Raw genomic sequence first — 56,903 nt, forward strand, 5'->3', positions numbered from 1 at the left:
CGCCACCGACCAGACCGACCCGACCTCGATCGCCGCATAACATCAGACCGGATCACGCGATGGCCGTCTCCTACACCACCAGCGCGGACGCGACCTCAAAGACAACCCGCTCATGCCACCGAGCTACCTCCGATTGCGTGGAGGTCGCCTGCGGAGCACCACTGCGATGGCGCTGATCGCTGCCAGCGCGATTGCGCTGATCGCCGAGATCGCCACCGGGGCGACCGACCCCATGTCGGCGCTGATCTTCACCAAGTAGACCAGCGCCCCGATGGACATGATCACGACCGACATGAGCGCCGCGATCAGGACAGTCTCGGTGCTGGTAGTGCCCCTGCTCTGGTGCGGCTCCGCACTTCTCGTTACGGTAGTCACCGGGTCTTCGTTCTCCTCGTGTAATCGTCCTTGCCTCGGACATTGGTTAACGCGACTGCCACGGCGGCCCCGGGGCTCCTACCCCCGGGTGCCCGCCTTGATCTCGGGCCTGCCGCTCAGCCGCTCACGTTCGCCGTACCTAGCGGCCGGCTACTCCGTAACCGACACTCTTCGCCATGCCGCAGGCCCTTCGCACTCCACCACCCCTGTTGCTATACGTCGCTGCCGCCGATTACACAAGGTAGTGGCGACGGAGGGCGAACGACTGAGCCCAGCTTTTCGCTCGCCTCGTCAAGCCTCATATGTCAACCGAAGCGGCTGACACGGTTCTACGCATCGTGACGATCAAGGTACGAAGCTTTACAAATTCTTACAGCGCCTCGATCCTGTAAGGACGATGGAAGAACACCTTGCGGTTGATCCCGAACCACCTCCCGGCGATGCCCTTAGCGCACTAAGGCATAGCATCGAACGCTTACATATACACAATGGCGCACCAAGCACCCGAACTATCTCTAATCGGACAGGGAAAGCCGTTAGCCACACCACTGTTCATGGCGTGTTGCGGTGTACGAAGCTCCCGACGTGGGGCCAACTTGAACTAGTCGTTGAGCAACTTAATGGAAACATTGAAGATTTTCGTCCGCTCTGGATTGCGGCCCGAAATGAGCAGCAAGGATCGACCGAGCCGAAGGAGCCACCCCTTGTTGGCATTCGACCAGGATCATCAAAGCCTGACGCTGAAGACTCGATAGACAGCAGGCCGCAGCCGCCCGAGCAGACGACTGAGTCCATATCAGATCTCTTCGTTGAATTTCTTGACAACTTGGAGAAGGTCAGCACCCCATCCTTTACCCGGGTTCCCACCGGGTTCACCGACCTCGACATACTTCTGGGCGCTGGGATATCGCCCGGCCAGTTCGTAGTGATTACAGGCCGTCCCGCCATTGGGAAGTCAACATTCGCGCTCGACATTTGCCGCTCCGCCACCACACGCCGCGGATTGCCCGCCCTGTTAATGTCTTTCCGACTCACCAAAACAGAAGTCTTGCGGCGCTTCGTCTCAGCCGAGACCCGCATTGCACTGCATGTCCTTCGCGCCGCGATGCTCTCCGACGAGGACTGGGATAAACTTGCTCGCGGGCTCCAAGAAATCGGCGAAGCACCGCTCTTCATCAACGACGGATACGCTCCTTCCATTGCCACCGTCACGAGAGAAGTAAGGCGCGTGGTCGCAGATTATGACGTCAAACTTGTGGTTATAGATAGCATCCAGCAGTTGATGAGCCATCAAGAAGACGACCTGCGGCGACGAGAACTCCGTGAGATGTCGAGGGCTTTCAAGCTTCTCGCCCTGGAGCTGCATGTGCCGATCGTCGCCGTAAGCGGGGTTGGCCATGGCGTGGACGATCGGGCGTCTGGCCCACCCGAACTGGACGAGCTAGGCGGAATCGACGAAGAAGCGGATGTAGTAATTGCGGTTCACCGGCCCGATTACTACGACCTCATGTCACCCAGGGCGGGAGAGGTAGATCTGATCGTATGCAAGCACCGAGAGGGACCTACCGATACCATCACAGTTGCTGGCCAGCTTCATCTCTCACGATTCGTGGATTTGGCTTGGCCAAGCCCTCACCTCGGTCCCGACGAGTCCGATCAGGAAACGCATTCTGATTCAGAACCCGAGCCTGAAGCGGGTATGCCCTTCTAGCGCCGGAGCAATTTCGCCATCCCCGTCTGCCGTCGACCCGCCCTACTGGGGAGCGGGCCGGGCCCGCCACGTCAAGCGGACCTTGACGCACAGTCGGACGCTGGGGGGTCGGGCGGTGGTCTGCTCGGCTGGCCCGGGTCGGTGGCAGGCGGGATGGCCCGCGCACTCACCCACGGACCGCAACGCGCCGACGGGGTTGCAACCATCTCGGAGCCCGAGCGCCCCCGCCGGAGGCGCAGTAACCGCAGCCCCGCAACCGCCGCCAGCTCGCCGACGCGGCCGGCGTGCGCTCCCCTACGCCGCGCGGGCTCGTGGCCGCGCGGCCCGGCCGGCTGCCGGCCCACCACCCCATCGGTCAACGGCCTGTCGTTCTGCGGCGGCCCCTTGGGCTTCCCGCTCTCCGCGCCAGACGCCGGGCGTGTTGCGTGGCCGGAGTCGGAGCGCCAGCGGAGCGACGGACGCGCGCCCAGGCGGCGGCGCGTGCGGCCCGTTCAGGGCCGCCTTGACGCGATGCGTCAGGCGCTCGGCAAGCTCGATGGACGGCTGTCATAGACCCTATTGCTGTCAGCGTTGCTGTCACCGCCCCGAGGAATGATCTTCTCGGGGCGGTTTTCACTGCTGGTGGGTGGTGGGCGCGGCAGGTTTCGAACCTGCGACCCCTCGCTTGTAAGGCGAGTGCTCTCCCACTGAGCTACGCGCCCGGAACGCCCGTACGGCGGGCCGGAGCGGCCAGCTTACCTGCCCGCCTCCGGCCCCGCGCAACGACGTGCCTGGGGTGTGGGACTCAGGCGGCGACGGCCTCGGCCAGCGCCTTGCGCCAGCCCTGCTGGTCGCGCGCCTCGCCGGGCATGTTCATCTCGGCGAACCGGACCACGCCGGCCTTGTCGATGACGAAGGTGCCCCGGTTGGCGATGCCGGCGACGTCGTTGAAGACGCCGTACGCCTGCGCCACCGCGCCGTGCGGCCAGAAGTCGGACAGCAGCGGGAACTGGTAGCCCTCCCGGTCGGCCCAGATCCTGTGGGCGTACACGGAGTCGACGCTGACGGTCAGCACCTGGACGTCGTCGTTGACGTACTCGTTGAGGTTGTCCCGCACCTCGCACAGCTCGCCCTGGCAGATGCCGGTGAAGGCGAGCGGGTAGAAGACCAGCAGCACGGTCTTGCGACCGCGGAGGTCGGAGAGCCGGACCTCCTGGTTGTTCTGGTCCTTGAGCAGGAAGTCGGGCGCCTCGGCGCCAACCTCGATGGGCATGCGTGCTCCCTCGGGATCGGGTCTGGAGATGATCAGCCTGCCACACCCGGCGACCGCGGCCGCCGGGTGTGCGGCGCCGCCCTACTTCTTGCTCTTGGACCCGCGACGCATGACGAGGCGGGCCCCGCTCCAGTCGCGGCCGGCGTTGATGGTGGAGGTCTGCTGGAGCCCGGCGGTCTGCGCGCTCTCCGCGACCTCGCTCGGCTCGACGTGACCGTCGCGGCCGGCCTTCGGGGTCAGGAGCCAGACCACGCCGTTGTCCGCGAGCGGCCCGAGGGCGTCGACGAGGAGCTCGAACAGGTCACCGTCGCCGTCGCGGTGCCAGACCAGAACCGCGTCGACCACCTCGTCGGTGTCCTCGTCGACGAGTTCCCCACAGCGGTCGGTCAGGGCGTCCCGGAGATCGGTGTCGACGTCGTCGTCGTAGCCCATCTCCATGACGACCATGCCCGGCTCGATACCGAACCGGTCCGCCAGGCTGCGTACCCCGTCGGCCTGGCCAGCGGTCGCGCTCACTGTCGAGTGCCTCCTCATCTATCCCTGCTCGTGGCGTCGGGTGACACCGTCGGGCTCAGTCCACACAGTTGCGGCTCGCCGCGCAAGTGGCGCACCGGGTGGAACGGAATTTACCGTGCCAGCAGCGTACGGGCACCCTGGGTGATGGCTTCCGCGGAGACCAGAACCTGACGGGCAGCCGGACCTAATGGTACAAACGAGTCAAGTGCGGCTACGCGGCGTGCAGCGCCCACGTACCCGGTGTCGACGAGCGCGGACAGGACGCCCTCGCCCACCCCGCCGGTTCGCCGCGTCTCGTCCACCACCAGCACCCGGCCGGTCGCCGAGGACTCCCTGATGATGTCGGCCACCGGCAGCGGGGCCAGCCAGCGCAGGTCCACCACCCGGCTGCCCACGCCCTCCTCGGCGAGCGTGGCGGCGGCGCGCAGCGACATCCGCACCCCGTTACCGAACGTGATGATGGTGAGGTCCTCGGCGGAGCCGATCCCGTAGACGCGGGCCCGCCCGATCGGCACGTGCCGGTCCGCCCAGGCGCCCGGCTCGGCGTACTCGGTGGTCCACTCGTCGTCACCGTCCGTGTACAGGTCACGCACGTGGTAGAGCGCGATCGGCTCCACGAACACGCAGACGCTGCCGTCCACCCGGGCCGCCGCCAGGCAGGTCCGCAGCATCGGCGCGGCGTCGTCCGGCCGGGCCGGCACGGCCACCACCAGCCCCGGTACGTCCCGCAACGCCCCCAGCGAGTCGTCGTTGCGGTCGTGGCCGCCGAGTCCTTCCGGGCTCGCCAGGCCGGGCACCCGCACCACCATCGGGTTGCGGAACGCGCCCCGGGACAGGAACCGCATGGTGGCCGCCTCGCCGCGGAGCTGGTCCTCGGCGCCGTGCAGCAGGGTCAGGTGGCGGATCTCGGGCACCGGCAGCAGACCGGCCAGCCCGGCGCCGAGCCCGAGCCCGAGGATCGAGGTCGCGTCCGGCAGCGTGTCGAACACGCGCGCCGCCCCGAACCGGTCCCGCAGCCCCTCGGTCACGCCGTACACCCCGCCCTGTGCGGCCACGTCGTGGCCGAAAACCGCCGTCCCGGGGTGGTCGAGCATGCCGTCGGCGAGCGCGGCGTTGATGCTCTGCGCCAGCGTCAGCGGGCCGGTCAGCTCCGGCGGCTTGCCGCCGAACGCCTCCGCCCGCGCTCCCGCGCCCGGCCCGGCCGCGTGCGCCGCCGCCTCGGCGACCGCGCGGGACACCCGCACCGGCCGGCGCGGCGCCAGCTCCCGCACGATCTCGACCGGGGAGGCGAGCTTCGGCTCGTCCAGCACCTCCTCGGCGACGCGGCGCAGTTGCCAGCCCCGCTCGTCGTAGCGGGCCAGCAGTTCCTCGCCACTGGCGTACCCGGAGGTCACCAGCAGCCGCGCGGTGGCCAGCAGCGGGTCGCGGGCCGCGTCGCCGTCACCCTGCTCCATCAGGCGGACCGTGCTCAGGTGCAGCACGGCGGGCCGGCGCTGGCGGCGTACCCACTCCGCCGCTTCCGCCGCGACCCGGTAGGTCGCGGCCACGTCCGTGCCGTCGGCGGCGAAGTACCTGATGCCGGGCCGGGCCCGCAGCGTGGCGGCCACCCAGCCCTCGGCGGAGGCGCCGCCGTCGGCGCAGACGAACAGCACCGGGATGCGCAGGCCGGTGTGGTCGTACCAGCCGGTCGTGTTCAGCGCGGCCGTGGCCGCGGCGTGGTCGGCCGCGCCGTCGTCGAAGGCGCAGACCACCACGGCGTCGGCCGGCCAGGGCGCCGCCTCGGCCTCGCCGTCGGCGGGCCGCGCGCCGCGGCGCAGCCGCTCCAGCGCCAGCCCCAGGCCGACGGCGCGCGGCAGGTGCGAACCGGCGGCCGAGGTGGTCGGCACGACCGCCAGGTCGGCGCGGCCGAAGACCTTCGCCCGCCCGCCGGCCGCGGGCTCCTCGGCGGAGGCGACGATGCCGCGCAGCACGTCGCGCGCCGCCGCCGCGAACGCGTCGTCGGGCGCGGGCTGCGGCAGATCGGGTACGACGACAGTCGCGTCCCCGTCCGCGTCCACGACGATCCCGGCGCCCACGGGGAGGCTCCCCGCCTCCGTCTCCCCCGCGCCCGGCCCGTCGAGATCTTGGTAGGAAACGGCCCCCGGAGGGGCGCTTTCGCTCCAAGATCTTCCCGGTTCCGGGGTGGTGGGTGGGGCGTCGGCGCCGGTCGCGGGCGGCAGGTCCGGCGGGGCTGCGGGGAAGGCGCCGGCGGCCTGGGCGGCGCGCAGGCAGTAGAACGCGCCGGAGCGGGCGTGCAGCAGCGCGGGATCGGTCGGCCGCAGCGCGGCTGCCACCGCGGCGTCGCCCTCGTGACCGGCCGACTCGACAGTGAAGTACCCCTCACCGAAGCCCGACAGCCACCGCCCGGCCAGGTCGAGCAGCCGGCTGGTCAGCTGCGCGTCGAACAGGGCCAACGCCTGCGCCCCGGTCAACGCACCGCCGTCGGGCAGCGGTTCGCCCAGGTCGCGCCGCTGGTCAGGCGCCCCGAGCGCGGCCAGTTCGGCTCGGAGCCGGTCGTCGAGATCGTGCGGGGTGGTCACGCGGACAGCATTACCGACTCGGGCCCGCCTCGCCCACTCGGACACGTTCCGCCCGGCGTGGCTCAGACCTGGCCACACTCCTGCGGGCAGCCTCCGTCGGAGACCTTGAGCACCAGGTCCCGCAGTGTGGCCAGTTCGTCGGTGCTCAGGGCGTCGAGGAGTCGGGAGTCCGACATCACCTGGCGGACCCGGTCGCGTACCTGCCGCCCCCGCCCGGTGACCACGAGCGCCTTCTGCCGCCGGTCGGCCGGGTCGGTACGCCGTTCCACCAGCCCGGCCTGCTCCAGCTTGTCGGCCAGGCCGGTGATGTTGGACCTGTCGCAGCCGAGCTGCTCGGCGAGGTCACGGGCCGGGAGCGGGCGGTCCGGGTCCAGCTCGTGCAGCGCCCGGGCGACCGCCGGGGTGAGGCCCAGTGCCGCGATCCCCTCGTCCTGGTGGTGCCGCAACGCGGCGGCGACGTGCAGGATCCGGCGCACGGTCTCCCCGGCCAGGTCCGCCCGGTCACGGACGGTGGGAACGGTGGATTGCGCCATCCGATCATCGTATGGGCGAGTCGATCTTCGATCAGCCGAACGGTCAGGCACCTCCTGCAACCGATTGCCGATCATGAAGCGCTGTTCGGCGGAAATTCCCGGCCGGTCGTCCGCCCTTCACCTGACGGCCATCGACGTCCGTGAGGCTGCCGGGAGTCGACGAACCGGACTCCGGGGAGGAAAACCGTGGCTCTGTCCCGACGTACCATCCTGCTCAGCGGCGCGGCGCTCGGCGCCGCCGGCGCGGCAGCCGGCCTGCCGGTCGCGGCCGCCGCGTCGCCCGGCCCGCTGCGCCGCGACCCGTTCACGCTCGGCGTGGCCTCCGGCGACCCGGACCACGAGGGCTTCGTGCTCTGGACCCGGCTGGCGCCGGAGCCGCTTGCCGAGGACGGCCTGGGCGGCATGCCGTCGCGGGTCGTGCCGGTGTCCTGGGAGGTGGCCGCCGACGAGCGCTTCCGGCACGTGGTGCGCCGCGGCGTACGGCTGGCCCGGCCGGAGTCCGCGCACAGCGTGCACGTCGAACTGGACGGCCTGCTGCCCGGACGGGAGTACTTCTACCGGTTCCGGGCCGAACGCTGGGCGTCCCCGGCCGGGCGCACCCGCACCGCCCCGGCGCCGTGGTCGATGCCCTCCGCGCTCGCCATGGGCTTCGCCTCCTGCTCGCAGTACGAGCACGGCTACTTCACCGCGTACCGGCGGCTGGCCGAGACCGAGCCGGAGCTGATCCTGCACCTCGGCGACTACCAGTACGAGTACGCCAAGGACACGTACAACGTCCCCGGCGGCAACCCGCGCGACCACGAGGGCCCGGAGACCCGGACGCTGGCGAACTACCGGCAGCGGCACGCCCAGTACAAGACCGACACCGACCTCCAGGCGGCGCACGCGGTCGCGCCCTGGGTGGTGGTCTTCGACGACCACGAGGTGGAGAACAACTGGGCCGACGAGGTGCCCGAGGCGCCCGACCCGGAGTTCCCCGCACGGCGGGCGGCGGCGTTCCAGGCGTACTACGAGAACATGCCGCTGCGCCGCACCTCGATCCCGCGCGGCATCGACATGCAGCTCTACCGGCGGGTGCGCTGGGGACGGCTGGCCACCTTCCACATGCTCGACACCCGGCAGTACCGGGACGACCAGGCGTGCGGCGACGGCTACAAGAGCTGCGCCGAGGCGTCCGACCCGGCCCGCTCGATCACCGGCGCCGCGCAGGAGGCGTGGCTGCTGGACGGCTTCCGCCGCTCCGAGGCCCGCTGGGACCTGCTCGGCCAGCAGGTGTTCTTCGCCCAGCGGGACAACAACTCCGGTCCGCTGACGGTGACGAGCATGGACGCCTGGGACGGGTACGTCGCATCCCGGGACCGGATCACCCGGGGCTGGACGGCCGCCGGGGTGCGCAACCCGGTGGTGCTCACCGGCGACGTGCACGCGCACTGGGCCAGCGACCTGAAGCTGGACTACGCCGACCCGACCTCGCGCACCGTCGGCAGCGAGCTGGTCTGCTCGTCGATCACCTCGACCGGGGACGGCGCCGACTCGCCGACCGGCTCGCACCCGTGGCTGGCGTTCAACCCGCACCTGCGCTTCCAGAACAACCTTCGGGGGTACGTCCGCACCACTATCACCCCGACCGAGCTGACCGCCGACTTCGACGTGCTGCCGTACGTGAGCCGGCCGGACGCGCCCGCGTACACCCGGGCCACGTTCGTGATCGAGGACCGCGTACCCGGGCTGAACCTGACCCACGACCGGCCGCCGGCCGCGGCGCGCACCGCCGCGCCCGGCGTCGACCAGGGCCGGCAGACGGTGGAGGCGGAGACGGTCCGCCCGTGACGGCGCGGCCGGGCCGGGCGTCGCACGCCCGGCCCGGCCGGTCAGCCGGCCAGGAACGAGAAGCGCACCTGACGGTCGGGATTGTCGCCGTTGGTGTCGACCAGGCAGATCGACTGCCAGGTGCCGAGCTGGAGCCGCCCGCCGAGCACCGGCAGCGTCGCGTACGGCGGCACGAACGCCGGCAGCACGTGGTCGCGGCCGTGCCCGGGCGAGCCGTGCCGGTGCCGCCACCTGTCGTCGGTGGGGAGCAGGTCGTCGAGCGCCCGGAGCAGGTCGTCGTCGGAGCCGGCACCGGTCTCGATGATCGCCAGCCCGGCGGTGGCGTGCGGGACGAAGACGTGCAGCAGGCCGTCGCCGGCCCCGGACACGAACCGCTCGGCCTCGCTCGTGATGTCCCGGACGGTCGGCCGGGAGCCGGTCCGGACGGTGATCACCTCACTGCGCATACGGCGCATTCTGCCGCAGTGCCCGGTTCACCGCCCCGCCCGCCGATAGCGCATCCGGTGATAGCGCAAAGTTACTGATGGGTACCTGTGTTCAGCGTCGCGTCTGGGGGTGGGAGAGGTGACGGCACACGCCACCAGGGGGCAGGATGGCGCTAGAGACCTATCCCACACGAAACCGAGGGAACGCCTGTGGCTACGGAACGCAAGCGCCCGGTGATCACCGCTGGTCTGCCGAGCCAGCTTCCGGACATCGACCCTGAAGAGACCAGCGAATGGGTCGAGTCACTCGACGGTGTCATCGACGAGCGCGGGACAAAGCGAGCCCGGTACGTCATGCTGCGCCTGCTGGAGCGGGCCCGCGAGCGGCAGGTCGGGGTGCCGTCACTGACCACCACCGACTACATCAACACGATCCCGCCGGAGCGCGAACCGTGGTTCCCGGGTGACGAGCACGTCGAGCGGCGGCTGCGGGCGTACATCAGGTGGAACGCCGCGATGCTGGTGCACCGGGCGCAGCGCCCGGAGATCGGCGTCGGTGGGCACATCTCCACGTTCGCCAGCTCGGCGTCCCTCTACGAGGTGGGCTTCAACCACTTCTTCCGGGGCAAGAACCACCCGGGCGGCGGTGACCAGATCTTCTACCAGGGTCACGCCTCCCCCGGCATGTACGCGCGGGCGTTCCTGGAGGGCCGGCTCAGCGAGAGCCAGCTCGACGGCTTCCGGCAGGAGCTGTCGCACCCCGGCGGCGGGCTGCCGTCGTACCCGCACCCGCGACTGATGCCGGACTTCTGGGAGTTCCCCACCGTCTCGATGGGCCTCGGCCCGCTGAACGCGATCTACCAGGCGCGGTTCAACCGCTACCTGCACCACCGCGGCATCAAGGACACCTCCCAGCAGCACGTCTGGGCGTTCCTCGGCGACGGTGAGATGGACGAGGTCGAGTCGCTCGGCGCGATCGGCGTGGCCGCCCGCGAGGAGCTGGACAACCTCACCTTCGTGATCAACTGCAACCTCCAGCGCCTGGACGGACCGGTCCGCGGCAACGGCAAGGTCATGCAGGAGCTGGAGGCGTTCTTCCGGGGCGCCGGCTGGAACGTCATCAAGGTGGTCTGGGGCCGCGAGTGGGATCCGCTGCTCGCCGCGGACACCGACGGCGCGCTGGTCAACCTGATGAACACCACGCCCGACGGTGACTACCAGACCTACAAGGCGGAGTCCGGTTCGTACGTGCGGGAGCACTTCTTCGGCCGCGACCCGCGGACCCGCAAGATGGTCGAGCACCTGTCCGACGACGAGATCTGGAACCTCAAGCGGGGTGGCCACGACTACCGCAAGCTCTACGCGGCCTACAAGGCGGCGATGGAGCACACCGGCCAGCCGACGGTGATCCTCGCCAAGACGATCAAGGGCTGGACGCTCGGCTCGCACTTCGAGGGCCGCAACGCCACCCACCAGATGAAGAAGCTGACGCTGGAGGACCTGAAGCTCTTCCGCGACCGCCTCTATCTGGACATCCCGGACAAGCAGCTGGAGGAGAACCCGTACCTCCCGCCGTACTACACCCCGGGCGAGAAGTCCGACGAGATCGCGTACCTGAAGGACCGGCGTCAGCAGCTCGGCGGCTACCTGCCCACGCGCAGCACCGCGCGCAAGACGCTGGCCATCCCGGGCACCGAGCGGTTCTCCGACGTCAAGCGCGGGTCGGGCAAGCAGAAGGTCGCCACCACGATGGCGTTCGTCCGCCTGCTCAAGGACATCATGAAGGACAAGGAGTTCGGCAAGCGCTGGGTGCCGATCATCCCGGACGAGGCCCGTACCTTCGGTATGGACTCGCTGTTCCCGACCCAGAAGATCTACTCGCCGCACGGCCAGCGCTACACCTCGGTGGACCGGGAGCTGTTCCTGTCCTACAAGGAGTCGACCACCGGCCAGATCCTGCACGAGGGGATCAACGAGGCCGGTTCGGTGGCCTCGTTCACCGCCGCGGGCACGGCGTACGCCACCCACGGCGAGCCGATGATCCCGCTGTACATCTTCTACTCGATGTTCGGCTTCCAGCGCACGGGCGACGGGTTCTGGGCGGCGGCGGACCAGATGGCGCGGGGCTTCGTGCTCGGCGCGACAGCCGGCCGGACCACGCTCAACGGTGAGGGCCTCCAGCACGAGGACGGCCACTCGCTGCTGCTCGCCGCCACCAACCCGGCGGTGGTCTCCTACGACGCGGCGTTCGCCTTCGAGCTGGCGCACATCGTGGAGAACGGCCTGCACCGGATGTACGGCGAGGCGCAGGAGAACATCTTCTACTACCTCACCATCTACAACGAGCCGATCTTCCAGCCGGCCGAGCCGGAGGGCGTGGACGTCGAGGGCATCCTCAAGGGCATCCACCGCTACTCCCCCGCGCCGCAGGTCGGTGACGACGCGCCGAAGGCGAACATCCTCGCCTCCGGCACCGGCATGCAGTGGGCGCTCAAGGCCCAGCAGCTGCTCGCCGAGGACTGGGGCGTGTCCGCCGACGTGTGGTCGGTGACGTCCTGGACCGAGCTGCGCCGCGACGCGGTGGAGTGCGAGGAGCACAACCTGCTCAACCCGGGCGAGGAGCCACGCGTGCCGTACATCGCGCGGAAGCTGGCCGACGCCGACGGGCCGAAGGTCGCTGTGAGCGACTGGATGCGCGCGGTGCCGGACCTGATCGCGCGCTGGGTACCCGGGGACTACACCTCGCTCGGCACCGACGGCTTCGGCATGTCGGACACCCGGCACGCGCTGCGCCGCCACTTCCACGTGGACGCCGAGTCGGTGGCGGTCGCGACGCTGCGCCAGCTCGCGCTGCGCGGCGTGGTGCCGGCGCACGTGCCGGCCGACGCGGCCCGCAAGTACGCGCTGGACGACGTCAACGCCGCCCCGGTCGGCGAGACCGGCGGCGACAGCTGAAAGGAAGGGCCCCTTCTTAACGCCTCCGGTAGAGGAGGGGCCCCTTTTTAACACCTCGGGCACAGACGACGACGGCCCGGCGTCCCTGGCGGGAACGCCGGGCCGTCACCATCGCGGGCGACGCCGGGACGGGCTCGGTCAGCCGACGGCGGCCAGGTCGGTCAGCCGGGCCAGCGAGTCCTCCAGGTCGGCGCCGACCCGGCGCAGGCCGAGCCGGAGCAGGGCCGCCTTGACGGGTCCGGCGGGCCACCGCACGACGATCAGGCGTACGACGGTGCCGCCACCCTCCTCGTCCGGGGTCAGCTGGACGTAGATCTCGGTGCGCGCCTCGGCCCGGGCGCCGGCGCCCTTCGCGCGTTCGCGCCAGCCGATCAGGGTCGGCTCCTGGAAGGCGATCACCTCGGCCTCGTGCGCGGCGCCGCGTCCGGCCTGGACCAGCTGCCGCCGCCCGAATCCCTCCCCGGACAGGACCTCGGCCGCGCGGACTCCCGCCAGCCAGGCCGGCAGCTGCTCGGCGCGCTGCACGACGTCCCAGACCACATCCACCGGCGCCGCCACGTGCGCGCTTCGTTCCACGAGGATCATGAGTATCTTTCCCCCACTTAAATCACATCCGCGATATTTGGCACTCTATGTGTAAATCGGACTTAAGCGGACGGGTTCGGAAAAGACACGCCGAACTCCCTTGCGTCACCCAGTCATCTCGGCCTATGGCGCGTCGGTCCGCAGAGCCCTAGAGTCGCGAGCACGCTTCACGTTCCTGGAGGGTGACTTGACGACCGCGCCGATGCCCGAGTTCCCCGCCGGCTTCCGCTGGGGGGTCTCCACCTCCGCGTACCAGATCGAGGGTGCGACCACAGTCGACGGGCGTGGTCCGTCCATCTGGGACACGTTCGCCCACTCCCCCGGCCGGATCGCCGACGGCAGCACCGGCGACCAGGCGTGCGACCACTACCACAGGTACGCCGAGGACACCGCGCTGCTGGCCGGGCTGGGGGTGTCCGCGTACCGGTTCTCGATCGCCTGGCCCCGGATCCAGCCGGCGGGCACCGGCCCGGCGAACGCCGCGGGGCTGGACTTCTACGACCGGCTGGTGGACGGACTGCTCGCCGCCGGTGTGGACCCGGTCGCCACGCTGTTCCACTGGGACCTGCCGCAGGCGCTGGAGGACGCCGGCGGCTGGCTCAACCGGGACACCGCCGCCCGCTTCGCCGAGTACGCCGACCTGACCGCGGCCCGCCTCGGCGACCGGGTGAAGCTCTGGATCACGCTCAACGAGCCGTTCATCCACATGAGCCTCGGCCACGGCATGGGCGAGCACGCGCCGGGCCGCACGCTGCTGTTCGACGCCTTCCCGGTGGCCCACCACCAGCTCCTCGGGCACGGTCTCGCGGTCGCCGCGCTGCGCGCCCGCAGCACGTCCCCGGTGGCGATCGCCAACAACTACTCCCCGGTGCGCCTGGCTGGCGACACCGACGCGGACCGGGCCGCCGCCGCGGCGTACGACGCGCTGCACAACCGCCTGTTCACCGATCCGCTGCTCGGACGCGGCTACCCGGACGCGCTCGGCCCCGACCCCGCAGTGGTACGCGACGGCGACCTGGACGTGATCGCCGCCCCGATCGACGTCCTCGGCGTCAACTACTACAACCCGACCGGCATCCGGGCACCGGAAGCGGGCTCGCCGCTGCCGTTCGAGATCGTGCCGCTGGACGGCTACCCGCGTACCGCGTTCGACTGGCCGGTGGCCCCGGACGGCCTGCGCGAGCTGCTGCTCCTCCTGCACGAGCGGTACGGCGACGCGCTGCCGCCGATCCAGGTCACCGAGAGCGGCTGCGCGTACGACGACGCGCCGGACGCCGACGGCCGGGTGCACGACCCGGAGCGGATCGCGTACCTGGACGGGCACATCCGCGCGGTGCGCGAGGCGATGGCCGGGGGCGTGCCGGTGACCGGGTACTTCGTCTGGTCGCTGCTGGACAACTGGGAGTGGGCCGAGGGCTTCACCAAGCGGTTCGGCCTGGTGCATGTCGACTTCGACACCCAGCGGCGGACGCCGAAGTCGTCGTACACCTGGTTCCGGGATCTGGTCCGGCGGTGACCACTGTGAACCCGACGCCGGCCTCGCTGCCGGCGGCGCTCGCGGAGCCGACCGTCCCGGTACGGCGGAGCTGGATCGCGCTGATCTTCGCGGCCAACCTGGGCGTCTGGATGGCGTTCTTCACCCCGATCCAGGTGCTGCTGCCGCAGCAGGTGGAACGGATCGCCCCGGCCGACAAGGAGGCCATGCTGGCGCTGGTCACCGGCATCGGCGCACTCGCCGCGGTGCTGGCGAACCCGCTCGCCGGGGCGCTGTCCGACCGCACCTCGCTGCGGCTGGCCAACCGCCACTTCGGCCGCCGCCACGTCTGGACCGCGCTCGGCGCGGTCATCGGCGCGCTCGCCCTGGTGCTGCTGGCCCGGCAGAACACCATCGCCGGGGTGGCGGTGGCCTGGGTCGCAGCGCAGGTCTGCTTCAACGCGATGCTGGCCAGCCTCACCGCCGCGATCCCGGACCGGGTGCCGGTGGCGCAGCGCGGCGGCGTGTCCGGCTGGGTGGGCATCCCGCAGGCGCTGGGTCTGGTGCTCGGCGCGGTGCTGGTCACCGCCGTGGTCACCGGAAACGCCGCCGGGTACGCGGCGATCGCGCTCGCCGTGCTGCTGCTGTCGCTGCCGTTCGCGCTGCTGACCCAGGACGACCACCTGCCCCGGGAGCACCGCTCACCGCTGCGGCTGCGCTCGCTGTTCGCCTCGATGTGGATCAGCCCGCGCCGCCACCCCGACTTCGCCTGGGCGTGGTTCACCCGGTTCCTGGTGCAGACCGGCAACGCGCTGGGCACGCTCTACCTGCTCTACTTCCTCACCGACGGGGTACGGGTGGCCGACCCCGAGGGCTCCCTGCTGGTGCTGATCCTGCTCTACACGCTGGGCATGATGCTCACCGCGGTGGTCGCCGGGCGCATGTCCGACCGCTCCGGCCGGCGCAAGGTCTTCGTGATCACCTCCGGGCTGATCATGGCGGTGGCGGCGGTGCTGCTGGCGGCGGCTCCCACCTGGCCGATGGCGATCGTCGCGGCGCTGCTGCTCGGCGCGGGCTACGGCGTCTACCTGTCGGTGGACGCGGCCCTGATCACCCAGGTGCTGCCCGCCGCGACCGACCGGGCCAAGGACCTCGGCGTGATCAACATCGCCAACTCGGCGCCGCAGGTGCTCGGGCCGGCGCTGTCCGCGCCGATCGTCGTGCACCTCGGCGGCTACCCGACGCTGTACGCGGTCACCGCGGTGGTCACCCTGCTCGGCAGCGCCCTGGTCGTGAAGATCCGCTCCGTGCCGTGACGCCCGCCGGCCGCGCGTGTCAGCGCGTGTTGGCGAGTGTTAAGAAGGGGCCCCTTCACCTCCGGAGACGTTAAGAAGGGGCCCTTCCTTAACCCCTCGCGGCCCGCCGTAGGCTGGGGGGCGTGACGGTACGTGTACGCTTCGCCCCTTCCCCGACCGGTATGTTCCACGTCGGCGGCGCCCGTTCGGCGCTGCAGAACTGGATCTTCGCCAAGCAGCAGGGCGGGGTGTTCGTGCTGCGCATCGAGGACACCGACGCGGCACGTAACCGGCCCGAGTGGACCGAGGGCATCCTGTCCGCGCTCGACTGGATCGGCATCGCCCGGGGCAGCTACGAGGGCCCGTACTTCCAGTCCTCGTACGCGGGCGAGCACCGGGCCGCCGCGCAGCGGCTGTACGAGGGCGGCCGGGCCTACTACTGCGACTGCACCCGCGAGGACGTGCAGGCGCGTACCGGCCCGCAGCAGCGCGGCTACGACGGCTTCTGCCGGGACCGCGGCCTGGAGCCGGGCGAGGGACGGGCACTGCGTTTCCGGACGCCGGACGAGGGCGAGACAGTGGTGGTCGACCTGGTCCGCGGCGAGCCGACGTTCGAGAACAAGCTGATCGAGGACTTCGTCATCGCCCGTGGCGACGGCTCCCCGGTGTTCCTGCTGGCGAACGTGGTCGACGACATGAGCATGGGCATCACCCACGTGATCCGGGCCGAGGAGCACCTGCCGAACACCCCGAAGCAGCAGCTGCTGTGGGACGCGCTCGGCGTCAAGCCGCCGATCTGGGCGCACGTGCCGGTGGTGGTGAACGAGAAGCGGCAGAAGCTGTCCAAGCGGCGGGACAAGGTCGCGCTGGAGGCGTACCGGGACGAGGGCTACCTCGCCGACGCGATGCGCAACTACCTGATGCTGCTGGGCTGGGCGCCGTCGGGCGACCGGGAGATCGTGCCCTGGTCGGTGATCGAGGAGGAGTTCCGGCTGGACGAGGTGAACCCGTCCCCGGCGTTCTTCGACGAGAAGAAGCTGCGCGCGTTCAACGGCGACTACATCCGGGCGCTGCCGGTGGAGGACTTCGTCGAGGCGTGCCGGCCGTGGCTCACCGGCACCGAGACCATCGCCCCGCCGCCGTGGCAGCCCGACGAGTTCGACCCGGCCGCGTTCGCGGCGGTGGTCCCGCTGGCGCAGACCCGGATCGCGGTGCTCAGCGAGATCGTGCCGAACGTCGACTTCCTGTTCCTGGCCGACCCGCTGATCGACGAGGCGGCATGGGCCAAGGCGATGAAGGAGGGCGCCGCCGACCTGCTGGACGCGGCGATCGTGGCGTTCGAGGCGCTGGAGTCCTGGGACGCCGAGTCGCTGAAGGCCACGCTGGAGGCGGTCGGCGCGGAGCGTGGGCTGAAGCTGGGCAAGGCGCAGGCGCCGGTACGCGTCGCGGTCACCGGGCGCACCGTCGGCCTGCCGCTGTTCGAGTCGCTGGAGGTGCTCGGCCGCGACCGTACGCTGACCCGGCTGCGCGCCGCCCGCGTACGCCTGGTCTGAGCCGCGGCACGGCGCCCGTTCCCGACGCTCGGGCGTGTCGTGGCCAGAAAGCGGTTCCTCTATTGGCCTATATGCCTCTGAGTCATAATTATGACTCAGAGGCATATAGGTTTTCGGCGATCATTGCGCCGGCAGTGTCACGCAGAGTGGTCCCGCGTACTGGCCACGATCACCGGCGGGTGGCCCGGCGGCGCAGCAGCAGCCCGCCGCCCAGCACCGCGAGCACCACCACCGTGCCGGCCGCCCACAGCCAGCCCGTACCCCCGTCATCGTCCGCCCCGGCGGCGGCCGGGGTGGGGCTCGGCACCGCGCTGGTGGGCAGAGCGGCGGAAGTGGCGGGGGCGGCGCCGGTGGGCAGCACCGTCGCCGACGGCGACTCGGCCGGGGTGCCGGTGGTCAGGGTGAACCGGACCTCCCCCTTGATCGGGTGGCCGTCGTCGGAGGCCAGCCGGTAGGTCACGATGTAGAGGCCGGCCGCGCCCGGCCGGAACGGCACGATCACGCGCTTGCCGGAGAACGTCGGCGCGCCGCCGGTAGCGGCCACGTTGTCCGGGCCGGTGACTGTGACCTCGGTCGTCGCCTCCTTCGGCGTGGCGAGGAACCGCAGCTCGATCCGCTCCGGTGCGGCGGCCAGCCGGGCCCCGTCGCGCGGATCACTGCCGGTCAGCGAGTTGTGCGCGGCGGCGGGCGCGGCCGGCAGCAGCGCGAACGCCGCGACCACCCCGAGCACCACCGCCCAGGTACGCGCCACACGGGCGACCCTGCCCCCCATGGTTCCCTCCGTCCGGGTAGGATCCGGCCGATGATCATCGACCGCTCATTGGTCGGTCTCAGCTCGCAGATAGTTCCAAATACTCTTCCACCAGCTGCAACCGAGCGCCGTTCTGCGGAGTCTTTGTGGTGGACACCGGTCCAGTGTGACCTGCAGCGGAAGCCAGCCATCGAACGGGGCGAGGAGGCGGCGATGATCCGAAGGGTGAAACGGCTGCTGGTCGCCGTGACCGGGAGCGTGGCGGCCCTGGCGTGCACGCTGGCCCTGACCGGCACCGCGGCGGCCCAGGCGGCGCCCAAGCCGAAGCCGGCCCCCACCGGTGTCGACATCAGCGGCGAGCGGCTCGACGCGCCGCTGAAACTGCGCGCCGACACCAGCCCGAACGAGGTCAACCTGGTGATCGACCAGGTCAAGTGGCTGGGCACGACCGGCCAGCTGCGCGGCCCGGCCGCGAAGGATCTCGGTCCGAAGTACACGGTGGTGGTGCTCGCCGCCGCCGGCCCGCAGCGCACCTACGACCTGTTCCCGCTGGCCAAGGGCGGTCCCCGGATCTACCGGCCGGGCAAGCAGCCGGACCTGAGCAGCACCCGGGCCGGCTGGTTCTTCGGGCGGCTCAACATGCCCGAGACGCTGCGCTCGGTCGGCGTGCCGATGCCGGCGCAGTTCGACACGCTCGCCGGAGGCGTCGGCGGCGGCGAGCGGGTGCTTCCGGAGGAGGCACTCGACCCGGTGCAGAACATCGACACCGCGCTCGGCGAGCTCCAGCGGCTGCTGCTGCTCAACGTGGGCATCGTGCTCGTCATCACCGCCGGGCTGGCCGGCATCGCGCTGCTGGTCCGCCGCCGCACCCGCTGAGCCCGGCCGCACCCGGTCAGCCCGGCCGCACCCGGTCAGCCCGGCAGGCGGCGCGTCAGCACCAGCGGCGCGGCGGGCGCTCCCGGCGTGTGGTGCGGTTGCGCGGGCGTACCGCGCCGTGACGGTGGGCTCCCGCCCAGCCCGACAGGTCGCTGCGGCAGCTCCGGTCGGCCGGCTCGTCGTCGGTCAGGTGCGCCGGCTCCGCCGCCCGCTGCCGGGGCACGCCCGGCTCGTCCTCGGCACGCTCCGGCACCCGGCCGGCCGGCTGCTCCCCCTGGTGGTTCAGGCACGGCCGGCGCGGGTGCGTGGCAGTCGCCGGCTGGTCGTGACCCCGCCGGCAGGCCTCACCCTGGGCGCAACCGTGCTCGGCCTCCCCCTGCGCCATCCCCGGCCCCCTCACGCGTCGCCCTCGCCCGCCCGGCCGGAGTCTGGCCCGGCGTGCCCTGACACCGTACTGGCCCGGCCGGACGAGATCGTCAGCGCGTACCGGTGGAGATCGTCACGCCGCGGTGAGGGCGTCACCTCGAAGTGGATCCGCTGGTCACGCCGTGTCAGGCTGGTGCGGTGAGCGAACCGGGCGGAACGGAGACGTCGGCGACGCTGCGTCGCATCGAGCGGGCGGCGGGCGGCCTGGCCACCGCCAGCGTGGCGCGGATGGACGAGACGCTGCCGTGGTTCCGTGAGCTGCCCGCCGACCAGCGCTCCTGGGTCATGCTCGTCGCCCAGGCCGGCGTGCGCTCGCTGGTGCTGTGGCTGCGCCAGGGCGGCGGCGCGACCGACCGCACCCAGGAGGTGTCGGACGAGGTCTTCGCCGCCGCACCCCAGGCGCTGGCCCGCTCGATCAGCCTCCAGCAGACCGTGGCGCTGATCAAGGTGACCATCGACGTGGTCGAGGAGCAGGTGTCGGAGCTGGCCGTACCGGGCGAGGAGCAGTCGCTGCGGGAGGCGGTGCTGCGCTTCTCCCGGGAGATCGCGTTCGCCGCCGCACGGGTCTACGCCCGGGCCGCCGAGAGCCGCGGGTCCTGGGACGCCCGGTTGCAGGCGCTGCTGGTCGACGCGCTGCTGCGGGGCGACTCCCCGGACGTGCTGGCCAGCCGCGCCGCCGCGCTGGGCTGGACGGACGCGCCGCCGGTGGCGGTTGCGGTGGGCCGCTCCCCCGGCGGCGAGGTGGCAGCCGTGCTGCACACCGTCTACCGGCAGGCCCGGCGGATCGGCGTCGAGGTGATCGGCGGCGTGCACGGCGACCGCCTGGTCATCGTGCTGGGCGGGGCTGCCGATCCGGTGGCGGCCACGGAGAAGCTGCGTACCGCCTTCGGTGAGGGGCCGGTGGTGGTCGGGCCGGCGGTGCCCAGCCTGGACGAGGCCACCGAGTCGGCGCGGGCCGCGCTGGCCGGGTTCCGGGCCGCGCCGGCCTGGCCGACCGCGCCGTGCCCGGTCGCCGCCGACGAGCTGCTTCCGGAACGCGCGCTGGCCGGTGACACCGAGGCCCGCCGCCGGTTGCGCCACGACGTGTACGCGGCACTGGCCCGCTCCGGCGGCGAACTGCTGGAGACGCTCGACGCGTTCTTCGCCGCCGGCGGCACGCTGGAGAGCGCGGCCCGGGCGCTGTTCGTGCACCCGAACACCGTGCGCTACCGGCTGAAGCGGATCGCCGAGGTGACCGGATTCTCGCCGCTGGCCCCGCGCGACGCGTTCGCGTTGCAGGTCGCGCTGACAGTGGGACGCCTCGACCCGGTGGTGCCGACGGTCTCCGACCGGCGATGATCGCCGACAATCTTTGTAGGATTCCTCTAAAGGTTCTAGTGCGGTTTGGTGCCGTACGTTACAGCGCGGCACGCCGGTATCCGTCAGAGTCGTACACGTGCTCGCCGTACTCTCTCCCGGACAGGGTTCGCAGAAGCCCGGCTTCCTCGCGCCGTGGCTCGACCTCCCCGGCGCCGAGGCGCGTCTGCGCTGGTGGTCGGCGCTGGCCGGGGTGGACCTGATCCACCTGGGCACCCGGGCGGACGCGGACGAGATCAAGGACACCGCCCGTACCCAGCCGCTGCTGGTCGCCGCCGCGCTGCTCGCCGCCGAGCACCTGCCGATGCACGACGTCGGGCTGGTCGCCGGGCACAGCGTCGGCGAGCTGGGCGCCGCCGCGCTGGCCGGGGTGCTGCCGGCCGAGGCCGCCGTGACGCTCGCCGGCGTACGCGGGCGGGAGATGGCCGCCGCCTGCGCGCTGGAGCCGACCGGGATGGCCGCCGTGCTCGGCGGCGACCCGGACGAGGTGCTCGCCGCGCTGACGGCGCACGGGCTGCACCCGGCCAACCGCAACGGCGCCGGTCAGATCGTGGCCGCCGGCGCTGTCGACGCGCTGGACAGGCTCGCCGCCGAGCCGCCGACCCGCACCCGGGTCATCCGGCTCCAGGTGGCGGGCGCGTTCCACACGCCGTACATGGCGCCGGCCGAGACCGCGCTCGCCGCGGTCGCCGCCGGTGTCCCGGCCTCCGCCCCGGCCCGGATCCTGCTGTCCAACCTCGACGGCGCACCGGTCGGGCACGGCCCCGAGACGGTACGCCGGCTCGTCCGGCAGGTGACCGCTCCGGTCCGCTGGGACCTGTGCACGCGTACGCTGGCCGACCTCGGCGTCACCGGCGTGATCGAGCTGCCGCCGGCCGGCACCCTGGCCGGGCTGGTCAAGCGGGAGCTCAAGGGCGAGGGCGCGCCCGAGATCGTCACCCTGAACACGCCGGCCGACCTGCCCGCCGCGCGCCGCCTGATCGCCCGGCATGCCGGTCCCGCCGCCCGGCCGACCGCGCCGTCGTTCCGGGTGGTCGTCTCCCCCGCCGCCGGCCGCCTCGACCTGTCGGCCGGACCGGCCGAGGGTGCCGGGGTACGCGCCGGACAGGTCCTCGGCCACGTCACCACGGGCCGGGGGCCGGTCGAGGTGACCGCGCACGACAACGGGCCGCTCGTCGAGTGGCTCGCACACCACGACGACCCGGTCGCACCGGGCCAGCCCCTCGTCCGTATCGGAGGAACGCACTAAATGGCCGGCAGCCGGATCGTCGCGATGGGGCACTACCAGCCCTCCCGCGTCGTCACGAACGACGAGATCGCCCAGATGGTCGACACCAACGACGAGTGGATCCGGGACCGGGTCGGCATCGTCACCCGGCGGATCGCGGGCGACGAGACGGTGGCCGACATGGCCACCGCCGCCGCCGGCAAGGCGCTCGCCAACGCCGGGCTGACCGCCGCCGACATCGACCTGGTCGTGGTGGCGACCTGCACGTCCGTGGACCGCAGCCCCAACGTGGCCTGCCGGGTCGCGGCCAAGCTGGGCATCAACGCGCCCGGGGCGTACGACCTCAACACCGCCTGCTCCGGTTTCGCGTACGCGCTGGGCACCGTGGACCACGCGATCCGGGCTGGCGCGGCGCGCAACGCGATCGTCATCGGCGCGGAGAAGCTCTCCGACTTCACCGACTGGACCGACCGCTCGACCTGCATCATCTTCGCCGACGGCGCCGGGGCGGCGGTGGTCAGCGCGACCGCCGACGACGAGCCGGCCGGGATCGGGCCGGTGGTCTGGGGCTCCGCGCCGGAGAAGAGCGACGCGGTCCGGATCGAGGGCTGGCAGCCGTACATCACCCAGGAGGGGCAGTCGGTGTTCCGGTGGGCCACCACCGCGCTGGCCCCGCTCGCGCTCCAGGCGTGCGAGCGCGCCGGGGTGGACCCGTCGGAGCTGGCCGCGTTCGTGCCGCACCAGGCCAACGCCCGGATCATCGACGGCATCGCCAAGCGGCTGAACATCCCGGACGCGATCATCGCCAAGGACATCGTCGAGTCCGGCAACACGTCGGCGGCGAGCATCCCGCTGGCCCTGTCGAAGCTGGTCGAGCGGCGGGAGGTGCCCTCGGGCGCCCCGGTGCTGCTGTTCGGTTTCGGCGGCGGCCTGACCTACGCCGGTCAGGTCGTGCGCTGCCCCTGAGACCCCCTCGGGCGCGAACGCGCCGAGGTGTGTGACCGGCGACGCCGGTCACCGGTAACCCCCGATGAGAGGAACCAACCGCAATGACCCGTGACGAGATCACCGCCGGCCTCGCCGAGATCCTCGAAGAGGTTGCCGGGGTGAACCCGGACGACGTGGCCGAGGGGAAGTCCTTCACCGACGACCTCGACGTCGACTCGCTCTCCATGGTCGAGGTCGTGGTGGCGGCCGAGGAGAAGTTCGGCGTCAAGATCCCGGACAACGAGGTGCAGAACCTCAAGACCGTCGGGGACGCGGTCAGCTACATCGAGGCGCAGTCCTGATCATGAGTCGTCCCGACGTCGTCGTCACCGGGCTCGGCGCGACGACCCCGCTCGGCGGGGACGTCGCGTCGACCTGGGACGCCATGCTCGCCGGCCGCTCCGGGGTGGGTGCGCTCACCCAGGAGTGGGCCGCGCAACTGCCCGTCCGGATCGCCGCCGAACTGGCGGTCGACCCGTCCGAGGTGCTGGACCGGGTGAAGCTGCGCCGGCTGGACCGCTCGGAGGCGATCGCCATCATCGCCGCCAAGCAGGCGTGGGCAGACGCCGGTCTGGACGAGGCCGGGCCGGACCCGGAGCGCCTGGCGGTGAGCGTCGGCTCGGGCATCGGCGGCGCCACCACCCTGCTCGCCCAGGACGACATCCTGGAGGCGTCCGGACCGCGGCGGGTCTCCCCGCACACCATCCCGATGCTGATGCCGAACGGCCCGGCCGCCTGGGTCGGTCTGGAGCTGGGCGCCAAGGCCGGGGTGCACACCGTGGCCAGCGCCTGCGCGACCGGCGCGGAGGCGATCGCGCTGGGGCTGGACATCATCCGCGCCGGCCGGGCCGACGTGGTGGTGGCCGGCGGCACCGAGGCGGTCATCCACCCGCTGCCGATCGCCGGCTTCAGCTCGATGCGGGCCATGTCGACCCGCAACGACGAGCCGGAGCGGGCCTCCCGGCCGTGGGACTCGGGTCGCGACGGCTTCGTGCTCGGTGAGGGCGCGGGCGTGGTGATCCTGGAGCGCGCCGACCACGCCGCCGCCCGGGGCGCCCGGGTGTACGCGCGCCTGGCCGGCGCGGGGATCACCTCGGACGCGTACGACATCGTGCAGCCGCACGCCGAGGGTGAGGGCGCCATCCGGGCCATCGCCCGGGCGATCGCCGACGCGGACGTGGCCCGTACCGACATCGTGCACGTCAACGCGCACGCCACCTCCACCCCGGTCGGGGACATGCTGGAGATCGGCGCGCTGCGTCAGGCGGTCGGCGACCACCCGGTGCTCACCGCCACGAAGTCGATGACCGGGCACCTGCTCGGTGCGGCCGGCGCGCTGGAGTCGATCGCCACCATCCTGGCCATCCGGGACGGCGTGATCCCGCCGACGATCAACCTGGACGACCCGGACGAGGGCCTGACGCTGGACGTCGCGGCGCACAAGGCACGTCACATGGAGATCCCGGCGGCGCTGAACAACGCGTTCGGCTTCGGCGGGCACAACGTGGCGCTGGTCTTCACCCGCCCCTGAGGTTCCGCCCTGAGGTAAGGAAGGGCCCCTTCTTAACAGTAACTGTTAAGAAGGGGCCCTTCCTCTACCGCAGGCGTTAAGAGGGGGCCCTTCCTTACACCTCAGCCGCGGTTGCGGGGGTGCTGCCGGGCGGTCCGCTCGTTGCCGCGCCGGTAGTTGCCGGTCCACCGGGCCATGGCCAGCTGCGGGTCGTCGCCGACCTCGGCCAGGAACTGCGCGGCCCGGCCGCCGCGCAGCGTGCCGGCGACCCGGCCGTGATGCGTGATGACCACCGTGCCGTCGGCGCGCTCGACGTAGCGGAAACCCTGTGCTGCCTCTCCCATGGGCGCCACCCTGCCAGCCGGGGCCGCCCGGACGCATCCGGGTTTCGGCGCGATCCGGGCGGGCGGCCGGGTCAGGTGCGGCAGGTGGTGGCCGGCAGGCCGGAGACCGGCACCGGGGAGCGGCCGGCCGGGCGGGCCTTGCCGGCGAGCACCGCGGCGAGCCCGGTCATCGAGGCCCGGGTGGAGGAGTAGGTCGCCATCAGCGTCGGGGACTTCGCCCCGGACAGCACGTACGGCGTGTCCATCGCCACCGTCACGGCGGCGCCGGCGCTCAGGTCCTTCGCGCCGTCGCCGTAACCGACCAGGTGCACCACCGTGCCGCCGGAGGGCACCACCTTGACCCCGGCCGCGGTGAGCGCCTCGGTCAGCAGCTTGCGGGTGCGCTCCCGGCCGCCGGAGGAGGTCACGCTCACCGGGCCGGTCACCGCCCCGCCGCACTTGCCGCGCAGCACAGTCACGGCGGCGGTGGCCAGGTCGTCGGCGGCCTTGCGGTGGGCTGCGCCGTCGAGCGTGGACAGCGCGGGCGCGTCCCGCCCGGCCAGCCGGAACTTCATGGTCAGCACCCGGGTGACCGCCTCGACCAGGCGGGCGCGGGGCAGCGAGCCGTCCTTGAGCGCGGCGCGCAGCCCGTCGTACGCCTGGGTGACGTTCGGGGTCATCAGGATGAGATCGTTGCCGGCGTTGAGCGCGCGTACGGCGGCCTCGCCCGGCGACCACTTCTTCGCCGGGGCCATGTTCATCCCGTCGGTGATCACCACGCCCTGGAAGCCGAGCTGGCCGCGCAGCACGTCGGTGAGCAGCTTGCGGGAGAACGTGGCAGGGGTGCCCGGGTCGACTGCCTTGACGTCCAGGTGGGCCGACATCACCGCCATGGCCCCGGCGCCGATGCCGGCCCGGAACGGCGGGAACGCGAGGCGGTCCAGCTCGGCGCGGGACTGCTTGATCACCGGCAGTTCGGTGTGCGAGTCCTCGGCGCTCAGGCCGTGCCCGGGGAAGTGCTTGACCGCGGCACCGACGCCCTCGGCCTGCAGGCCGCGTACCGCACCCGCCACCTGGGGGGACGCGGTCGCCGGGTCGGCGCCGAAGGACCGGGAGCCGATCACCGCGCTGCGGGTCGCCAGCACGTCGGCGACCGGCGCGAAGTCGAGGTTGACGCCCATGGCGGCCAGCTCTGCCCCGGCGGCCCGCCAGGCGGCCTCGGTCAGCGCCGGGTTCCCGGCGGCGCCGGCGGCGAGCGGGCTGGGCAGCAGCGTCACCCCGTCGGTGATCCGGGTGACCACGCCGTACTCCTGGTCGGTGCCGATCAGGAAGGGCGCGGCACCCGCGGGCAGCTTGCCGGCGGCGGCGCGCAGTCCGTCGGTGAGCGCACGGACCTGCTTGGGGTTGTCCACGTTCGTGGTGGCCTGGTTGCCCGAGGTCGGGTCGTCGGCGCTGAAGCCGACCAGGATCAGCCCGCCGAGCCGGTACTTCGCCACCATCTCGGCGGGGGTGTCGACCCCTGCCAGCGCCCGGTTCCCGGCGGCCGACCCGGCCGACACCTCGGTGGCCGAGCTGCCGTACGCGTACGGCATCAGCACCTGCCCGACCAGGTCCTCGTCGCTCAGCGTGCCGACGAGCGCGGCCGCGCGGGCGGCTGGATCGGCGGCCGGCGGGTCACTCGGCGCGGGCGCTGCGGACGACGGCGCCGGGCTCGTCGGGGCAGGTCGGGGCCGGTCCGGCCCGTCCGAGCACCCGGAGACGAGCAGCGCGGTCAGTGCGGCGAGCGCGACGGCGGAGCGCCGCGGGGAAATCGACACGCGGCCCACCGTATCGGGGCAACTCGGCCGCCGTCACCCGACCCGGGTGAGCAGCGTCACCGGCGCACCGTCCCCGGCGTACCGGTAGGGCTCCAGTTCGGCGTCCCAGGCGGTGCCGAGCGCCTTGTCCAGGGCGTGGGCCAGCGCCTCCGGGCTGCGTGCGGCGGCCATCAGGCTGCGGAGCCGGTCCTCGCCGAGCTGGATGTCGCCGGCCGCGCCGACAGCGGCGCGGAACAGGCCGCGGCCCGGTACGTACATGAAGCGCTCGCCGTCGACGCCGGGACTGGGTTCCTCGGTGACCTCGAAACGGATCATGGGCCACTGCCGGAGGGCAGCGGCCAGCTCCGCGCCGGTCCCCGGGCTGCCGGTCCAGCCGCACTCGGCGCGACGGGCGCCCGGGTCGGCGGGCTGCGCCGTCCAGTGCAGGTTGACCGGCGCGGCGAGGACGCGCGCGATCGCCCACTCGACGTGCGAGCACACGGCGAGCGGGGTCGAGTGGACGTATACGACGCCACGCGTTGGCACGGTGACCTCCCGATGAGCCGAGGTGCGTCTTCCCCTACGACCTCGTCCTACCGAGTGGTACCTGGCACACATGATGACCCGTGTGACTGGTGGTGCGCCAGCGAATCGGAAAATTCGCCGGGCCCCGGAGCGGGAAATACCCGGGTGGTGGAGCTGGTTGTGCCCTCTGACGCCGCGACGACCAGCCAGGTGTCGTGGTCGTGTACAGTTCTCTGGGCGGTTCTGTGCCGCCGTACATCTTCGCGGGCCGACGCCCACCCGGGCGTCATCCGCATACAGCCCCCGGACGGCTTCCGTCCCCACCGTACGTCTGCAAGGAGTACCTCCGTGGCGAGCAACACCTCTAAGACCGCGCGCGCGTCCGTCCGGGCCGGCCAGGCTGGCCAGGGTGGCGCCCTCAGCGTGCTAGGCGAGTTCAAGTACCTGATCCCGCTCAACGGCGGCAAGCACGCCTACGTGCGCAACCTGACCAACGGCAAGACCGCGCACCTGCGCACCGACTCCGACGCCTTCGTCGAGGAGATCCGCGTGCTGGCCGCCGCCGGCCACGCCGCCAAGATCCGCGCCGAGATCAACGGCCTGGCCGCGTCCTACCCGGACCACGGCTGGGACGCCACCGAGAAGCGCCTCGTCGAGGCCGGCGTCTTCGAGGGCTGAGCGCTCTCACCCGCACCACCGCGACCGCCCGCCGGGATCACCCCGGCGGGCGGTTTCGCGTCTGCTCCTGCGGCAACAGCGTCACCTCGCCCGTGGCCAGGTCGTAGAGCGCGCCCTCCACTGCCAGCTCACCTGCGTCCACCGGCCCGGCCAGCCGGTCGTCGCGGCGCAACGCCGCCACCGTGCGCCGGACGTGGCGGCGGATCGCCAGCGGATGCGCGTCCGGGTCGTCCACCCCGACGTCGGTGACCGCCGGGGCGATCCGGTCCACCACGTACGCCAGGTCCCCGCCGGGCCGGCGTCCGGTGCGCAGCGCCTCGACGGTCGAGCCGACCGCGCCGCAGCGCTCGTGGCCCAGCACCATCACCAGGCGTACGCCCAGTTGCTCCACCACGTACTCGATCGAGCCCCGGACGGCCCGGTCCAGCACGTGCCCGCCGGTACGGATCACGCAGATCGAACCGAACGTCTGGTCGAAGATCGCCTCCAACGGCACCCGGGAGTCGATACAGCCCAGCACCACCGCGTACGGCTGCTGGTCGCCGGAGGCCACCGCCGCGGCGGCGGTGACGTCGTGCCCGTGCACCGGCTGCCCGCTGACGAAACGGCGGTTGCCGGAGAGCAGCTCGGCCAGCGCGGCGCGCGGGCTGGTGGACGGCATGCCTCCCAGCCTGGTCACCGATCCGACCTCGTGGGGCCGGACGGGAATCTTCTCTCCGGGCCGGTTGCCGTGGTCTCATGGCGGGTAACGCCGGTGTCACCGCCGGGTCATCCGGTGGACACACATCGGCGGGCCCGGGAGGTGGACGATGCCGGACCTGGAACTGCGGCTCCCCGACGACGTACGCCTGCACGTCAGCGTCACCGGGCCGGTCGACGCCGAGGTCACCGCCGTCCTGCTGCACGGCTGGACGCTGGACGGGCGCAGCTGGCACCGTCAGGTCGCCGAGCTGCGGGAACGCTTCGGCGGCCGGGTCCGCCTGGTCACGTACGACGCGCGCGGCCACGGCCGGTCGAGCTGCCTGGCGCTGCGCGACGCCACCCTCGCGCAGCTCGGTGACGACCTGGCGGCGGTGATCGACGAGATCGTCCCGTCCGGTCCGATCGTCCTGGTCGGGCACTCGATGGGCGGGATGACGGTGATGGAGTACGCCCACCGGCACCCCGACCGGTTCGCCGCGCGTACCGCCGGGCTGGTCTTCGTCTCCACCACCGCCGAGGGGCACACGCACACCGCGTACGGCCTCTCCCCCCGGATCACCCGGCTGATCCGCCTGGCCGAGACCACAGGCGCCGGGGTGCTGGCCCGCTGCGGCGGCTGGCGGCCCCCGCACGCGCTGCTGCGCGCGCTGCGCCCGAGCATCCGCTGGATGCTGTTCGGCGACCGCTGCGACCCGGCCGACATCCGGCTGGTCACCTCAGCGGTGGCCCGGGCCACGCTGCGCTCGATCGGCGGTTTCCGCGCCTCGATCGGCGCCCAGCACCGGCTGGAGACGCTCGCCGCGCTCGGCGGGCTGCCGGCCGCCGCGCTGGTCGGGGACCGGGACCGGCTCACCCCGCCGCCCTGCGCCGAGTCGATCGCTGCGGCGCTGCCCACCACGGAGCTGACCGTCTGCCCGGGTGCCGGGCACATGCTCATGATGGAGCGCCCCGACGAGGTGAACGCAGCCCTCGCCGGCGTGCTGGACCGGGTCCTGGCCGGCCGGCCGGCGACCCGCCTCTGAGCGTCTCCCGCTCGCGAGCGGTACTGACGTACGCCACGTGCGCGGCATGCCCCGGCGTGGCGGTTGCCGGCGGACCGTACCCTCATTCAGCCCGTCGTGCCCTCCGAACACAGGAGCATCCGCGTTGACCGACCAGACCACGCTGGACCGGGAGATCGCCGCCGAGCAGCGCCACCTCGACCGGGTGTACGCCCGGCTGGCCGAACTGCGCCGGTCGGCGGCCGACGCCGAGCGGGAGGGCTACCGGCTGGCCCGGGTCGGCAACTTCGGCGCGCTGGTCGAGCGGGACGCGATGGTCTTCCACGCCGCCCAGCGCCGGCACGTGCTGGACGCCGAGCACGAGGGGCTGGTGTTCGGCCGGCTGGACCTGCGTACCGGGCAGGTGCTGCACGTCGGCCGTCTCGGCGTGCGGGGCGTGGACGCGGAGACGCTGGTGGTGGACTGGCGGGCACCCGCCGCCGCCGCGTTCTACCAGGCCACGCCCGCCGAGCCGCGCGGTGTGGTGCGCCGGCGCACGATCCAGTCCGCGTCCGAGAAGGTCACCCGGATCGAGGACGACCTGCTGGACCCGGAGGCCGCGCCGCCGGACATGGCGGTGGTCGGTGACGGGGCGCTGCTGGCCACGCTGTCCCGGGCCACCGGCCGGGGCATGCGCGACATCGTCGCCACCATCCAGCGCGAGCAGGACGAGGCGATCCGTTCCCCCGGCAACGGCGTCACGATCGTCTCCGGCGGCCCCGGTACCGGGAAGACGGCGGTGGCGCTGCACCGGGCCGCGTACCTGCTCTACTCCGACCGGGCCCGGTACGCCGGCGGCGGCATCCTGGTGGTCGGCCCGTCCGGTGTGTTCGTCGAGTACATCGCCTCGGTGCTGCCGTCGCTGGGCGAGGAGACCGCCACGCTGCACTCGCTGGGCTCGCTGTTCCCCGGCCTGTCCGCGTCCCGGACCGATCCGCCGGACGTGGCGGCGGTGAAGGGTTCGCTGCGGATGCGCCGGGTGCTGGAACGCGCGGTACGCGACGCGGTGCCGGACTCCCCCGCCGAGCTGCGCCTGCTCTACCGGGGCGAGCTGCTGCGCCTGGAACGCCCCGCGCTGGACGCGATCCGGGACCGGACGCTGGCCCGTGGGGCGCGCCGCAACGAGGTACGCCGGGCGGCGTTCGACGCGGTGCTCGCCGCGCTCTACACGCAGGCCCGCACGCTGCGGGTGGGCCGGCTGCCGGAGCAGCCCGCGTTCGAGGGCGAGATCATCGAGCGGCCGGAGTTCCGCGAGTTCCTCAAGGCCTGGTGGCCCCGGCTGCACCCGAGGCACGTGCTGGACTGGCTGGCCCGCCCGGACCGGCTGCGCCGCTACGCCGGTGGGATCCTCTCCTCGGCGGAGATCCGGCTGCTCGGCGACGCGTACCGGAGCCTCGCGACCGAAGGGCTGACGGTGGCCGACATCGCGCTGCTGGACGAGCTGGACGCGCTGCTCGGCAAGCCGGTGCGGCGGGCCCGCCCCAAGCGCGACCCGTACCAGCTCGCCGGTGGCGTGCGCGAGCTGAGCACGTACGCCGATCGGCAGCGCGCCGCCCGCGCGGCGGCGCGGGAGCGTCCGGACGACTACCGCGACTACGCGCACGTGGTGGTGGACGAGTCGCAGGACGTCTCGCCGATGCAGTGGCGGATGGTCGGCCGGCGCGGGCGGCTGGCGTCCTGGACGGTGGTCGGCGACCCGGCGCAGACCGCCTGGACCGGCGACCCGCAGGAGCTGGACCGGGCCCGGGACCAGGCGCTGGGCCGGCGCAAGCGGCACCGCTACGAGCTGACCACCAACTACCGCAACTCGGCGGAGATCTTCGCGGTGGCGGCGGCGGAGATCCGCCGGCTCTACCCGGACCTGCCGCTGCCCGACGCGGTGCGGTCCACCGGCGTGCCGCCGGTCGAGCGCACGGTGCCCGCCGCCGACCTGCCGGCGGCCACCGTCGAGGCGGCCGAGGCGCTGCTCGCGCAGGTGGAGGGCACCGTCGGCGTGATCACGCCGGTGCCGCGCCGGGACGAGGTGGCCGGCTGGCTGGGCGGGCTCGGCGCGGGCCGCCTCCAGGTGGTGACCAGCCTCCAGGCCAAGGGCATGGAGTACGACGGCGTGGTGCTGGTGGCGCCGAGCGAGATCCGGGCCGACCCCGGCTCGGGTGTCCGCACGCTCTACGTGGCGCTGTCCCGGGCCACCCAGCGTCTCACCACGCTCGACCCCTCCTGACGGACACCCGACCGTGACCCGGCTGTCACCCATCGTTCAGTTGCATACATAGCGATGTGAACATACATTGGGCCTGGCCGGTACGGGGCAGGAAGGGTGTTGGCGTGGGCGCAGGTCATGACCACAGCGGCGCGGTGACCAACGCGGCGCACCGCCACCGGGGCCGCCTCTGGGCCGCCTTCGCGCTGCTCGCCGCCCTGATGGTGGTCGAGGCGGTGGCCGCCTTCACGACCGGCTCGCTGGCGCTGCTCTCCGACGCCGGGCACATGTTCACCGACGTCCTCGGCATCGGCATGGCCCTCGCGGCGATCACCGCGACCCGCCGCGCCGGCACCGACCCGCAGCGCACGTTCGGGCTCTACCGGCTGGAGGTGCTCGCCGCCCTCGCCAACGCCGTGCTGCTCGGCGCCGTCGCCATCTACGTCCTGGTCGAGGCGGTACGCCGGTTCGGCGAGCCGCCGGAGGTGCTGGCCGGCCCGATGCTCGTGGTGGCGGTGCTCGGCCTGCTCGCCAACATCGTCGCGTTCGCGCTGCTGCGCGCCGGGTCGAAGGAGAGCATCAACCTGCGCGGGGCGTACCTGGAGGTGCTCGGCGACCTGCTCGGCTCGCTCGGCGTGATCGCCGCCGCGTTGATCATCACGGTCACCGACTGGTGGTGGGCGGACCCGCTGGTCGCCGTCGGCATCGGCGTGTTCATCCTGCCGCGCACCTGGCGGCTCGGCCGGGCCGCGCTGCGCATCCTGGTGCAGGCCGCGCCGGAGCACCTGCAGGTCACCGCCGTGCACGACCGGCTGGCCGCCGTACCGGGCGTGGCCGAGGTGCACGACCTGCACGTCTGGACGCTCACCTCGGGCATGGAGGTGGCCTCGGCGCACCTGACCACCGATCCGGGCGTGGACCCGGGCGTGGTGCTGGCCGCCGCGCGGGCCGCCCTGCACGAGGACTTCTCCATCGATCACGCCACGTTGCAGGTCGAACCCGGAGCGTCGGCCGGAGTGTGCGGACAGACCGAGTGGTGATTAGGACACACTTAAATCACTGTGGCTAATGTAGTCTTATGCCGGTTTTGCCCCGCCTAGTGGCACTGCTCCACGGAGCCGCGCCCGGGCAGCGCCGGTAGTCTCGGTCGCGGCCGCACCCGCGGGCGCCACCCGGCCCCGGTGGGGCGGCCGTCGCCTAATCGTCCGCAGGGACGAGCCGGGGAACCACGTACGTGGGGTGCATCCGCGTCAGCGGTAGGGATCTTCCGTCCCGAACCCGTCAGCTAACCCGGTCGGCGTTGACGGAAGGACGTGTGAATGCCCCCAGTGGCACCTGTACGACGGACGGCCGCCCGGTTGGCGGCCCTGCTCGTCGCGACGCTGACCCTCGGCGTCGCGACCGTTCCGGTCTCCCCCGCCTCGGCGGCGCCGGTGACCGGCCTGCTCGCCGCAGCGCCCGGCGACGACGAGGGTGGCACGCCCGAACTGCGTGCCCAGCTCGACGCGGCCAGCAAGGGCTGGCTGGAGGCGAAAGCCGCGCTGAACCGGTCGGTGAGCCGCCAGAAGCAGCTGAACGAACAACTCAAGACGGTCGGCGCCGAGCTGGCCGTACGCGACGCCAAGGTCGGCGAGATCGCCGCCGTGGCGTACCGCAACGGCCGTCTGGGGACCGCCGGGGCGCTGCTCGGCAGCAGCAGCCCGGAGGGCTTCATGGACCGGGCCGCCGCGCTGGAGCAGGTCGCCGCGCACGAGGACCGTACGCTGCGCGACCTGATCACCACCCGGGACGAGGCCACCCGCACCCGCGCCCAGCTCGACGGAGAGATCCGCGAGCAGCGCAAGCAGGTGACGGTGATGGCCAAGCGCAAGGAGCAGGCCGAGCGCGCCCTGGAGGTGGCGAACGACCGGGCCTCGCGCAGCAGCAGCGGCGGTGGCAGCGTCCAGGGCACCTCCAGCAAGAACGCGAAGCCGGCACCGCGCAACTCGGACGGCTCCTGGCCGTCGGAGTCGTGCAGCGTCAACGACCCGACCCCGGCGAACGGCTGCATCACCCCGCGCACGCTGCACGCGCTGCAACAGGCCAAGGCGGCGGGCTTCACCCGGTACGTCTCGTGCCACCGGCCCAGCGGCTCTGGTGAGCACCCGAAGGGGCGGGCCTGCGACTTCGCCGCGCAGAAGAACGGCTTCGGCGGCGTGGCCACCGGCGGTGACCGGACGTACGGCAACAACCTGGCCGCGTACTTCGTGCGCAACGCCGACCCGCTCGCCGTGCTCTACGTGATCTGGTTCAAGCAGATCTGGCTGCCCAGCAGCGGGTGGAAGTCGTACAGCGGCGGCAACGGCGACCCGTCCAGCGACCACACCAACCACGTGCACCTGTCGGTGTACTGAGCGCGCCCCGAGAGGGCCGGCCGGATCAGGCCGGCCGGCCCTCCAGGGTCGCTCCGAGACGAGCCGCCAGGCCCAGGTGAGCCGCCCGGGCCTGGCGGAACGCGTACCCGAACAGTGGCGCCGGAGCGGTGAGCGTGATCTCCACGTCGATGCGTACCGTGCCGTCCGGCTCGTCGCGCAGCCGGGTGTGGTTGCGGACCGTCGTCGCGGGCTGCTGACGCGCCACTGTGACGACCTCGTCCTCGCCGGCGATCAGCACGTCCGCCTGGTACGTGACCGGGAAGTGCAGCGGGCCGAGTTGCAGCCGGTCGGTGATCGCGTAGCTGGCCAGCGCGCCCGGCCGGGCCGGCAGCTTCCGGACCCGGACGATCAGCGGATGCAGCTCGCCCTGGCGACTCAGGTCACCCAGTAGCGCCACCGCTTCGGCCCGGGTGCACCGGGCCTGCACGGTGTAGCTGAAGCTGTCGCTGCTCTGCAAGCGGGCCCCCTCGCCGTCGTGCGTCGCGACGATCGTCCCGTACCGACGCCGGACTGGCAACGGGTAGAAAGTCCCCTGGCTGCAGGGGGTGTGAACGGCGCGCTCAGGCGCCGGGCAGCACCTCGGGGGTGTCGTCGGCGAACCACGGCTCGGGCGCGCCGAACAGGCCGAGCAGGCCGGTCACCCAGAGCTGCCGGTGCACGAACCGGCTCGGCTCGGTGACCACGAGCTTGACGCCGCTGACCTCGCAGGTCTGGAAGCCGGCGACCATGGCGCTGATGCCGACCGAGTCGATGAACGTGACGAGCCGCATGTTCAGCTCGATTCGCGAGGGACGGCCCTTGGCGAGCACTTCGGCGATCGCTTCCCGCACCTCGTACGCGGTGTCGACGTCGATCTCCCCACGGGGCGCGATCTGGACGACACCACCCGGCCGCACCGACTTCACGATCGACAGGCTCACGCGAGCACCTCCACTCGCCCATGACGGGCGCCTCATCAGTACGCGGGCCGCGACCGAGAGTATTCCTCCAACGGCCCGGTCGCCACCCCCCGGGATGAGCAATTCGCGAACTGGGCACACCTGGGCGTACCCAATCCGGACCTCCGGGTTCCAGTTTCCCCTGTATGGCGGGTCGCGGCCAACCGTGCGACCGGGCGGGCCCGCCGATCCGCCGACCAGGGTAGCGGGCGCACGCACGTCCCGTGGGCACCGGTCCCGGCGCGTTCGGGTGGTTCGTCCCGTTCGCTGCTCACGGCCGGGAACCACGGCGTGGTTTGCCACGCGCCCCGGTGGGGCACTGCCCGAGACAGTGAACCCGCCGGATGGACACCGGAGTCCGAAGTGGCCGCCGGCCTTCGGCACCCGAGGAGGTAGAACGATGTTCGGATCCAACCTGCTGGACCGCCGGGGCAAGGCCGAGCGGGTCGCCGACCAGGCGTGGCAGAACCTGCTCTCCGCCGCCGGTTCCGCCGGTGACAGCGTGCGCGACGCCACCCGGACCGCCCGCCGCAGCTCCTCCGGCCTGGCCGACGACGCCACCGACCTGGTCGGCTCCGCCGCCGACGAGGCACGCCGCCGGGCGTCCCTCGCCTTCGACGCGCTCGCCGGCCGCCGGCCCGCCCTGCCCTGGACGCTGCTGATCGCGGCGGCGCTGGCGGGCGCGGCGATCGGCTGGGCCGCCGGCACCGCGGCGCGCGCCGCCGGCAGCCGGGACCGGGCCGCGGACGAGATCGAGTTCGTGGACGTGGACCGGCCGAACTCGCCGGCCGGCCTGGACGGCTGACCCGCCCGTACGACACGACGACGGCCGCTCCCGGGACTCCCGGGGGCGGCCGTCGTGCTGCCTCACCCGCCCCGGGTGAGGCCCGCTCACCCGGGGCGCGCGCAGGATCGCGGGTGCGGGACCACGTGCCCGCGCCGCGATCGACGGGAGGGGGAGCCGGATGGCCACCGACACGATCACGCGTACCGACCGGGACATCCAGTCCGCCGTGCTCGACGAGCTGACCTGGGAGCCGCGGGTCGGCCCGGACGAGATCGGAGTGACCGTCACCGAGGGCGTGGTGACGCTCACCGGACGGGTGGACAGCTACGCCAAGAAGTGGGCCGCCGAGCGGGCCGCGCACCGGGTCGCCCGCGTCCGCGCGGTCGCCAACGACATCGCCGTCCGGATCGACACCGCGGCCGGGCGGGAGGACCCGGAGATCGCGGTCGCGGCCGTACGGGCGCTGGAATGGGACGCGTTCGTGCCGATCGAGGCGTTGCAGGTGACGGTGGCCGACGGCTGGGTCACGCTGCACGGCGAGGTCGAATGGGAGTACCAACGGCGGGCCGCCGAACGCTCGGTCGCCCGGCTCACCGGCGTGTGCGGGGTGAGCAACGGCATCGCGGTACGCCCCGCCGTGCGCGCCGACGGCGGTGACCTGGCCGAGCGGATCGTGGATGCGCTGGCCCGCAACGCCGCCACCGAGGCCGAGCAGGTCGACGTGCGGGTGCACGGCGACACGGTGCTGCTGGACGGGCAGGTCCACTCCGCAGGCGAGCGCGAGGAGATCGAGCGGGTGGTGTGGAACGCCCCGGGCATCCGGGAGGTGCGCAACCACCTCGCCGTGCGCTGACGGAACCACCCCGCCCGGGTGAGCCCGCCTCACCCGGGCCGCGGCCATGGTGGGAGGCATGAGTGATCCGAACGGGCTGATCACACCCGGGCGGGCCGCGCCCGGGTTCACGCTCCCGGCGGCGCCGGACGGACGGGAGGTGGGCCCCGGGCAGTTCCGGGGCCGTCCCGTGGTGCTGGCCTTCTACCCGGCGGACTGGTCACCTGTGTGCGGCGAGCAGATGACCCTGTACCAGGCCGCCCTGCCCGAGCTGGAGCGGTACGACGCGGTGCTGCTGGGCATCTCGGTGGACAGCGTCGACTCGCACCGGGCGTTCGCCGAGAGCCGGGGCATCCGGTTCCCGCTGCTCGCCGACTTCGAGCCCAAGGGCGAGGTGTCGCGCCGGTACGGCGCGTACGCGCCGCACGGGCAGTCGGACCGGGCACTCGTGGTCCTCGACCCGGACGGCCGGGTGGCCTGGAGCCATCTGTCCCCGCCCGAGGTGAACCCGGGCGTGGACGGGATCCTCGACGCACTGGAACAGCTGGACGCGGATCGGCGGGTGAGTACCGGATGACCACGCCCCTTCAGGTCACCACCGCGCGGCTGCGGATCCCGGTGACCGAACGCGACCATGTCCGCGGGCCGGTGGACGCGCCGGTCACCGTCGTCGAGTACGGCGACTTCCAGTGCCGGTTCTGCGGCGCCGCCTACCCGAACCTGGCGGAGGTGCTGCGCCAGCGGGCCGACATGGTGCGTCTGGTGTACCGGCACTTCCCGATCACCAACGTCCACCCGTACGCGGAGACCGCCGCGGAGACCGCCGAGGCCGCCGCCGCCCGGGGCCGGTTCTGGGAGATGTACGACTGGCTCTACCAGCACCAGGACCAGCTCGACCAGGTGCACCTGTCGCTCGGCGTCGAGCAGATCGGCCTGTCGCCGGAGGAGATCGCCGCGGAGGTCGGCCGGCAGGAGTACGCCGACCGGGTCCGGCAGGACTTCGTCGGCGGCATCCGCAGCGGCGTCAACGGCACCCCGACGTTGTTCGTCAACGACGTCCGGCACGACGGCGGCTACGACCTGGCCGAACTGCTGGCAGTGGTGGACGCCGCCACCGACGACGGCTGACTGTCAGATCAGCCGCAGCTCGCGCGCCCGCCGGACGGCGTCCCGTCGGCGGGTCGCGTCGAGCTTGCGGTAGATGTTGCGCACGTGCGTCTTGACCGTGTTGACCGACAGTGACAGCTCGGCGGCGATCTCCACGTTGGACAGGATGCTCTGGAGATAGCGCAGGATGGTCAGTTCCCGCTCGGTGAGCGGCTCGTCGAGCGACCGGGCCGGACCGTCGGCCGGTGCCGCTGCCGGTTGCGCGTCCACGCCCCGGACCAGCTCGCTCACCGTGGCCCAGTACGCGGTGCCCGAGTCCAGGCGCGCGGCGAGCAGGTCCCGTACCCCCGGGTCGGCCCGGGTGAAGACGCGCCGGAAGCCGTCCGGCTCGGCGAGCGCCAGCACCTCCTCCAGCAGCCGCCCGGCGCGCCGAGCGTCACCGGAGGCGTCGGCGAGCGCCGCGTCGAGCAGCCCGGCGCCCAGCCGCACCGGCAACGGCCAGTCCGCCGCGCCGGACGCGGTCCAGTCGGGAAGTGCACGCTCGGCCGCGCGGGCGTCACCGGCGCGCAGCCGCAGCCGCGCGGCCACCAGCGCCGGCGCCGGCCCGTCACCCGCCGCGTCGAGCAGCGTCCGGGCACCGTCGACGTCGCCGACGGCGACGCGTACCTGGGCCTCGTCGGCGGCGAGCCATTCGCCGAGCTCCGCGCCGGGCGCGACCGCGCGCGCCCCGGCGAGCGTGCGCAGCGCGCCGCCCGGGTCGCCGCCGTCGGCCAGCAGCCCGGCCCGGCACAGCGCGGTGAGCGCCGCGCCGCCCGGCTCCGCACCGGCCGGCCCGGCGAGCGCCAGGTGGGCCGTGGCCTCCGCCGGCCGGTCCCGCTGCCAGTCCACGAACGCCAGCGCCAGGTACGCGTAGCCGCAGTCGGACCGCGACGACCAGCCCTGACACGGCGGCATCGCCAGCGCCTCCCGGGCCAGTTCCTCGGCGGCCCGCAGCGCGCCCCGGGCCGCCTCCAGCAGCGCCGAGCGGCTGACGCAGAGCAGTTCGGTACGCGGCCGCCCGGCCCGCCGCGCCGCCTCCCGCGCGGCGGCGAACCGGTCCCGGGCGGTGGACAGCTCCCCCTCGGCCAGCGCGACCAGCCCGTGCGCGGCACCGGCCACCGCGCGCACGTCGTGCCGCTCGGCCGTCCCGGCGCGCGGATCGCCGGGATCACCGGCAACGGCACTGTCGGCGTCCGGGCCGCCCGGGGACTCGTCAGCGGCGATGGTGGCCAGCAGGCGGTCGGCGGCCCGGCGTACCTCCTCGTGGTCGCCGCCGAGCCGGGCGAGGCTCAGCTCCACGGCGGCGGCCAGCCGGCCGAACCGGTCACGGCGGGGCGCGGGCAGGCCGGCGGCCTCGGCCAGCGCCCGCCGCAGCTGCGCGTCGGCGGCGGCCCGATCCCCGGCGTACGCCCGTTCGGCGGCGGCGGCCAGCGCCAGCTCCGGATCCCGGCGGACCGCCTCGGCCGGCGGCTCGGGCGGAGCGGGTACGGCGGCCGGTTCGTCCGGCGCCAGCTCGGGCCAGCGGGTGACGAGCAGTTCGGTGGCGTCGGCCCACTCACCGGCGAGAAGCGCATGCCGCAGCGCCTCGGCCGGACGGTCGTGGGTGCCGTACCAGCCGGCGGCCCGCCGGTGCAGTTCCCGCACCTCGTCGGCGGGCAGCCGGTCCAGCTCGTCGCGCAGCACGTCGGCCAGCAGCGGGTGCGGCCGGTACCAGGGTGGGCTGCCGCCGTCCTGGTGGAGGAAGCCGCCCTCCCGGGCCGCCTCGGCGAGCAGGTGCCCGGCGTCGGGCCGCCCGGTCAGCGCGGCCGCCAGGTCGGCGTGGACCGCGACGGCCACCGCCACCCGGCGCAGGACGTCGCGGGTCGCCGGTTCCAGCGGGGCGAGCACCTCGTCCCGCAGGTACGCGGCGACGTCCGGCTGGTCACCGGCGAACCGTTCCACGGTGCGCGCCGGGTCGGCGCCGTCGCCGAGCGCGAGCGCGGCGAAGCGCAGCCCGGCCGGCCAGCCGGTGGTCCGTTCGACGAGCCGGGTCACGGCCGGGGCGGGTACGGCCACGCCGTGCGCGACGAGCAGGTCGGCCACCTCGTCGGCGGTGAACGCCAGGTCGTCGGCGCCGATCACGGTCAGCTCGCCGGCCAGCCGCCAGCGGTGCAGCGCCAGCGGTGGTTCGCCGCGCGCGCCGGCCACCAGCCGCAAGCGGCCGTCGGAGTGCCGGAGCAGGAACTCCAGCCCGGTCAGGGCGGCCGGGTCGGTGACCCGGTGCAGGTCGTCCAGGACCAGCAGCACGGGTCGTTCACGGGTGGCGAGCGCGGCGGCGAGCGTTTCGAGCTGCTCGGGCCGGGGCGGCCCGTCCGGCATCGGTGGAGGGCCGTCGTCCGGATCGTCGGCGGCGGCGGTACGCAGGGCCGCCGCGAGGTAGCCCCAGAGCCGCCGGGTGGTCTCCCCCTCGGCCACCGTGACCCAGGCCGGCGCCGGCCCGTCCCGTTCCCCCTGCGCCCAGGTCGACAGCAGCGTGGTCTTGCCCCAGCCGGCCGGCGCGCAGACGAGCGTCACCGGCCCGGACGCGCCCTGTTCCAGCCGGTCGAGCAGCCGGGGACGCAGCAGGACCGGCTCGGGCGGCACGGGCGGCGTCAACCGGGACGCCAGCAGCGGCGGGCCACCCGGCAGCGCACCACCGGCGACATCGGGCGAATCGAGGCCGGTGGTGAGCAGATCGGGCGTACCGGTGATGTCGCTTGTGCCGCTCGGTGCGGTGACGACCTGGTCTGCCTCCTCCGGCATGCGTCCCTCCCCCCGTCGGTGCGGGCAGCGGTTACCCGCAGCGCGCCGGTTCACCCCTTCGGGGCGAACCCCGCTCACCCGGGCGGCGCGCACCCTGTAGGCACGCGGGGTGGCCGGACGGGTTGGTCGGTCACTCGGGGACGGCGGGAGGTCAGGTGGCGCGGAGCGGGCGGCTGGCGGCGGGCGTGCTGGTGCTGGCGGGGGTACGGGTGCTGGCTCCGGCGGGCGCGCGGGTGCTGGCCCGCCGCCGGGCGCGGCGGTCCGGCGCCGACCCGCGGCCGGGCCGGTGGCAGGTGGTGACGATCGCCGGGGCGCCCGAGCAGGTGCTCCCGGCCGGGCGGTGGCCCGAGCCGCTGCGCCGCCTCGACGGCGCGGTCGAGCTGTGGGCCCGTCCGGCCCCCGGCGGTCGCGGTACCGAGCTGGCGGTCCGCCCGCTGGGCGGGGAGTGCACGCTCCCGGGGTTCGCCGCACACCTGGTCGGCGACGACCCGGGCCGGTTCCTGCGCCACGTGCTGCGGCAGACCAAGCAGCTCCTGGAGACCGGCGAGGTGCTGCGGGCGGACCGTTCGCCGCTGGACCGGCCGGGGACCGTGACGTGAGGGCGCTGTGCTGGGCGGGAGCCGGTCTCGTGGAGGTGCGCCGCGTCCCGGACCCGGAGCTGCGCAACGCCCAGGACATGATCGTCCGGGTCCGGCGGAGCACGACCTGCGGCGCGGACCTGCCGCTTCTGGCCGGGCAGGTGCCCGAGGCGTCCGCCGGGGAGGTGCTCGGACGCGAGTTCCTCGGCGACGTGGTCGAGGTCGGTCCGGAGGTACGCCGGCACCGGGTCGCCGACCGGGTGGTGGTGGGCGCGGCGGTGGCCTGCGGGGCGTGCTGGTTCTGCCGGCAAGGGCTGCCGGCGTGCTGTGACAACGGCACGAGCGGCGTGGTGGCCGAGCCGGAGTGGGGGCAGCCGCCCGCCGGCGGGTACGGCCGCCCGGCCCGGCTGGGCGGCTTCGCCGGTGGTCACGCCGAGTACGTGCGGGTGCCGTACGCCGATGTGGGCGCGTTCGCTGTGCCGGAGTCGGTGAGCGACGAGCGGGCGGTGTTCGCCGCCGACGCCGCACCGGCCGGCTGGTACGGCGCCGAGCTGGGCGAGGTCGCCCCCGGCGACGTGGTGGCGGTCTGGGGCGCGGGCGCGGTCGGCCAGCTCACCGCCGACGCGGCGGTGGCCCGGGGCGCGGACCGGGTGGTGGTGGTCGACGACCGGGACGACCGGCTGCGGATGGTCACCGGGCACGACGGCGTGGAGGCGCTCAACCACAGGTACGTGGACGTGCTCGCCGAGCTGCGCGAACGCAGCGGCGGCCGGGGCCCGGACGTGTGCGTCGACGCCTCCGGGGTGCCGGCCGCGCCGGGCCGGTGGCCGGTGGCCGAGCCGGACGGCGGGGCGGCGCTGCGCGAGGCGGTGCACGCCTGTCGCAAGGGCGGCGTGGTGGTGGTGCTCGGCGCCCGGCCCGGATTCGTGGACCGGTTCCCGCTCGGCGCGTTCGCCGACAAGGGGCTCGCCGTCCGCGCCGCCCGGCGCCGGGGCAGTGCCGCGATCCCGGCGCTGCTGGAACGGATGGCCCGCGACGAGCTGGTCACCGAGCACCTGGCCACCCATCGGATGCCGCTGGAGCGCGGCGCCGAGGGGTACGCGTTGTTCCGGGACCGGGCTGACGGCTGCGTCCGGGTGCTCTTCACCCCGTGAAGGTGGGCGCTGTGGATGGCACACTCGGCGGATGCGCGCAGACCGTCCGTACGACCTCGTCCTGTTCGGCGCCACCGGCTTCACCGGCGGACTGACCGCCGAGTACCTGGCCCGGCACGCGCCGGACCGGCTGCGCTGGGCACTAGCCGGGCGCAACCCGGACAAGCTGGCCGCGGTGCGGGAGCGGCTGGCCGCGATCGACCCGGCCCTGGCCGACCTGCCGCTGCTCACCGCCGACGTGACCGACCCGGCGTCGCTGCGGGCGGTGGCGGAGAGCGCCCGGGTGGTGGCCACGACAGTCGGCCCGTACGTGCACCACGGCGAGCCGCTGGTGGCCGCCTGTGCCGCGGCCGGCACCGACTATCTCGACATCACCGGCGAGCCGGAGTTCGTCGACCGGATGTACGTGCGGCACCACGCCGAGGCGGTGCGCACCGGGGCGCGCCTGGTGCACGCCTGCGGTTTCGACTCGATCCCGCACGACCTGGGCGTCTGGTACACGGTCAAGCAACTGCCGGCGGACGGGCCGATCGCCGTGGACGGCTACGTGCGGGCCGGTGGCCGGTTCTCCGCCGGGACGTACCACTCGGCGCTCACCGCGTTCTCCCGTACCGGTGAGATGAGCCGGGCGGCGCGGGCCCGCCGGGCGATGGAGCCCGGCCCGGACGGACGCCGGGTCCGCGCGGTGCCGGGCAAGGTCGGCCGGGTACGCGAGTTCGGCCAGTGGGCGGTGCCGCTGCCCACCATCGACCCGCAGGTGGTCCGCCGGTCCGCGGCGGCCCGCCCGGAGTACGGCCCGGACTTCCGCTACCGGCACTTCGCGGCGATGAAGCGGCTGCCCACTGTGCTGGTCGCCGGCGTCGGACTGGCCGGTGTGGTGGGGTTGGTGAAGGTGGCGCCGACGCGGCGCTGGCTGCTCGGGCGGCTCGCCTCCGGGCAGGGCCCGACCGCCGAGCAGCGGGCCAAGTCGTGGTTCCGGGTGCGGTTCGTGGGCACCGCCGGCGACCGGCGGGTGGTGACCGAGGTGGCCGGCGGCGACCCGGGTTACGACGAGACGGCCAAGATGCTCGCCGAGTCGGCGCTCTGCCTGGCCTTCGACGACCTGCCGGAGACCGCCGGGCAGGTCACGCCGGTCACGGCGATGGGTGACGCGCTGCTGGATCGGCTGGTACGCGCGGGCATCACGTTCCGCACGCTGCCGGCGTGAGGTTGACCCTCGACCCGCTTGAGGTCACAGGATGACGGCCGTGGAGAGCGAGCTTCGCAGCATCGGCGAACTGGCCCGGGCCAGCGGGTTGACGGTCAGCGCGCTGCGGTTCTACGACCGTTCCGGCGTGCTGGCCCCGGCCCGGGTGGACCCGGTGACCGGCTACCGCTGGTACACCGAGGAGCAGGTGGACCCGGCCCGGCTGGTAGCAGGGCTGCGCCGGGTGGGGATGCCGCTGGCCGGCATCGCCGAGGCGCTGCGGAACCGGCACCGGCCGGCCGAGGTGCACCGGCTGCTGGACGCGCACCTGCGCCGCCTGGAGGACGGCCTGGCCGACGCGCGTCGCGAACTCTCCCGGATCCGTAGCCTGATCGACCCGGAGGAGATCACAGTGACCACCCGCCTCGTGCTGTCCCGCACCGACCTCGCCGCCGCCGTGGACGCCGTACGCTTCGCCGTCGGCGCCGACCCCGGGCTGCCGGTCCTGTCCGGCGTGCTGGTGGAGGTCGAGCCGGACGGCGTCCGGCTGGTCGCCACCGACCGGCACCGGCTCGCCGTGGCCCGGGTCGGCGGCACCGTCGACGGCCCGCCGGTGAGCGCGCTGCTGCCGGTGGCCGCCGTCGACGAACTCCGCGCGCTGCTGGACCTCGACGGCGCCGACTCCGCCGAGGTCGTCGTCGCCACCGACCGGGTGACTGTCACGGTGGCGGGCCGGCCGATGACCGCCGTCCCGTTGCCGTACGACTTCCCCGACTACCGGCGGCTGCTGCGGGCGCAGCTCGGCGACGTGCCCACGTACCGGATCCCGTTCGACGGCGCGGCGCTGCGCGCGGCGCTCACCGCCGACGGCGTCCCGGTCTGCCACCGCGCGCACGAGGGAGTCGAGCACGAGGTGGTGGCGCTCGGCCTGGACGGCCGGGGTGAGCTGCGCCTGGTCGACCCGAACGGCGTGGTCGCCGCCGGGGGCGTGGAGGGCGGGGAGGGCGCGGCGGGCGCGGGCGGCCCGGATGCGCTTCGGGTGGCGGTGAACCGCGAGTACCTGCTGGACGCGCTGGGGTCCGGCGACGGCCAGCTCGTGCTGGAGCTGGACGGCCCGATCGCCCCGCTGGCCGTACGGCGGGCCGACGACGCGCACGCCTTCTCGGTCCTGATGCCGGTACGCCTCTGACGTTCCGCGCTCGTCGGCGTCGGTACCGCTCTGCGGCAGGCATCCGTGACTGTGCGTGACGCCGCCGCCCTCCTGGGTGCGTCACCCCTCGCGCACTTTGCTCTGCAGCCATCCGCGCGACGCTGACGCTCCGTCGAACGCCGCGTCGGTGGCTGCAGAGCAAAGTCGCCGGAGGGACATGTCCGCCGGAGAGCGGATCCGCGAGATTGACCAGTTCAGCGAACTAGCGAGCCGCAGCGGGGCGGCACCAGCACCGGAGCACCATCACGGAAAGTGAGAACGGCGCACCGACGGCGGCACCACCACGCACCGTCACCGGAAAGGGCCTCGCGGCGGCGGGCTGCGCGGGCCGGGCCGGGGCGGCGGGGGCGCGACGGTAGCATCTGGAGGTCCCACCTGACTGCCTGGACGGAGGCGTACGAGCAGCATGCTCGACATGGAGTTGATCCGGAAGGATCGCGAGGCGGTGGCGACCGCGCTGGCGAAGCGTCTGGATCCCGCCGAGGTCACCCGGGCGCTGGACGACATCCAGCGGCTCGACCAGGAACGACGCGCCCTGATCACGGAGATCGACGCCGAGCGGCAGCGCCGCAAGGCCGAGGCGCGCGCGTACGCGGAGGCGAAACGGTCCGGCGGCACGCCGCAGCCGGTCGCCCCGGAGGCCGAGCGCAAGCAGCTCGCGGAGCTGGAGTCCCAGCTCGACGAGGTGCAGTCCCGGCTCCGCTCGGCGATGAGCGAGCTGCCGAACCTGCCCGCCGAGGACGTGGTCCCCGGCGGCAAGGAGGCCAACCGGGTGGTGCGGACGTTCGGCGAGGCGCCGGCCATCGAGAAGGTACGCGACCACGTGGAGCTGAGCCGCGCGCTCGGCCTGGTCGACCACGAGCGGGGCGTGAAGCTCGGCGGCTCGGGCTTCTGGATGTACACCGGTCTGGGCGCCCGGCTGGAGTGGGCGCTGGTGAACTGGCTGATCGAGCAGAACATCCAGGCCGGCTACGAGTTCCTGCTCCCGCCGCACCTGCTGCTGGACAGCGCCGGTTTCGCCGCCGGGCAGTTCCCGAAGTTCCACGACGACGTCTACCACATCGACAAGCAGTCGTCCTCGCGCGGCCAGTTCCTGCTGCCCACCGCGGAGACGGCGATCCTCGGCGCGTACCAGGACGAGATCCTGGAGACGCCGAAGCTGCCGTTGAAGGCGTTCGCGTACACGCCGTGCTACCGGCGCGAGGCGGCCGGTTCGCACTCCGACGAGCGCGGCACCGTGCGCGGCCACCAGTTCAACAAGGTGGAGATCTTCCAGTTCACGCTGCCGGAGCAGGCGGGCGAGGCGCTGGAGGCGATGGTCGGGCACGTCGAGGGCCTGGTCGGCAAGCTCGGTCTGCACTTCCAGACCAGCCTGCTCGCCGCCGGTGACGCGAGCGCCTCGATGAAGAAGACGCTCGACGTCGAGGTGTGGATGCCGAGCACCGGCAAGTACAAGGAGGTGTCGTCGGTCTCCTGGGCCGGTGACTACCAGGCCCGCCGGGCGGCGATCCGCTACCGCGAGCCGGGCGCGAAGCAGACCCGTTTCGTGCACACGCTCAACGGCTCGGCGCTCGCCACCAGCCGCCTGTTCCCGGCCATCCTGGAGCAGTGCCAGCAGCCCGACGGCTCGGTGGTGGTCCCGGAGGTCCTCCGCGACAAGCTCGGCACCGACCGCCTCACCCCGCGCTGACCCGCGTCCCCGCCCCCGTCCCCGCCCCACCCGCCTCTCCCCCGCGATCTTGCACTTCCGGCCCGCGAGAAGTCCGCTTCACCCCTTCCGCCCGGGCACCAACTGCAAGATCGCGGGAGAGGGGGCGGGGGCGGGAGAGGGGGCGGCGGGTGAGGGCGGCGAGGAGCAGCGCCGTGAGGACGGCGGGGCCTAGCGTGTCGACGGCGCTCACCACTGACTGCTGGATGCGGGCGGCGGTGCGGATGACCGGGTCGGTGAAGGCGTCGTAGCGGCCCTGGGCGAGGCGTACCTCGTACCAGCCGTACCAGGCGACGTAGCCGCCCGCTACCAGCAGCACCAGGCCGCTCAGCCGCGGCACCCACGCGCCCGCGCCGCGCAGCCGCGCCACGACCCGGCCGCGCAGCAGCGCCACGGCGAGCGCGGCCACGCCGACCACGAGCGCCATCCCCAGCGCGTACGCGCCGAACAGCGCCAGGCCGCGCAGCGGCGACCCTGCCCGCAGGCTGGTCACCACGATCGCCAGGAACGGCGCAATCGCGCAGGTCAGCGACGTGAGCGCGTACGCCGCGCCGAACAGCGCCATGGACGGCCAGGTACGGGTGAGCCGGGGCGCGACACGCAGCGGGCGCGGCGTGGGCAGCCGCCGGCCGGCGAGCAGCCAGCATCCGGCCAGCGCCAGCAGCACGCCGAGCGTCACCGTCAGCCACGGCAGCCGGGGCCGCAGCCAGTCCGCCGCCGGCGCCAGGGCGAGCCCGAACGCGCCGAACACCAGCACGTACCCGAGGGTGAGACCGGCGGTCGCGGTGAGCGCGCGTCCGACCGCGCCGCGCCCGCCGTCGGGGCCGGCGACGAGCAGCGAGAGGTACGCGGGCAGCATCGCGAAGCCGCACGGGTTGACCGCGCCGAGCATGCCCGCGGTGAGCGCGAGCAGCAGCGCGCCGGTCATCCCCGGGCCAGCGTCTCGACCTGCCGGGTCAGTGCCTCGCCGTCCAGGAATCCCTGGTGGACGACCCGGCCGGTGCGGTCCAGGACGACGAACGTGCTCTGCTCGGCCACCTTGAACCGGCGCCACAGCGCGCCCGCCCGGTCGTCGATCTGTGTCGTGCCGCCCAGGTCGAACTCGGTGACGAACGACTTCATCGCCTTCTGCTCGCCGAGTCCGGCGACGCCGACGATGGGGACCGTGTCGCGGTAGGCCGGGGCGATCTCGGCCACCGTCCACGCCTGGCTGGCGCAGGTGGCGCACCAGGGCGCCCAGAACCAGAGCACGACCGGCCGCCCGGCCAGGGCGGCGGCGTCGAACGCCGTACCGTCGAGGGTCTTGCCGGTGAACGACAGCGCGGCCGGCACCGCGGCCGGTGACGCGGACGCCGGTGCGGATGCCGGCCCGGACGGGGACGCGGCGGCCGGGGGCGCCGGTGCGACCGCTCCGGCCCGGTCCCCGGGCTCGGGCCCGGCGGCGCAGGCGGTCGCGGCGGCGAGCGTGGCGGCCAGTAGGGCGACGGCTGTCACACGAGCGGCGGTACGCATCGGCGGCTCCTGGTTCTACTCGGCCCGGACCAGGCGGAGCGCGAGTTCGGGACAGACCTTGACCGCCTTGAGCGCGCCCTCGCGCAGCCACGTCGGCACCGGGGTGGGCGGGAACGCCGGGTAGCCGTTGCCGTCGAGCCGGATGAAGTCGGGTACGACGTGCGCGCACAGCCCGTGGCCGTCGCAGCGTGACCAGTCCAGGGTGAGCTTCTGCGGGTTGGCGTCCGGCGCGCCGGGCAGGCCCATCATGCCCTTGACGCGTTTGCCGCAGCCCTCGCCGGTGGCGTGCAGCCGCAGGTCGTCGGCGAACACCTCCATGGCGGACAGCGCGAACCGGGCGGTGCCGTCCGGGTGGCTGCACGCGCCGCGTCCCTTGACGTCGCCGGCGGCGGCCCGGACCAGTTCGACGGGTGCGCTGCCGGAGACCGCGAGGTCGACCGAGCGGGCCAGGTCGGGCAGGCCCATCTTGCACGGGCCGCACTGCCCGGCGGACTCGCCCGCCAGGTAGCGCACCACCTGCGCGGCCTCGCCGAGCGGGCAGGTGTCGGCACCGAGCGGCACGATGATGCCGGCACCGAGCGTGCCGCCCACGGCGGTGAGCCCCTTGCGGGACACCTCGGCCCGCTCGGCGGCCGCCGCGGTGATCCACTTGCCGTGGTAGCCGCCCATCAGGATGCCCGGGCCGGGCGGCACCTCGCACAGGTCGAGGATCTCCCGCAGCGGGGTGCCGGCCGCGCACTCCACCACGGCGGGGCGCTTCGCCGACCCGGTGACTGTGAGCAGCACGGTGCCCGGCTCGTCGTCGGTGCCGAGCGCGGCGTACTCGTACGGGCCGATCCGGGCGGCGACGGCGAGCTGGGAGTACGTCTCGGCGTTCGACAGCAGCGTGGGCAGACCGCCGACGCCGGAGTCGCTGGAACGCTTCTTCGTGCCGGGCGGGATGTGCGGCAGGCCGTTGATGCCGTTGACCAGCGCGCCGCCCTCACCGGAGATGAACCGGTGCGGCACCGTGACGATGGTGGTCGGCACCGGCATCCGCCGTTCCTGCAACGCCTCGGTCAGCGAGGGCCGGCCCACGTCGTCGTCGGCCACCCCGATCACGATCTCCTCGGCGTCGAGCGCGAACGCGGCGAGCGCGGCGCCGTCCAGGATGAGGTGCGGGGCGCGGGTGAGCAGCACCTTGTCCTTCCAGCTCGCCGGCTCCCCCTCGGTGGCGTTGACCACCACCACGGCGCCGAGGTCCTGCCGCTCGCAGGACTCCAGCACGGCGCGCAGCTTGCGGGCGAACGGGAAGCCCGCGCCGCCCTTGCCCTTGAGGTCGATCGCCTCGGCGAGTCGCAGCAGCGCCGCCGGTTCCATCGGGCCGATCGGGCCGTGCACCTCCTCGTGGGCCAGCAGGTCGAGCCGGCCGAACTCGGCGAACCCGGCGGTCAGGCGGGGCTCGCCGACACAGGCGACCGGCGGGACCGTCGTGCGCGTCACCGGGCCTCACCTCGCAGCCCGGCCCAGTACGCGCCGTCGACCGCGTCCGCGTCGGCCCGCTTGCGACGGCCGGACCGGCTCTCCTTGCCCGCGCGCATCGCCCGGCGGGAGGCGAGGTCGACGAGCGTCGGGGTGTCGTCCACGAACGCCTCGTCGGCGGCGTAGCGGGCCGGCGGGCGCCAGTAGTCCGGCTCCTCCGGCACGTCCTCCTCGTCGCGGTAGCGGCGGCCGGACCCGCTGAGCGGTTCGGCCGAGAGCGGGGTGCCGGAGATCGGGCCGGCCGAGATCGGCTCACCGGAGATCGGGCGGCTCTCCCAGCGGCGCGGGCTGTCCCACGGCTCCTCCGGCTCGTCGGTGGCGCGCGGCGGCGCGGAGTAGCGGGCCACCTCGGCCGCGGTGGCGTACCGGCTGCTGTCCGGGGGTGCGGAGTGGCGGCCGCCGGTGTCCGGCGGCGCCGAGTGCCGGCCGCCGCTCTCCGGCGGAGCCGAGTACCTGGCGACCAGATCCTCGTCGTCGCGGGACCGGCGGCTCACCCGCTCCTCGTTCCGGGACCGGCGGGTCACGCGCTCCTCGTCGTCGCGCCGACGGCGGCGGGACCGCTCGCCGTCGGTCCGGCGGGCCGGCGCCGCCTCCTCGTCCCGGGCGCGGACGACGGGCTCGCGCTCCTCGTCGCGGCGGCGGGCGGGCGCCTCCTGGGTGCGGGCGCGCCGGGCAGGCGCGTCCGGTTCGGCGTCGCGCCGCCGGGCGGCTGCCGCGCGGACCGGCTCGCGCAGCGACCCGGGTTCCGGTACCACGGGTACGGCGAACCGCTCCGGGTCGCGCCGCCGGGCGGTGCCCGCCGGTGCGGTCCAGGTGGCTGTCGCCTCGGCCCAGCGTCCCCGGCCGGCGCCGCTGTCCTCCTTGTCCGCGGCCTTCTTCCGGGTGAGCGCGGCGAACACGCCGGTACGCTCCTCGCCCTTGCCGGCCATCGCCTTGTTGAGCGCGACGGCCTGGTGCTGCTCGCGGCTGCGCTTGCCGAGGTGGACCGAGACGCGGACCAGCAGCGCCATCACCACCAGCACCACGCAGGCGAGGTAGCTCAGCACCACCCAGCCGGCGGCGGGCCGGCCGGCGTTGAGGCCGTGCACGAGCGCAAACGGCCAGGACACGTACGCCATCGAGTGCAGTCCGCGCCAGAACCACTTGGGACCGACGCCGGCGAACCGGACCCGGATCAGGCCGGTCCAGAGCACGCCCACCATCAGCAGCGCGGCGACGGTGCCGAGCCCGATGTAGAGGCCGCTGCCGCTGATGAACGGCACCACCGCGTCGGTCGGCCCGGCCCGGCCGATCGCGACCTTGGTGATGACGTGGAAGACCAGCCCGGCCACGCCGAGCACGCCGGTGGCGCGGTGCGCCGACTGGAGCAGCACGCGGTGCCGGATGAGCAGCACCAGGCGGTCGGTGGCGAGCAGGCCCAGCATCACGGTGATGCTGAGCGAGACCAGGGCGACCACCCCGGCGAAGAACTCGGTGAAGAAGAATCCGTACGAGTACATGACGCCGCCGGCGCCGGCCAGCTCCACCCCGGCCCACGCGAGGCCGAGCGCGGAGGCGGTCAGCGCCACCATCGCGGACTTCGACATCGTCCGGGCACCACGACTGGTGGTGGTGGTCCGGACGGTCGTCGCCTTCTCGTTCTGCTGTGCCCGGGCCATCTGCTCCTCGATCGTCTCGCGGCGGCGCCCCCACCGGCCGACCCTGCTCCCACCTCAGGTACGGAGGGACGGCGCGGACGGATCACCTCCGGTGGCGAATTTCTCGGCCGGATTCTCGAACCGTCCGGACCGGACGCGCGTGTAGCGCCTGACGCAACGACGGATGCCCATGCGTTGACAGACTTTGCAACAGGCTCGTAACCTTGCCGCAAAATTTCAGGCTGGTTGCAAGAAGCCGGCACTGATACAGGCTCCACTCCCCCGCATCCCCCGCACCCCGCAGGAGTCCTGATGCATCGACGCCGATGCCGCGCCGCCGCGCTCGCCCTGGGTCTGGCCGCGAGTCTGCTCGTCCCCCTCACCGCGGCGGCACCCCCGGCCGCCGCCGCCACCCCCGGCGCCAAGAAGGTCATCGTCCAGCTCTTCGAGTGGAACTGGACCTCGGTGGCCGCCGAGTGCACCAGCACGCTGGGCCCGAAGGGCTACGGCTACGTGCAGGTGTCCCCGCCGCAGGAGCACGTCAACAGCAGCCCGTGGTGGGTGTCGTACCAGCCGGTCAGCTACCGGATCGAGTCCCGCAAGGGCACCCGCGCGCAGTTCCAGTCCATGGTGAACACCTGTCACGCCGCGGGCGTCAAGGTGATCGTCGACGCCGTGGTCAACCACATGTCCGGCCAGGAGAACGGCGGCACCGGCTGGGCCGGCTCGTCGTACGGCCACTACAACTACCCGGGCGTCTACTCGGCGCAGGACTTCCACTACTGCGGACGCAACGGCAACAACGACATCGCCAACTACAACGACCGGTACGAGGTGCAGAACTGCGAGCTGGTCAACCTGGCCGACCTCAAGACCGAGTCGGAGTACGTGCGCGGCCGGCTGGCCGCGTACCTCAACGACCTGCTCTCGCTCGGCGTCGACGGTTTCCGCCTGGACGGCAGCAAGCACATGCCGGCCGCCGACATCGCGGCGATCAAGGCCAAGCTGAACCGCAGCGCGTACCTGGTGCAGGAGGTCATCTACGGCGCCGGTGAGCCGATCCAGCCGACCGAGTACACCGGCAACGGCGACGTGCACGAGTTCCGGTACGGCAAGGACCTGGCCCGGATGTTCAACAACGAGCGTCTCGCGTACCTGCGGAACTTCGGCGAGTCCTGGGGCTACCTGTCGAGCGCGAAGGCGGTGGTCTTCACCGACAACCACGACACCCAGCGCGAGGGCGGCGTGCTCACCTACCGCAACCGCGGCACGTACGCGCTCGCCAACGCGTTCATGCTGGCCTGGCCGTACGGCACCCCGGCGGTGATGTCGAGCTTCACCTACAGCGGCCGGGACCAGGGCCCGCCCGCCGACGGCAGCAACCGGATCACCAACGTCACCTGCTACTCGGGCTGGGAGTGCGAGCACCGCTGGCCGGTCATCGCCAACATGGTCGGCTTCCGCAACGCCACCGAGGGCGCCGGGGTCTCCAACTGGTACGACAACGGCTACCAGCACATCGCGTTCAGCCGTACCGGCAAGGGCTACCTGACGATCAACGACGAGGACAGCGCGGTGAACGGCCGGTCGTACTACACCGGGCTGCCGGCGGGCCGCTACTGCGACGTCATCCACGGCACGTTCAGCAACGGCTCGTGCAGCGGCCCGGTGATCACCGTGGACTCGTCCGGCTGGTTCGCCGCGAACATCGCCGCGCACGACGGAATCGCCATCCACATCGGCGCGAAGCTCAGCTGAGCCACCCGGGCCGCGAAGCCCCCGTACCCGCAGTACCGGGTACGGGGGCTTCCGGTCGGTTACAGTCGGTTTCGTGCTTTTCGACCGGTTCGCCACGCGCCGGCCTCCCGGCTGGCTGATCGCCGCGCTCGCCGTACCGCTGCTGCTCGTCACCGCGCTGCTGGTCGGCCGCGCGCTCACCGCCGCGCCCGCGCGCCAGGCGGCGCCGCCCGCCGCCGCGCCCCCGGCCACGACCGCCGCGCCGAGTCCGTCGCCGGTGGAGTCGGTGCCGCCCGCCGCGCCGGCACCGGACGACCTGCCGGTGGTCACCTACGACCCGGCGCCCCGCGGCTTCCCGCCCGACCCGGACCCGGCCGACACCCGCCCGCTGAGCGAGGGGCTGCGCCCGAACCGGAACGTGGCCGCCTACGACGCACCGGGCGGCCGGCCGCTGGCGTTCCTCGCGCCGACCATCAGCGGCGTACGGCTCACCGTGCCGATCGTCGACCGCCGCTCCGGCTGGACGGCGGTGCTGCTGCCGTCGGCGAACCGCACCATCGCCTGGCTGCCGTCCGGCGGCTGGACCACTGTGGTGCTGCGCGACCAGATCGTGGTGGAGCGGCGCACCCACCGCCTCACCTGGAGCCGGGACGGGCGCGCGATGCGCACCTGGCCGGTCAGCCTCGGCATGTCCGGGCAGCTCACCCCGCTGGGCCGCACGTTCGTGCTGGGCCGCACCCCGCCCCCGGAGGCCGTCTACGGCGGCGTCGACATCTTCGCCCTCGGCGCGATCCCCGACGACCCGGGCGCGGTGCCGACCGGGCTGCGCGGGGCCCACATCGGCCTGCACAGCTGGTACAACGACGACACGCTCGGCAAGAACGTCACGAACGGCTGCATCCGGCTGACCCGCAGCGCCCAGCGCCTGCTGCTGACCGAGGTCGAGCCGGGCACCGCCTTCGTGGTGGTCGACCGCCTGCCCTGACCGGGCTCGGCCCAGCAGCCGGCCGTCGGCCCGGATCCGCTCAGGCCGTCGCGCCGCCGTCGACCGCGATCGACGCGCCGGTGATGTGCCGTCCGCCGGCGCCCACCAGGTGACTGACAGTCGCCGCCACGTCGTCCGGATCCGCGTACCGGCCGAGGGCGATGTGCGACCGCTGCCCGTCCGCGCCCGCGCTGTCCGCCGGGTTCATGTCGGTGTCGGTCGAGCCGGGCAGGATCAGGTTGACGGTGATCCCACGCGGACCGAGCTCGCGGGCGAGCGCCCGGGTCAGCCCGTTCACGGCGCTCTTGGTCATCGCGTACGCGCTCACCCCGGGTGCCGGGACACGGCTGGCGAAGCTGCTGCCGATGTTGACGATCCGCCCACCCGCACCCATGTGGCGTACCGCCGCCTGGGTGACGAGGTAGACCCCGCGCACGTTCACCGCGATCGCCCGGTCCAGGGCCTCAAGGCTGACCGACTCGATCGGCCCACCCGCGAACACCCCGGCGTTGTTGACCAGGATGTCCAACCGCCCCAACTCGGCGACGGTCCGCTCCACGGCGCCGACCACGGCCGTCGCGTCGGTACTGTCCGCATTGATCGCCAGCCCGGTCCGGCCGTACGCCTCGATCTGGCTCACCACGGACTTCGCGCTGTCCTCCGCGGTGCGGTAGGTGAACGCGACGTGGATGCCGTCCTCGGCCAGCCGGCGCGCGACGGCAGCGCCGATACCCCGGCTCCCGCCCGTCACCAGGGCAACCCTGTCGGCAAGTCTGACCGTCATGCCGTCATCCTGACAGTCGACTCAGGACGCTGATCATCCGGGCCACCCGTCCGTTCCCTGTCCGTTCGATCAGACAGGATTGCCGGCACCCAGTCCGGGTACGCGCGGGCCGTCCAGCGGCGAAACGGGGAGACTAGACATGAGCGCACCGACGGGACGGGTCGACACGATCGTGCTCATCCACGGGCTCTGGATGACCTCGCGGAGCTGGGAGCACTGGGCGCAGCGGTACGCCGCGCGCGGCTTCCAGGTGCTCACGCCCGCCTGGCCCGGCATGGACCGCGAGGTGGAGGAGCTGCGGGCCGACCCGGCGCCGATCGCCGCGCAGCGGATCGCCGACATCGCCGACCACTACGAGGCGATCATCAGGGACCTGCCGCGCCCGCCGATCATCATGGGCCACTCGTTCGGCGGCCTGATCGCCCAGTTGCTGGCGGACCGCCGCCTCGGCGCCGCGGTGGTCGCCGTGCACCCCGCGCCGGTACGGGGCGTGCTCAAGCTGCCGCCCAGCACGCTGCGCTCCGGGTACTCGATCCTGCACAACCCGGCGAACCGGCACCGCGCCGTGCCGTTCACCCCGGAGGACTTCCGGTACGCCTTCGGCAACACCATCAGCCAGGAGCAGTCCGACGCGGCCTGGGAACGGTACGCCGTACCGGGCGCCGGGCACGTGCTGTTCGAGGCGGCGTTCGCCAATCTGGACCCGAACTCGGCCACCGAGATCGACAAGAAGCGCAGCGACCGCGCCCCGCTGCTGATCACCGCGGGCGGCGAGGACCACGTGGTGCCCGCATCGCTGGCCACCAGCATCTCCAACCTCTACCGGAGTTCGACGGCGCTCACCGGCTACCGGGGGTTCCCCGGCCGGTCGCACTTCGTCGGCGGCGAACCGGGCTGGGAGGAGGAGGCGGACTTCGCGCTGGAGTGGGCGGTGGAGGCGGCGAACGAGTTCTCCCCGACGGTGGTCGCCGAGGCCCCTCGACGGCGCTGACCCCCGGCGGTCGCTCATCGCGGCCGGAACCGCCGGGAGCACTCACCGTCGTGTCCGGGCCGGAGCAGACACCGCTGCCCGCCGGGCAGCAACCGGTCGCAGAACACCCAGTGGCGGACGTTCTGGTCGTCCTCCGCCGAGACAGTGGTGCCGCCCGGCTCGGTCTGCGGCAGAACGTGGGTCCAGTGCGCCACCACCCTCGCCAGCCGCTGAGCGGAGAGCAGGTCGTTGACGACGACCGGCAGATGGATCACCCAGCGCTCGGTCACCTGTCGTACCCCCGTTCGTTGCGGGCCTGGGCCTGCTCCGACTGCCAGCGGCGCAGCGCGTTCTTGATCCGGTCCGTCTCCCGGCGGCTCTGCGCCAGCGCGTCGTAGACGGCGGCCAGGTCACCGGCGACGCGGTCGAGGAACTCCCGCACCTCCTGCGGGTCGAGCCCGCGCCGGCCCAGCGGGGTCGTCCGGAAGCTCCGCTCGCGCACCTGCCAGGGGCGCAGCGGGTGGTAGGCCGACGAGCGATAGCAGGTCGATCCGAGGACCGACCGCCGGCGACGCCGGACACGCCGGAGGAAGACGCGCATGGCAGGACCTGCCTCTCACCGTCGAGATCGAACCGTGGAAGGGGTGGATCCGCCGACCCGCCCCGCACCGGCGGACCCACCCCGGCACCTGCCACCGCAGCCTTCGACCAGCAGTACGTCAGCAGGGCTCACATGGCCACTGAGCAGCGAGAACTCCACAGTGGCCGCAGAGGCAGTGAAGCACTGGACAAGCGCAATTGCAACATTGCAATAGCAGCTTGGCGATAGCGACCTACCCAAAGAAAGATACTCGCTGTGACGTGTCTATTGATTGCGAGACAGGACGGCGCTTCAATTGGACGTCCACTTGTTGAGGAACAACCGCAGTCGGAGGCAGTGCGTGTCACAAGGAGTCACCGGCTCGACGATGTTGCGGCGGCAGATCGGCCGCAAGTTCGAGTCACTGCGCAAGTCCGCAGGACTGACGATGGAGCAGGCTGCGGAACGTCTGGACCGAGCGCGGGCGACGCTGCATCGGATCGAGAACGGTGCCGAGCACGTCCGCTTCCGGCAGGCAGACGTACAACAGATGCTCGACCTCTATGGCGCATCCGCCGACGACCGTGAGCTGCTGCTTGCCCTGACGGCAGCCACCAGAGAGAACAAGAACTGGTGGCACGACTATGTCGGCTCGGGCCTACCGCGCTGGTTCCAGCTCTACATCGGGCTCGAAGCTGCCGCATCCACCATCCGGCAGTACGAGGCCGAACTGGTTCCCGGCTTGCTCCAAACACGCGCCTACGCCGAGGAGGTCTTCCGAACGCCTGGCGGCTCGATCGACGCGAAGGACAGCAGCGAGCGTCAGCGGGCGGTCCAACTGCGCGTCGAGCGGCAGGCGCTTCTCACCCGGTTCTCCGCGCCGCAACTCAGCGTGATAATCAACGAGGCCGTGTTGCGTCGACGAGTCGGCAGCGCCACGATCATGGCCGAACAGCTTCACC

At 73.1% G+C, this 56,903-nt stretch carries 52 protein-coding genes, 1 tRNA gene and 1 riboswitch (1 of these 54 running past the window's edge); of the genes, 30 read left to right on the top strand and 23 right to left on the bottom strand.

The genetic code is table 11. The features are described from left to right. Nucleotides 1-934: 934 nt before the first annotated feature. Entirely contained in the window at nucleotides 935-2,086 is a 1,152-nt protein-coding gene (locus FB455_RS21235) for a replicative DNA helicase (RefSeq protein ID WP_186466428.1), read from the top strand. Nucleotides 2,087-2,712: 626 nt separating this feature from the next. Here FB455_RS21235 and FB455_RS21240 read toward each other — a convergent pair. The 5 genes from FB455_RS21240 to FB455_RS21260 form a co-directional block, all read right to left on the bottom strand. Continuing rightward, a tRNA-Val gene (locus FB455_RS21240) sits at nucleotides 2,713-2,787 on the bottom strand. A gap of 83 nt (nucleotides 2,788-2,870) precedes the next feature. After that, nucleotides 2,871-3,338 (bottom strand): peroxiredoxin, encoded by a 468-nt coding sequence (locus tag FB455_RS21245; RefSeq protein ID WP_145754751.1) that lies wholly within the window; start codon nucleotides 3,336-3,338, stop codon nucleotides 2,871-2,873. An 81-nt stretch (nucleotides 3,339-3,419) separates the two neighbouring features. Beyond that, nucleotides 3,420-3,854 carry a DUF3052 domain-containing protein gene (locus FB455_RS21250; protein WP_013287823.1) on the bottom strand — a complete coding sequence of 145 codons (435 nt, stop codon included), beginning with the start codon at nucleotides 3,852-3,854 and terminating at the stop codon, nucleotides 3,420-3,422. 110 nt (nucleotides 3,855-3,964) lie between these two features. Continuing rightward, on the bottom strand, nucleotides 3,965-6,433 hold the full coding sequence (locus tag FB455_RS21255) for a transketolase C-terminal domain-containing protein (protein ID WP_486481562.1): 2,469 nt from the start codon (nucleotides 6,431-6,433) through the stop codon (nucleotides 3,965-3,967). Between the two features lie 62 nt (nucleotides 6,434-6,495). Then, nucleotides 6,496-6,966 carry a MarR family winged helix-turn-helix transcriptional regulator gene (locus tag FB455_RS21260; RefSeq protein WP_145754756.1) on the bottom strand — a complete coding sequence of 157 codons (471 nt, stop codon included), beginning with the start codon at nucleotides 6,964-6,966 and terminating at the stop codon, nucleotides 6,496-6,498. Between the two features lie 186 nt (nucleotides 6,967-7,152). On the opposite strand from FB455_RS21260, the gene FB455_RS21265 reads away from it, so the two are divergent. Continuing rightward, nucleotides 7,153-8,796: an alkaline phosphatase D family protein gene (locus FB455_RS21265; protein WP_071098160.1), complete on the top strand. Its 1,644-nt coding sequence runs from the start codon at nucleotides 7,153-7,155 to the stop codon at nucleotides 8,794-8,796. A 41-nt stretch (nucleotides 8,797-8,837) separates the two neighbouring features. On the opposite strand, the gene FB455_RS21270 is transcribed toward FB455_RS21265, so the two are convergent. Next, nucleotides 8,838-9,242, bottom strand: a complete 405-nt coding sequence (locus FB455_RS21270) for a secondary thiamine-phosphate synthase enzyme YjbQ (RefSeq protein WP_030271630.1) — start codon at nucleotides 9,240-9,242, stop codon at nucleotides 8,838-8,840. 189 nt (nucleotides 9,243-9,431) lie between these two features. Between FB455_RS21270 and aceE the strand changes: the two genes are divergently transcribed. After that, entirely contained in the window at nucleotides 9,432-12,176 is a 2,745-nt protein-coding gene (gene aceE / locus FB455_RS21275; protein WP_013287828.1) for a pyruvate dehydrogenase (acetyl-transferring), homodimeric type, read from the top strand. 138 nt (nucleotides 12,177-12,314) lie between these two features. Here aceE and FB455_RS21280 read toward each other — a convergent pair whose 3' ends face one another. Further along, nucleotides 12,315-12,761 carry an SRPBCC family protein gene (locus FB455_RS21280; protein WP_013287829.1) on the bottom strand — a complete coding sequence of 149 codons (447 nt, stop codon included), beginning with the start codon at nucleotides 12,759-12,761 and terminating at the stop codon, nucleotides 12,315-12,317. Nucleotides 12,762-12,963: 202 nt separating this feature from the next. Between FB455_RS21280 and FB455_RS21285 the strand changes: the two genes are divergently transcribed. The 3 genes from FB455_RS21285 (at nucleotide 12,964) to gltX (ending at nucleotide 17,083) form a co-directional block, all read left to right on the top strand. After that, nucleotides 12,964-14,277 carry a GH1 family beta-glucosidase gene (locus tag FB455_RS21285; protein WP_145754918.1) on the top strand — a complete coding sequence of 438 codons (1,314 nt, stop codon included), beginning with the start codon at nucleotides 12,964-12,966 and terminating at the stop codon, nucleotides 14,275-14,277. Next, on the top strand, nucleotides 14,274-15,551 hold the full coding sequence (locus FB455_RS21290; RefSeq protein WP_145754759.1) for an MFS transporter: 1,278 nt from the start codon (nucleotides 14,274-14,276) through the stop codon (nucleotides 15,549-15,551). The genes FB455_RS21285 and FB455_RS21290 overlap by 4 nt, the downstream gene beginning before the upstream one ends. Nucleotides 15,552-15,673: 122 nt before the next feature. Further along, on the top strand, nucleotides 15,674-17,083 hold the full coding sequence (gene gltX / locus FB455_RS21295) for a glutamate--tRNA ligase (protein ID WP_145754762.1): 1,410 nt from the start codon (nucleotides 15,674-15,676) through the stop codon (nucleotides 17,081-17,083). A 169-nt stretch (nucleotides 17,084-17,252) separates the two neighbouring features. Here the strand turns inward: gltX and FB455_RS21300 are convergent, their stop codons facing one another. Then, nucleotides 17,253-17,855 (bottom strand): copper resistance CopC family protein, encoded by a 603-nt coding sequence (locus FB455_RS21300; RefSeq protein WP_145754764.1) that lies wholly within the window; start codon nucleotides 17,853-17,855, stop codon nucleotides 17,253-17,255. Between the two features lie 192 nt (nucleotides 17,856-18,047). Between FB455_RS21300 and FB455_RS21305 the strand changes: the two genes are divergently transcribed. Then, nucleotides 18,048-18,710, top strand: a complete 663-nt coding sequence (locus tag FB455_RS21305) for a hypothetical protein (protein ID WP_013287834.1) — start codon at nucleotides 18,048-18,050, stop codon at nucleotides 18,708-18,710. 55 nt (nucleotides 18,711-18,765) lie between these two features. Here FB455_RS21305 and FB455_RS21310 read toward each other — a convergent pair whose 3' ends face one another. Further along, nucleotides 18,766-19,095: a hypothetical protein gene (locus FB455_RS21310; protein WP_145754767.1), complete on the bottom strand. Its 330-nt coding sequence runs from the start codon at nucleotides 19,093-19,095 to the stop codon at nucleotides 18,766-18,768. A 143-nt stretch (nucleotides 19,096-19,238) separates the two neighbouring features. Between FB455_RS21310 and FB455_RS21315 the strand changes: the two genes are divergently transcribed. The 5 genes from FB455_RS21315 (at nucleotide 19,239) to fabF (ending at nucleotide 24,238) form a co-directional block, all read left to right on the top strand. Beyond that, a complete protein-coding gene (locus FB455_RS21315; RefSeq protein ID WP_225319759.1) occupies nucleotides 19,239-20,474 on the top strand; it encodes a PucR family transcriptional regulator in 1,236 nt (411 codons plus the stop codon). Between the two features lie 97 nt (nucleotides 20,475-20,571). Further along, complete coding sequence (locus FB455_RS21320) at nucleotides 20,572-21,741, top strand: acyltransferase domain-containing protein (RefSeq protein WP_013287837.1); 1,170 nt, start codon at nucleotides 20,572-20,574, stop codon at nucleotides 21,739-21,741. Continuing rightward, entirely contained in the window at nucleotides 21,742-22,686 is a 945-nt protein-coding gene (locus FB455_RS21325; protein WP_013287838.1) for a beta-ketoacyl-ACP synthase III, read from the top strand. Between the two features lie 83 nt (nucleotides 22,687-22,769). Then, on the top strand, nucleotides 22,770-23,009 hold the full coding sequence (locus FB455_RS21330) for an acyl carrier protein (protein WP_007072348.1): 240 nt from the start codon (nucleotides 22,770-22,772) through the stop codon (nucleotides 23,007-23,009). Between the two features lie 2 nt (nucleotides 23,010-23,011). Then, nucleotides 23,012-24,238 (top strand): beta-ketoacyl-ACP synthase II, encoded by a 1,227-nt coding sequence (fabF, locus tag FB455_RS21335; protein ID WP_013287839.1) that lies wholly within the window; start codon nucleotides 23,012-23,014, stop codon nucleotides 24,236-24,238. Between the two features lie 101 nt (nucleotides 24,239-24,339). Here fabF and FB455_RS21340 read toward each other — a convergent pair whose 3' ends face one another. The 3 genes from FB455_RS21340 to FB455_RS21350 form a co-directional block, all read right to left on the bottom strand. Further along, nucleotides 24,340-24,561, bottom strand: coding sequence for a hypothetical protein (locus FB455_RS21340; protein WP_013287840.1), 222 nt, complete (start codon nucleotides 24,559-24,561; stop codon nucleotides 24,340-24,342). A 71-nt stretch (nucleotides 24,562-24,632) separates the two neighbouring features. Beyond that, nucleotides 24,633-26,357, bottom strand: a complete 1,725-nt coding sequence (locus tag FB455_RS21345; RefSeq protein WP_071098153.1) for a glycoside hydrolase family 3 protein — start codon at nucleotides 26,355-26,357, stop codon at nucleotides 24,633-24,635. 33 nt (nucleotides 26,358-26,390) lie between these two features. Beyond that, nucleotides 26,391-26,882 carry a DUF3145 domain-containing protein gene (locus FB455_RS21350; RefSeq protein ID WP_013287841.1) on the bottom strand — a complete coding sequence of 164 codons (492 nt, stop codon included), beginning with the start codon at nucleotides 26,880-26,882 and terminating at the stop codon, nucleotides 26,391-26,393. Nucleotides 26,883-27,209: 327 nt separating this feature from the next. On the opposite strand from FB455_RS21350, the gene FB455_RS21355 reads away from it, so the two are divergent. Continuing rightward, nucleotides 27,210-27,539 (top strand): hypothetical protein, encoded by a 330-nt coding sequence (locus FB455_RS21355; protein WP_013287842.1) that lies wholly within the window; start codon nucleotides 27,210-27,212, stop codon nucleotides 27,537-27,539. A 37-nt stretch (nucleotides 27,540-27,576) separates the two neighbouring features. On the opposite strand, the gene FB455_RS21360 is transcribed toward FB455_RS21355, so the two are convergent. After that, nucleotides 27,577-28,200, bottom strand: coding sequence for a carbonic anhydrase (locus FB455_RS21360; protein WP_013475616.1), 624 nt, complete (start codon nucleotides 28,198-28,200; stop codon nucleotides 27,577-27,579). A gap of 148 nt (nucleotides 28,201-28,348) precedes the next feature. On the opposite strand from FB455_RS21360, the gene FB455_RS21365 reads away from it, so the two are divergent. From FB455_RS21365 to FB455_RS21380, 4 genes are all read left to right on the top strand, one after another. Beyond that, nucleotides 28,349-29,263, top strand: a complete 915-nt coding sequence (locus FB455_RS21365; protein WP_013475615.1) for an alpha/beta fold hydrolase — start codon at nucleotides 28,349-28,351, stop codon at nucleotides 29,261-29,263. A gap of 124 nt (nucleotides 29,264-29,387) precedes the next feature. Then, nucleotides 29,388-31,502 (top strand): AAA family ATPase, encoded by a 2,115-nt coding sequence (locus FB455_RS21370; protein WP_145754769.1) that lies wholly within the window; start codon nucleotides 29,388-29,390, stop codon nucleotides 31,500-31,502. Nucleotides 31,503-31,606: 104 nt separating this feature from the next. Next, nucleotides 31,607-32,521, top strand: coding sequence for a cation diffusion facilitator family transporter (locus tag FB455_RS21375; protein WP_145754772.1), 915 nt, complete (start codon nucleotides 31,607-31,609; stop codon nucleotides 32,519-32,521). Between the two features lie 144 nt (nucleotides 32,522-32,665). Then, nucleotides 32,666-32,796: riboswitch (cyclic di-AMP (ydaO/yuaA leader) on the top strand. A gap of 4 nt (nucleotides 32,797-32,800) precedes the next feature. Continuing rightward, a complete protein-coding gene (locus FB455_RS21380; protein ID WP_013287847.1) occupies nucleotides 32,801-33,874 on the top strand; it encodes a coiled-coil domain-containing protein in 1,074 nt (357 codons plus the stop codon). Nucleotides 33,875-33,899: 25 nt separating this feature from the next. Here FB455_RS21380 and FB455_RS21385 read toward each other — a convergent pair whose 3' ends face one another. Both FB455_RS21385 and FB455_RS21390 read right to left on the bottom strand, forming a co-directional pair. Beyond that, nucleotides 33,900-34,352: an SRPBCC family protein gene (locus tag FB455_RS21385; protein WP_013287848.1), complete on the bottom strand. Its 453-nt coding sequence runs from the start codon at nucleotides 34,350-34,352 to the stop codon at nucleotides 33,900-33,902. A 103-nt stretch (nucleotides 34,353-34,455) separates the two neighbouring features. Beyond that, nucleotides 34,456-34,815: an STAS domain-containing protein gene (locus FB455_RS21390; protein WP_013287849.1), complete on the bottom strand. Its 360-nt coding sequence runs from the start codon at nucleotides 34,813-34,815 to the stop codon at nucleotides 34,456-34,458. A 418-nt stretch (nucleotides 34,816-35,233) separates the two neighbouring features. Here FB455_RS21390 and FB455_RS21395 point away from each other — a divergent pair, with 418 nt between their 5' ends. The 4 genes from FB455_RS21395 to FB455_RS21410 all read left to right on the top strand — a co-directional run bounded on the left by FB455_RS21395 (nucleotide 35,234) and on the right by FB455_RS21410 (nucleotide 37,580). Continuing rightward, on the top strand, nucleotides 35,234-35,638 hold the full coding sequence (locus FB455_RS21395) for a hypothetical protein (RefSeq protein WP_013287850.1): 405 nt from the start codon (nucleotides 35,234-35,236) through the stop codon (nucleotides 35,636-35,638). A gap of 160 nt (nucleotides 35,639-35,798) precedes the next feature. Further along, complete coding sequence (locus FB455_RS21400) at nucleotides 35,799-36,473, top strand: BON domain-containing protein (RefSeq protein ID WP_030271660.1); 675 nt, start codon at nucleotides 35,799-35,801, stop codon at nucleotides 36,471-36,473. 58 nt (nucleotides 36,474-36,531) lie between these two features. Next, nucleotides 36,532-37,029: a redoxin domain-containing protein gene (locus tag FB455_RS21405; RefSeq protein ID WP_013475609.1), complete on the top strand. Its 498-nt coding sequence runs from the start codon at nucleotides 36,532-36,534 to the stop codon at nucleotides 37,027-37,029. Further along, nucleotides 37,026-37,580, top strand: coding sequence for a DsbA family protein (locus FB455_RS21410; RefSeq protein WP_013475608.1), 555 nt, complete (start codon nucleotides 37,026-37,028; stop codon nucleotides 37,578-37,580). Before FB455_RS21405 ends, FB455_RS21410 begins: the two co-directional genes overlap by 4 nt. A gap of 3 nt (nucleotides 37,581-37,583) precedes the next feature. Here FB455_RS21410 and FB455_RS21415 read toward each other — a convergent pair whose 3' ends face one another. Continuing rightward, nucleotides 37,584-40,379, bottom strand: coding sequence for a winged helix-turn-helix domain-containing protein (locus FB455_RS21415; protein WP_145754775.1), 2,796 nt, complete (start codon nucleotides 40,377-40,379; stop codon nucleotides 37,584-37,586). 155 nt (nucleotides 40,380-40,534) lie between these two features. Between FB455_RS21415 and FB455_RS21420 the strand changes: the two genes are divergently transcribed. From FB455_RS21420 to serS, 5 genes are all read left to right on the top strand, one after another. Next, complete coding sequence (locus FB455_RS21420) at nucleotides 40,535-40,978, top strand: hypothetical protein (RefSeq protein ID WP_013287855.1); 444 nt, start codon at nucleotides 40,535-40,537, stop codon at nucleotides 40,976-40,978. After that, on the top strand, nucleotides 40,975-42,111 hold the full coding sequence (locus tag FB455_RS21425) for an alcohol dehydrogenase catalytic domain-containing protein (RefSeq protein ID WP_145754777.1): 1,137 nt from the start codon (nucleotides 40,975-40,977) through the stop codon (nucleotides 42,109-42,111). The genes FB455_RS21420 and FB455_RS21425 overlap by 4 nt, the downstream gene beginning before the upstream one ends. Before the next feature lie 31 nt (nucleotides 42,112-42,142). Continuing rightward, the gene (locus FB455_RS21430; RefSeq protein WP_145754779.1) at nucleotides 42,143-43,318 is read left to right on the top strand and encodes a saccharopine dehydrogenase NADP-binding domain-containing protein; all 1,176 of its coding nucleotides are present in this window, start codon (nucleotides 42,143-42,145) and stop codon (nucleotides 43,316-43,318) included. Between the two features lie 31 nt (nucleotides 43,319-43,349). Continuing rightward, the gene (locus tag FB455_RS21435) at nucleotides 43,350-44,486 is read left to right on the top strand and encodes a DNA polymerase III subunit beta family protein (protein WP_145754782.1); all 1,137 of its coding nucleotides are present in this window, start codon (nucleotides 43,350-43,352) and stop codon (nucleotides 44,484-44,486) included. 427 nt (nucleotides 44,487-44,913) lie between these two features. Then, nucleotides 44,914-46,197: a serine--tRNA ligase gene (gene serS, locus FB455_RS21440; protein WP_013287859.1), complete on the top strand. Its 1,284-nt coding sequence runs from the start codon at nucleotides 44,914-44,916 to the stop codon at nucleotides 46,195-46,197. Here serS and FB455_RS21445 read toward each other — a convergent pair. Genes FB455_RS21445 through FB455_RS21460 form a run of 4 tightly spaced genes read right to left on the bottom strand, consistent with a single transcriptional unit; the run spans nucleotide 46,184 to nucleotide 50,906 of the window. Then, entirely contained in the window at nucleotides 46,184-47,143 is a 960-nt protein-coding gene (locus FB455_RS21445) for a cytochrome c biogenesis CcdA family protein (protein WP_145754785.1), read from the bottom strand. The two genes, serS and FB455_RS21445, sit on opposite strands and share 14 nt — an antisense overlap. Beyond that, complete coding sequence (locus tag FB455_RS21450; protein ID WP_145754787.1) at nucleotides 47,140-47,727, bottom strand: redoxin family protein; 588 nt, start codon at nucleotides 47,725-47,727, stop codon at nucleotides 47,140-47,142. Before FB455_RS21450 ends, FB455_RS21445 begins: the two co-directional genes overlap by 4 nt. Before the next feature lie 15 nt (nucleotides 47,728-47,742). After that, a complete protein-coding gene (locus FB455_RS21455) occupies nucleotides 47,743-49,209 on the bottom strand; it encodes an NADH-quinone oxidoreductase subunit NuoF family protein (protein ID WP_013287862.1) in 1,467 nt (488 codons plus the stop codon). After that, nucleotides 49,206-50,906 (bottom strand): ferric reductase-like transmembrane domain-containing protein, encoded by a 1,701-nt coding sequence (locus FB455_RS21460; RefSeq protein ID WP_145754789.1) that lies wholly within the window; start codon nucleotides 50,904-50,906, stop codon nucleotides 49,206-49,208. Before FB455_RS21460 ends, FB455_RS21455 begins: the two co-directional genes overlap by 4 nt. A gap of 291 nt (nucleotides 50,907-51,197) precedes the next feature. Here FB455_RS21460 and FB455_RS21465 point away from each other — a divergent pair, with 291 nt between their 5' ends. Continuing rightward, nucleotides 51,198-52,643, top strand: coding sequence for an alpha-amylase (locus FB455_RS21465; RefSeq protein ID WP_047893734.1), 1,446 nt, complete (start codon nucleotides 51,198-51,200; stop codon nucleotides 52,641-52,643). Nucleotides 52,644-52,716: 73 nt separating this feature from the next. Next, nucleotides 52,717-53,607 carry a L,D-transpeptidase gene (locus tag FB455_RS21470; protein ID WP_013287865.1) on the top strand — a complete coding sequence of 297 codons (891 nt, stop codon included), beginning with the start codon at nucleotides 52,717-52,719 and terminating at the stop codon, nucleotides 53,605-53,607. A 40-nt stretch (nucleotides 53,608-53,647) separates the two neighbouring features. Here the strand turns inward: FB455_RS21470 and FB455_RS21475 are convergent, their stop codons facing one another. Further along, on the bottom strand, nucleotides 53,648-54,391 hold the full coding sequence (locus FB455_RS21475; protein WP_013287866.1) for an SDR family NAD(P)-dependent oxidoreductase: 744 nt from the start codon (nucleotides 54,389-54,391) through the stop codon (nucleotides 53,648-53,650). A gap of 139 nt (nucleotides 54,392-54,530) precedes the next feature. On the opposite strand from FB455_RS21475, the gene FB455_RS21480 reads away from it, so the two are divergent. Continuing rightward, on the top strand, nucleotides 54,531-55,382 hold the full coding sequence (locus FB455_RS21480) for an alpha/beta hydrolase (protein ID WP_145754792.1): 852 nt from the start codon (nucleotides 54,531-54,533) through the stop codon (nucleotides 55,380-55,382). A gap of 14 nt (nucleotides 55,383-55,396) precedes the next feature. Here the strand turns inward: FB455_RS21480 and FB455_RS21485 are convergent, their stop codons facing one another. Beyond that, entirely contained in the window at nucleotides 55,397-55,651 is a 255-nt protein-coding gene (locus tag FB455_RS21485) for a hypothetical protein (RefSeq protein WP_013287870.1), read from the bottom strand. After that, nucleotides 55,648-55,962: a DivIVA domain-containing protein gene (locus tag FB455_RS21490; protein WP_030271676.1), complete on the bottom strand. Its 315-nt coding sequence runs from the start codon at nucleotides 55,960-55,962 to the stop codon at nucleotides 55,648-55,650. The genes FB455_RS21485 and FB455_RS21490 overlap by 4 nt, the downstream gene beginning before the upstream one ends. 367 nt (nucleotides 55,963-56,329) lie before the next feature. On the opposite strand from FB455_RS21490, the gene FB455_RS21495 reads away from it, so the two are divergent. Next, nucleotides 56,330-56,903: the 5' portion of a helix-turn-helix domain-containing protein gene (locus tag FB455_RS21495; protein WP_030271678.1), read on the top strand. It continues 305 nt past the right edge of the window; only the first 574 of its 879 coding nucleotides appear in the window; the start codon lies at nucleotides 56,330-56,332; the stop codon falls past the right edge of the window.

The organism is Micromonospora sp. CNZ296 (assembly GCF_007827635.1).

Coding starts and splice junctions, on each gene's coding strand:
- FB455_RS21245 (WP_145754751.1), bottom strand. CDS start 3,338: ATGCCCATCGAGGTTGGCGCCGAGGCGCCCGACTTCCTGCTCAAGGAC.
- FB455_RS21260 (WP_145754756.1), bottom strand. CDS start 6,966: ATGGCGCAATCCACCGTTCCCACCGTCCGTGACCGGGCGGACCTGGCC.
- FB455_RS21270 (WP_030271630.1), bottom strand. CDS start 9,242: ATGCGCAGTGAGGTGATCACCGTCCGGACCGGCTCCCGGCCGACCGTC.
- FB455_RS21280 (WP_013287829.1), bottom strand. CDS start 12,761: ATGATCCTCGTGGAACGAAGCGCGCACGTGGCGGCGCCGGTGGATGTG.
- FB455_RS21285 (WP_145754918.1), top strand. CDS start 12,964: ATGCCCGAGTTCCCCGCCGGCTTCCGCTGGGGGGTCTCCACCTCCGCG.
- FB455_RS21300 (WP_145754764.1), bottom strand. CDS start 17,855: ATGGGGGGCAGGGTCGCCCGTGTGGCGCGTACCTGGGCGGTGGTGCTC.
- FB455_RS21305 (WP_013287834.1), top strand. CDS start 18,048: ATGATCCGAAGGGTGAAACGGCTGCTGGTCGCCGTGACCGGGAGCGTG.
- FB455_RS21310 (WP_145754767.1), bottom strand. CDS start 19,095: ATGGCGCAGGGGGAGGCCGAGCACGGTTGCGCCCAGGGTGAGGCCTGC.
- FB455_RS21325 (WP_013287838.1), top strand. CDS start 21,742: ATGGCCGGCAGCCGGATCGTCGCGATGGGGCACTACCAGCCCTCCCGC.
- FB455_RS21330 (WP_007072348.1), top strand. CDS start 22,770: ATGACCCGTGACGAGATCACCGCCGGCCTCGCCGAGATCCTCGAAGAG.
- fabF (WP_013287839.1), top strand. CDS start 23,012: ATGAGTCGTCCCGACGTCGTCGTCACCGGGCTCGGCGCGACGACCCCG.
- FB455_RS21340 (WP_013287840.1), bottom strand. CDS start 24,561: ATGGGAGAGGCAGCACAGGGTTTCCGCTACGTCGAGCGCGCCGACGGC.
- FB455_RS21360 (WP_013475616.1), bottom strand. CDS start 28,200: ATGCCGTCCACCAGCCCGCGCGCCGCGCTGGCCGAGCTGCTCTCCGGC.
- FB455_RS21365 (WP_013475615.1), top strand. CDS start 28,349: ATGCCGGACCTGGAACTGCGGCTCCCCGACGACGTACGCCTGCACGTC.
- FB455_RS21380 (WP_013287847.1), top strand. CDS start 32,801: ATGCCCCCAGTGGCACCTGTACGACGGACGGCCGCCCGGTTGGCGGCC.
- FB455_RS21395 (WP_013287850.1), top strand. CDS start 35,234: ATGTTCGGATCCAACCTGCTGGACCGCCGGGGCAAGGCCGAGCGGGTC.
- FB455_RS21400 (WP_030271660.1), top strand. CDS start 35,799: ATGGCCACCGACACGATCACGCGTACCGACCGGGACATCCAGTCCGCC.
- FB455_RS21405 (WP_013475609.1), top strand. CDS start 36,532: ATGAGTGATCCGAACGGGCTGATCACACCCGGGCGGGCCGCGCCCGGG.
- FB455_RS21410 (WP_013475608.1), top strand. CDS start 37,026: ATGACCACGCCCCTTCAGGTCACCACCGCGCGGCTGCGGATCCCGGTG.
- FB455_RS21415 (WP_145754775.1), bottom strand. CDS start 40,379: ATGCCGGAGGAGGCAGACCAGGTCGTCACCGCACCGAGCGGCACAAGC.
- FB455_RS21430 (WP_145754779.1), top strand. CDS start 42,143: ATGCGCGCAGACCGTCCGTACGACCTCGTCCTGTTCGGCGCCACCGGC.
- FB455_RS21435 (WP_145754782.1), top strand. CDS start 43,350: ATGACGGCCGTGGAGAGCGAGCTTCGCAGCATCGGCGAACTGGCCCGG.
- serS (WP_013287859.1), top strand. CDS start 44,914: ATGCTCGACATGGAGTTGATCCGGAAGGATCGCGAGGCGGTGGCGACC.
- FB455_RS21445 (WP_145754785.1), bottom strand. CDS start 47,143: ATGACCGGCGCGCTGCTGCTCGCGCTCACCGCGGGCATGCTCGGCGCG.
- FB455_RS21450 (WP_145754787.1), bottom strand. CDS start 47,727: ATGCGTACCGCCGCTCGTGTGACAGCCGTCGCCCTACTGGCCGCCACG.
- FB455_RS21460 (WP_145754789.1), bottom strand. CDS start 50,906: ATGGCCCGGGCACAGCAGAACGAGAAGGCGACGACCGTCCGGACCACC.
- FB455_RS21465 (WP_047893734.1), top strand. CDS start 51,198: ATGCATCGACGCCGATGCCGCGCCGCCGCGCTCGCCCTGGGTCTGGCC.
- FB455_RS21475 (WP_013287866.1), bottom strand. CDS start 54,391: ATGACGGTCAGACTTGCCGACAGGGTTGCCCTGGTGACGGGCGGGAGC.
- FB455_RS21480 (WP_145754792.1), top strand. CDS start 54,531: ATGAGCGCACCGACGGGACGGGTCGACACGATCGTGCTCATCCACGGG.
- FB455_RS21490 (WP_030271676.1), bottom strand. CDS start 55,962: ATGCGCGTCTTCCTCCGGCGTGTCCGGCGTCGCCGGCGGTCGGTCCTC.